We start from the raw sequence: 55795 nt of genomic DNA, 5'->3' as shown, positions 1-55795 counted from the left end.
CCGTCGGCGGACTCCTCGGTGGCGAACCGCGCCCGCAACGCCCGCCCGGTGCTCAGCAACTCCCGCGCCTCGGCGGGATCGCTGAGCTTCGCCGCAGCGGCACCGCACAGCGCCATGGCCTCCCAGGCGTCGTCCAGTCCTGCCGCCACTGCCGCCACCTCGCGTCCGTCGACAGCGCCGCGCACGACGGACGCCCACGCGTGTGCGGCCGCACCCCGTTCCGTTCCCTGCAACGCCGCCGCGGCCTGCGTGGCCGCCTCGACGTTCCCGGCACCGACAGCGCGGTGCAGCTTCCACCAGTGGTTGGTCTGCAGCGCCCACTGCGGCACGCCGGCCTTCGCGATGGCGCAGGTCATCGCCTCGACGACGGTCTCGCCTTCGAACCGCGACACCGCGGCCGCGCCGACGGACAGCTCGCCCCACGCGTCGAGCAGCAGCATCTCCACGTCCGCGCCGGCGACGACCGGTGCGACGCGCCGCCATGTGGCGCGCAACGCGTCGGCGTCACCAGCTCGCCGCGCAAGGCCGATCGTCACGGCGGCGGCGAGCACGGCGTCCCGGCGCAGCACCGGTGCGTCACCGGCGGAGGCGATCCCGGTGCGTGCCTCAGCGAGCCGTCCTGCCCGCAGGTGCAGCCAGGCGGCGAGCAGGCGCCGCCGCGCGGTCGGTGGACGGTCTTCATGGGCGGCGAGGAACTCCTGGGCGGTCCGGTCGTCCCCACCGGCGATCAGCACGGTCACCGCCAGGTCGTCCCACTGCTCCGCGGCCAGGCCGTCGGCCGGCACGGTCGCGACCGCCAGTCCGGCCAGCCTGCGTGCCGCGTGGTCGAACCCGCCGCGCACCGCTTCGATCGCGGCGTCGACGCCGTCGAGGAACACGGTCAGCCCTCGCGGTGCCGCTCCCGACACCTGCTCACGTGCCCCGGCCAGGTCCCGGTCGGCGGCTTCGACGTCACCGCCCAGGCACGCGGCCAGCGCCGCCCGCCCCTGCGCGGCGACGGCGGGTGCACCGGTCAGCGCGGTCGCGATCACCCGCCACCTCGCGGCCGCGTCGAGCAGCGAACCGTCGGCTGCCGCGGCCGCCGCGGCGACACCGGCGGCGAGACAGTTCTCGTCCGCTCCCGCGGCGAGAATGCGGTCCGCGGCCTCGATCGCGGCGGCCGTGTTCCCGGCTCTCCACGCCTGTTCCACATCTGGCGCCTTCATCACTTCTCTCCCCCTCCGAACCACACCCGTGCCGCCGGCTGGAACGAGACGATCACCGCGAGCACGGCGATCCCGCTCGCCACCACCAAACCGACGAGGTAAGCCGATCTCAGTCCCCCGACCGCGATCATCGCGTGCACCACCGCGCCACCGGCCAGCAGCGCCAGCAGCACTCGCGCCCACCGCTTCCCCCGGTTCAGCGCGATCACACAACCCAGTTCCAGCAACGCCAGCAGCGGTCCGGTACCGAGCAGCAGCCCGAGCACGGCGACGGCCACCCGTTCCCGCGTGGCCGCGGCTTCGGCCGGAAAACCTTGCGCCACTTCGGCGACGAGGTCTGCGAGAGGGTGCTGCCCGTCCATCAGCGCCAGCGCGGAACTGGCCAGTTGCACCACCGCGGCGATGGTCCACAACCACACTGCTGTCCTGACCACCTGCGGCTTGACCCGCTCGACGGCCTGAAAGCGTTGCAGCCGGGGTCTGGGAGGTACGGCGGGTCTCGTCACGGGGCACCGGCTTTCGTCGTGCCGCTCGTGGTGGTGGTCGTCGAGCTCGGCGGCGGCGGAGTGGACTTCGTCGTGGTGACCGTCGTCGAAGGACGCGTGGTCGTGGTGGTGGCCTTGGGCTTTGGCGGCTGGGTCGTGTTCGTCCGCGGCGGAGGGGCCGGAGCCGTCGGCTGGTTGGGCACGTACTGGACAACCGGGGGCTCATCAGACCTCTGCGTGGTCGAAGGCGCGGTCGTGGTGGTGCCCGTCTTCGACTCGGCGCCTGCCTTGTTGGTCAGCACGTTGTTCGCGAGCAGTCCACCGGCGACGGCCACCGCGAGCGCACCGGCTGCCACGAACGGGATCAGCTTCATCCGCTTGGGCCGCAACGGCTTCGGCGCTTCCGGAAGCGGCGGGCGGGTCCACGTCGCCGTGGCGACGACGGCGGGCTTCGGTTCCACGCCACGTGCCTCCAGCGCGGCACCGATGGCGGCCATGCCGTTCGGCGCCGGCGACACAGCCCGTCCGAGCTGCGCGGAAACCTCCTGCGTCACCAAGGGAATCCGTGACGAACCGCCGACCAGGAGCACAGCGGCGAGCTCATGCGGTGATGTTCCGGACGCGCGCAGTGTGCGGTCCAACGCCGCCACGGTCTCCTCGACCGCGGGCCGGATCATCGACTCGAACTCGGGTCGTCCCAGCCGCACCTCCCGCGTCGCGATCCCCGGCAGCGCAACGGGAATCAGCACCTCGGTGTCGGCGGACAGCTTCTCCTTGGCAACGGTGCACGCGCGCCGCAGCTCGGCCACCGCCGCCAGCACCCCCGGACCCATCGGGTCCAGCTCGTCCCAACCAGGCCGCAGCGCCTCGACGACGTGCTGGAACACGACCTCGTCGAAGTCGAGTCCGCCGAGGTCGAGCTCCTCAGGCGGTCCAGCCGGCACGAACCGGTCGGCGGCGAGCTTGCGCACCACGGCGGCGCCGAAAGTCTTGCCACCGAGGTCGTAGACGGCGACGGCCGCACCTTCCTCCAGGCGGGCGACCGCGTCGTGCGCGCGGACAGCGGCCTGCGGTTCCGGCACCAGCACCACGTCGGCCAGGCCGCCCGCGGACAGGGCGGCCCGCAACGACTCCAGCCTGTAACGGCCCCACCCCGCAGGGTGCGTCAGGGCCACCCGCGCGGGCCGCCCGCCGGGCAGGGAATCGAGCAACCGCACCAAGAACCGGGCGGTGACGGTCTCCGCGGTCAACGCGGCGTCACCGATCCGCAACGGAGTGGGATCGCCGATGCGGTTCTTGAACTGCCGCGCGATGCGACCGGGGTCGGTCAGCGCACGGCGTTCGGCGTCGGATCCCACGAGGAACGTCCCGTCCGGACTCTGGAAAACCACAGACGGCACAAGCACTTCAAGCCTCGCGGCCTGATCTGGTCTACAGGTCGACACGGTGGTGAAGGTCGATCCCAGATCCAGCCCAACCTGGTACGACATCGGACTCTCCTATGGCACTTCGCAGCGGACGTACCTACACGTGTGTCTCAGTTGGTCCGGTTCACCTCAGTTGACGAAACAGGGGGCAATCCCTCAACGGCCCCTCCTCCCCTCCCTCGATCCCTGTGTTCGTGGCAGCGACGAACAGGGTTCGATCCCGATGGCAGAGGCCTCGCCGGAACCTAGCTTCGTTGTTGTCAGCCGGTCGGAACCGCCGCCGGCGACCAACACCAAGGAGCAGGACATGAGCAACCCCATCGACCTCAACGCCTTCCTCGCCGACCTGACGGCCGACCTGGACCTCGACACCACCAACGCCGCCGAGCAGCAGCTGCAGACGGCTCAGGTCAACCCGCAGGCCGCCGAGCAGGCGGCGGAGCAGGCCCAGGAGACCACCACGGTCACGAACACCGAGGGTGGCGGCGGAGGCGACGGCGGGACGGCCGTCGGTGGCGACAGCGGCAGCGCCGACGGGGGCAACGGCCTCGGGGTGGGCGGCGCCGGTGGCGACATCGACCAGGACGGTCTGGTCAACGTCAACTTCGGCTCCACGTCGGGCGGGAACGGCATCGGCTTCGGCGGCAACGGCGGCGTGACCGGTGACGGTGGCGACGCGGACGCGTCCGGCGGCAACGGCGGCGCGGCGCAGTCCAACGTCGACGTGGACGCCGACCAGGACCTGAACCAGGACGTCGACCAGGTCTCGGACCAGGACGCCGACCTGACCGCCGTGTCCGACCAGGCGAACGACTTCGACATCGACGTCGAGAACGAGATCGACAACATCGTCGAGGAACTGGAACTGCCCGCCTTCTGATTCCGGGCCGGCCCCGTCCGCGAGGGGTGGGCGGGGCCGGTTCGTCCCACACAGTTAGGAGCCGGACATGCTGTCCTCTCTGATCGACTTCCTGATGAACCTGTTGAAGGACGACGCGGCGAAGAAGGCGTTCGACGAGAACCCCGACGCCGAGCTGGGCAGGGCGGGTCTGAGCGGTGTCACCGGACAGGACGTCCGGGACGCGCGGCTGATCATGGCCGATTCCGGCGGGGTGCGCGCCCGCGGTGCGGAGAGATCGTCCTCGCACGACGACGACCCGGTGCGGGAGATCCACCACACCACGCGCGAGTACGTGGTGGAGAAGCCGGTGACCAACGTCGAGCAGAACATCAGCATCGACGACCGGGACGTCACGATCATCGACGACTCGTTCAACTCCGACGACGACACCGAGGTCAACTCCGTCGCCGTGCAGGACAACGACACCAGCGTCGTGCAGGTGAAGGACTCCTTCAACGAGCCGGAGGAGAAGGCCGAGCCGGTTCTGAAGGAGGACGACGTGCCTCTTGAGCCGGAGGCACTCGAGGACGACCCCGAGATCGTGCTGGACGACCCCGTCGTGCTGCCGGAACCAGAGCCGGAGCCGCTTCCGGTGGACGTGGAGCCCGTTCCCGAACCCGACCCGGTGATTGCGTGACCTCACGATGACAACCACACCGATCGAGGCCGTCGACCGCGCGCTCGCCGCCATCGCGCGCTACGAAAGGCCGGACCTCGAAGCGCGGCTGCGCCAGGCGAGGGCACGACTTCAGGACGACCGCGTGCGGCTGCTGGTCGTCGGTGAGTTCAAGCAGGGCAAGAGCATGCTGGTCAACGGCCTGCTCGGGGCGCCGGCGTGCCCGGTGTTCGACGACGTCGCGACGTCGGTCCCGACCGTCGTCCGCTACGCCGAACAGCCCGTCGTCACCCTCGTGCGCGGTGACTCGCGCATCGAGGTGCCGGTGGACCAGCTGGCGGCGTACGCGTCGGAGTCGGGCAACCCGGACAACAAGGAACGGCTGGACCACGTCGAGGTGGGTCTTCCGCGCCCGATCCTCGGTGAGGGGCTGGAGCTCGTCGACACTCCCGGTGTCGGCGGGCTCGGCTCCGTCCACGGCGCGGCGACCATGTCCGCGCTGCCGACCGCCGACGCGGTGCTGCTGGTGTCCGACGCGTCCCAGGAGTACACGGCACCGGAACTCGAGTTCCTCCGCCACGCCGTGGCGGTGTGCCCGAACGTGGCGTGCGTCGTGACGAAGACCGACCTCTACCCGGACTGGCGTTTCGTCGCCGAGCAGAACCAGGCTCACCTCGACGCCGCCAAGATGGATCTGGGAGGCCTCTCGCCCTCCTTCTTCACGGTGTCGTCGACGCTGCGCTGGCACGCCCTGCAAACGGGTGACCAGGACGTGAACCGCGAGTCCGGGTACCCGCCCCTGGTCACCTACCTCCGCAGGAAGGTGCTGGGCGAGGCCGAGTCGCTGGCCCGCCGCTCCACCGCGCACGACGTGCACGCCGTCATCGACCAGATCATCTCGTCGCTGCGCGCAGAGGAGTCGGCCCAGTCCGACCCCGCCTCCGCCCAGGCGTTGATCGACAAGCTCTCCGTGGCGGAGCAACGCGCCGCCGGGCTGAAGGAACGCTCCGCCCGTTGGCAGCAGACGCTGTCCGACGGCGTGGCGGACCTGAACGCCGACGTCGACTACGACCTGCGCGACCGCATGCGCGAGATCGTCCGCGAGGCCGAGGAGTCCATCATGGACGGTGATCCGACGAAGATCTGGGACCAGCTGACGAAATGGGTCCAGGACGCCGCCGCGTCGGCCGTCTCCGCGAACTCCGTGTGGGCCACCCAGCGAGCCCGCTGGCTGGCTCGCCGTGTGGCCGAGCACTTCGACTCGGAACGCGAGCAGACCCTGCCGTCGCTGCAGACCTCGTCCGGCGATCCGCTGCGCTCGGTGCGCGCGCTGGAGGTCCGTTCCGACGAGAAGTTCGGTGTAGGCGGTCGTTTCCTGAGCGGTCTGCGCGGCGGCTACTCGGGCCTGCTCATGTTCGGGCTGCTCGGTTCCGCGATCGGACTATCGCTGATCAACCCGATCTCGATCGGCGCCGCGGTGCTGCTGGGCGGCAAAACCATCGGCGACGAACGGAAACGCATCGTCCAGCGCCGCCAGAACGACGCGAAGGCCGCGCTGCGCCGCTACATCGACGACGTGACCTTCCACGCGGGCAAGGAGTCCCGCGACGTGCTCCGCGCGATGCAACGCGATCTGCGCGACCACTTCACCGCACTGGCCGAACAGCTCAAGCGCTCGCTGCAGGAGTCGATCCAGTCTGCCCAGAAGTCGGTGAAGGCTTCGTCCGAGGACCGGAACGCGCGGTTGAAGGAGATCGCCGCGGAACTGGCGGCGCTGGAGAAGATCCGTGCGGAGGTGACGCCGTGATCATCGACGAGGTCCGCCGGGTGTTGTCCCTCGCGGTCGACGCGTACCGGGACCAGCCGCGCGCGGCCCAGTTCCTGCGCGCCCAGCTCGACCGCCTGGAATCGCCGCTGCGCGTCGCGATCGCCGGCCGGGTCAAGGCGGGGAAGTCCACCCTGCTGAACGCCCTGGTCGGTGACTCGCTCGCCCCCACCGACGCCGGCGAGTGCACGCGGGTCGTCACCTGGTACCAGGACGGACGCTCGCCACGCGTCGTGATGCACCCCTTGTCCGGGAACCCGGTGTCGCTGCCGGTGGTGCGCCGCGACGGAGCGCTGTCCGTGGACCTCGGCGGCGCCGCCGTCTCGCGGCTGGTCGTGGACTGGCCGGCGCAGAGCCTGCGGCACACGACGTTGATCGACACTCCGGGCATCGCCTCCCTGTCGGCCGAGAACTCGGCGCGGGCGGTGCGGTTCCTGACCCCGGACGACGAGACGCCGACCGAGGCCGATGCCGTCATCTACCTGATGAAGCACCTGCATTCGGCAGATGCGTCCTTCTTGGAGTCGTTCCGGGACCAGGGCGTCGCCCGCGCGGCCGCGATCAACACCGTCGCGGTGATCTCCCGCGCCGACGAGATCGCCGGCGGACGGGTCGACGCGATGATCTCCGCCCGATCCATCGCGGCGCGCTACCGCTCCGCACCGGAGTTGCACGGCCTGGCGCAGAACGTGGTCGCCGTGGCCGGTCTCGTCGCCATGGCGGGACGGACGCTGACGCAGGCCGAGTTCGTGGCCCTGTCGACACTGGCCGCCGAGCCCAGGGAGACGATCGAGTCGTCGTTGCTCTCGGCGGACCGGTTCACCTCCGGTTCCGCGGAGCGGGCAGCGCTGCTGCGCCGATTCGGGGTGTTCGGCATCCGGTTGTCGGTGACGCTGATCCGTCAGGGCGTACGGTCGCAGGCGGCTCTGGCCGACGAACTGGTGGCGCGCAGCGGACTGCGGGAGCTGCAGCGGGTGCTGCACACGCAGTTCAGCGAGCGGCGTGAGCTGCTCAAGGCGCGGTCCGCGTTGCTCGCGCTCGACCGGGTCGTGCGCGGCTCCGGCGGCGGACGGCTGGCCGGCGAGGTGGAGCGGATCTTCGCCGGGACCCACGAGTTCGCGGAACTGCGCCTGCTCTCGGCGTTGCGGTCCGGCGCCGTGTCCCTGCCGCGCCCGATGGTGGCGGAGGCGGAGCGCCTGCTCGGCGACTCGGGGATCGCCCCGGCGGTGCGGCTCGGCCTGGCCCCGGACGCCGTGGCCGCCGAGGTGCGGCAAACCGCGTTCGCGGCACTGCGCCGCTGGCAGGCGCACGCGGAGAACCCGATGCTGGGCCGCAAGTCCGCCGACGCCTGCCGCGTGCTGGTGCGGACGTGCGAAGGCCTGCTGACCCGCGGGCGGTGAAGCTTCTCCCCACACCCTGAGCTCACTCATCGCGTTGTTCACGCCGGGCGTCGCCGTGCTGGTCGGCCACGTCCTGCTGGTGGACAACCGTGGCTGAACCGGGATCGGCCCCATCGCGGTGGCGATCGTGCTGCGGGTGTCCGTGTCGATCGTGTCGGCGCCCGGCACCGCGCCCGCGCCGCTGCGAAGGCCAGCGCTTTCCGCACGAACGGTCAGGTCGAGCAGAATGAGCCCGCAGGTGGTGCACCAGCCGGTGGGGTCAGGGCAGCTCCTTCGAGCCACTCCTCCGCTTTCTTGCGCGCCTCCCCCGGCATCTCGGCGAGCTTCTCCCGCAGTCCCCGCCCGAGCAGCCCGGGATCGGCGACAGCGTTGCCCAGGAAGTCGATCGTCCTGGACACGACCTCCTCGTCCGTCCCGCCGGCATCGCGCCACGCCGCGTCCACGGCGCGCCGCAGATACGGGCGGCACGCCTCCAGCACGTCGGGATCGTCGGGCTCGGCGAGGACGATCTCGGTGAGCACGTCGTACACCGCGGCCTTCGCCGGAGCCTCCCCGCCGTCGAGCACGTCCAGAAGGGACGGCAACGCCTGCGCCGCTCCCCGGTACAGCACCTGGTTGTGCGCCACCGCGTTCTCGACGGTGCTCGCCGCCCGGCGGATCTCCCCGGTGTCCTGCGACGTGCGCAGGACAGCCAGGGCGGGCCCGATCCGGTCGGCGTAGGCAGGCGCCGACAACCACTCGCCGTTCCAGCTCACTCTTCGAACTCCGTCTTCCTCGGGAACTGGCCGCGTTCGTACTTCGTCCGGGGTTCGTCACGAGCGTCTGCAGTCGCGACAGCCGCTGGGTGTCCGGGTCGTAGGAGTATGCCCGGCGCAACGGCGCGAGCGGGTTGGCGTACTCGCGGGACGCGATCTTGCCGTCGTCCGCGTAACCGGTGCCCGAGATGTAGGTGTGCCCGAACTTCTTGCCGGTGAGCGGGTCGGTGATCTCACCGCTCAGCGTCGTGGCGTCACCGAGTGCGTTGTAACCGGTGATGATCGTCTCCACCGGTGCGCCGACACACCGTCCTGATAGGACAGTGAGACCTCGTTGTCCGCGGCGTCGTAGGCGTAGCCGACCCGGTAGGTCGTGTGCTTGAGCAGACCGCCGAGCGCACCCGGGAACGTCCACGCCCGGCCGGTCACGCGGCCACGCTGGTCGTAGCCGGTGTTGGCCTGCGTTCAGCGGCGTCCGTCGGTCCTAACGGAGATCTCACATTGCGTCAATACCCAATTCAGAACGCGGGCCGGAAATTCCTCCTCACATTTACTTTGTATCCAGGTGTGTACCGCTTGACCGCACTGGTGAATTTGTTCTCACGTGAAGAACGCTCGTAATGGGGATCTTGCCCTGCCGAGTCCAGCCCCACGATCATCGGCCAAGTACCCGCAGCGACCTCGCTCGAGATCAACAATGTCCTGGGCGACCAGCCTCAGGCACTCACGCGAGGCGCTCCGACCGACCGCCGCGCCAGCAGGGCGTCCAGCGACCACCGGCCAGGCCCCACCACGAGCAGGAACAGCAAGCCCAGCAGCATCGCCCAGTCCGTGCGCGACTCGTGTGCCATGTCCCACAAGCCATCCGCCTTCGGCTTGTCGGCCGAGCCACCCCACAGAATCGGCACCTTCGTCAACGCCAGCGCCAGCACCATGTTGACCAGCATCGGCAGCGCCGCCAGCCGAGTGAGCAGGCCCGCCAGCAACAAAACCCCGCAGACCGTCTCGGCCACAGCCGACAGCACGCCGAAGAACTCCGGCGAGGGGATCCCGATCGTCGCGAACCGCCCGGCGGCCTGCTCGTCGGGATACAGGAACTTCCCGATGCCCTCCGACAGAAACACCGCTCCGACCGCCAGCCGCACCAGGATCAGCGCGCGAGGCCCGTCAGCCTTCAACAACCCAGCAGTCTGGTTCACCGGAAGTCACCCCTCGAACCGCGGCCGATCGCTTCGCGTCGACGCCGGCCGACGGTATCGCCTCCTGACGCCGGATCGCGATAGCGGCAGCGAGAAGTCACCCCGGGCGGCCCATCACACCCGAGCCTCGCGAAACGTGAGACAGTTGACGTCTGCGCCGCCTCGGGTTCACGCCCGGAGGTGCGCTTTCATCCGCAGCGGACGTTGCCTCATCCAGGCACGTTTCACCGCTCCCGGAAAGTTCTCACCACTCCACGCCCAGGATCGGGCACAGAACAACCCCACGAGGGAGATCTCCCATCACCGCTTTCGCGCTCACGCCGGCCCTGACCGCTCCTCGCACCCTCACCGACATCTACGGCCCCGACATCGCCGTCTGCGCGCGCCCCGCCCAGGAACCGGCGGTGCCGTCGAGCAGGCACCGGAACACCCGCGACGTCCTGTCCGCCCGCCCCCTCGCCGTCGCCGCCGACACCGCCGTCATCACCAGTGCGGGCGGCACCGAGCCGAACCTGATCGCCACCCTCCTCGACGGCGGCCTGCCCGTCGGCACCGACCTGCGCGAGTTCCGCACCGAAGCCGAGTTCGCCACCCGCGTCGACGAAGCCCTCAGCGACGGCCTGCGCCTGTCCATGGAATATCCCCAGCCCACCAGCCTGTACCCCGACGAACGCTCCGTGAAGAGCGCCGAACTCGTCGGCTACCTCAACAACAAAGCCAGCATCAGCACCTTCGTCGACCCCCGCTTCCAAGCCCGCCGCCAAATCGTCGCCACCGGCGAACTCGCCCAAGCCGCCCCCGCCGAGAAGTCCTGGGTTCTCAAGGCCGCCACCAACGCCGCCCACGGCGCCAGCCTCGACGTCTACCTGCACCGAGCCGGGGATCTGGTGAGCCTGCCCGCGTTCACCGACATCCTCACCGAGGTTGTCGTCGAGGAGTACCTGAACATCCACCGCAACTGGGGAGTCCAGCTCTACATCGCCGCCGACGGCCGGGCCCGCCTGCTCGCCGTCACCGACCAGCGCATCGACGCCGACGGCATCTACACCGGCGGCCGCTTCGGGCTCGTCGTTCCCCTGCCCGCCGACCTGCTCACCGAGTGCCTGGCGATCGCCCAGCGCGCCGCCGACGTCGGGTACCGCGGCATGTGCAGCCTCGACTGCGCCCAGACCCACGACGGCAGACTCGTCATGCTCGACCTCAACTTCCGCATCACCAGCGGCTCCATCCCGCTGCTGGCGCTGCACACCGTCCGCCCCGACGCCCTGGACCGCCCGTCGGAGTCCATGAAGATCACCACCGCCGCACCCGTCGCCGCGCTGCTGGCCGCCCTACGGCCCGCGCTGCAGCGTGGAGGGCTCCTCGTCACCGGCGGCCACGACACCCGCCGCACCGACAACCCGATCAAGCAGACGACTTTGCACCTCATCGTCTTCGGCGACGATCCCGGCGAGGTCACCACCCGCCGCGCCAAGCTTGAAACCATGTACAACCACTGACACGGACGACCAGCACTGGACACCATGACCCGCACACTGCTCGCGGTGCACGCCCATCCCGACGACGAGTCGACGTCCACCGGCGGCATCCTCGCCCACTACGCCTCGCTCGGCGCCCGAATCGTGCTCGTGACCTGCACCAACGGCGAGCTCGGCGACGCACCGGACGGTGCCAAGCCGTTCACACCCGCGCATGATCCCGCACGGGTCGCAGCGCACCGGCTCGGCGAGCTGCAGGCGGCGTGCCGCGTCCTCGGTGTGACGGACGTCGAGCTGCTCGGGTACCACGACTCGGGCATCGCGGCGTGGGAGAAGCCTCGCGGCGCTTTCGTGGACGTGCCGGTAGCCGCAGCCGCCGACCGGGTGGCGAGGCTGATCGAGCACTACGAACCGCAGGTCGTGGTGACCTACGACGCCGAGAACACGGCGCAGCACCGGGACCACCTGCACGCCGCACGGGTCGCCACCGCGGCGTTCGACCTGTCCGGGGTGGCGGCCAAGCTGTACTTCAAGGCACACGGCCGGACGTACTGGGAACGCGCGATCCGGGTGGCTGCCTCGGTCGGAATCCACCGGGACATGCCGAGCGGACTCGATGACGTCGACCGGCGCATCACGACGACCATCGACACCCTCGCGGTCGTCGACCGGAAGCGCGCCGCGCTGCACTGCCACGCCTCCCAGCTCGGCTCGTCGATCGCGGGCAGGCTGCCACCAGCCGAGTTCGCCGAGGCACTCGGCGTCGAGGACTTCGTCCGGGCACGGGACACCACGGGATCACCTGTCCCGGAAACCGACCTCTTCACCGGGCTCGGGTAGCACGGGCGAGACCGTGGCGGATCGCCTGGCGGCAGCTTTCTGGCGCCTCGCGACCTGAGCCTGACCTCGCCCGGATGCCATCAGCAGAGCCGGGAACACGTGAGGCAGCTGCGCGAGGCGCTCACCTCACGTGCGGTGATCGACCAGGCCGAGGACACCGCCACGCGATTCGTGGCCGATGTCGTCGGAGCCGGCAACGCCCGGTTCCCCGAGCACGTCGAACGCCAGGTATCGGGTTCCCGGCTACAGGTACAGGGCGTCGATCCATCTGAGCTTTCGCTTGCGAAGTTCACCAGATCTCCGACCACCTGCCGGATACCGAGCCCAGTGTTTCGTCGGCGGTTTCACCGGAGGCCGATCCAGCGAACTGGGCCAGAAACGGAGCGGCCAAAGCTCTACCGAGGAGCGTTCGTCGTGTCGTGCTCAACGCTGTACTTGCCACCTTTCCCCAGGTCGTGGAGAACGCGAAGACCGGCGGCCAGAGTCCTGGTACCAGGCAGTAGCGCCACTCGAGATGCGCCGCAATACCCGAAAGTGGCAAGACCGCAGAGGAAAGGGTTCGAACGGCGTCCACCCGCCGTTTTCAAAGCCGTCGTACTATTCATTTCCGAAAGCCGGTAATCGGAAACAGTCAATTGTCAGGCCACCAACGCGCCGGTCGCGTGAGGGCCGAGCAGATGCGCGGCCACCTGACCGGCGTCGCCCACGGTTCGCCTTGATCAGCACGGTGCCGTGCACCGGGTCGCCGGTGACAGCCGGGATCAACCGACGCGTGCGCCTCGGCGGCGACGGCATCGACCACGACCCCGCCTGCGCCGAACTCGACCTCTGACCCACCCTCGTGAGTGTTCTCACCCGGGAGAACACTCACGAGGGGGTTCACGTCAGGCGCTGCCCTTGACCCCGGGCGAGCAGGCCGGGGAGCTGCCGCTCCGCACCAGGCAGACGCGGATGGCCACCTGGGTGTTCTCCGCGATGTTGCCGCTGTCCCAGCCGCTGCAGTACGGCGACGAGTGACCGCGGGTGTTGATGGAGCGGTCGGTGTCCCAGTTGGAGCCCGGGTTGATGTCCAGCTGGGTCTCGATGCCCCAGCCGTCCGCGTACCAGTCGCACGCCTGGATCGAGTCGCCGGGGATGCTGCCGGACGGGTCGGCCTTGAACGTGCCGGTGCCCAGCAGGTTCCCCGCGCTGTCGTAGAGGTCGTACACGATGCCCTGCGACTGGATGCTGACCTCGACTCTCGGCTGCGGCGCCGGGGCGGCGCTGGCCTGGCCGCCCACCATCAGCAGGCCCAACGTGGTGGCCAGGCCCGCGAGTGCAGCGAAGGTGCGCTTCATCCGTTTCCTTCCCTCGAATGGGTTTGTGCGTTGCCATTCGTAGGGGTCACGAGGTTGTCCAGCAGCAGGTCAGCGCTCTGGACAATCAACACCGGCCAACGCGTGCGCCACAGATGCGGGCGATCACGGCGTCCGGATCGAGATCCCACCTGATCACGCGGGGGTCGGCGCCGGTGGACGCCAAGGTGCTGCCGTTGAAGGCCACGGCGTTGACCGGACCGGAGTGGCCCGTCAACGCCGCGACCTGATCGCGGGTGCCGGTGTCCCACAACGTGATCACGGTGTCGCTTCCGGCGACCGCGAGCAGCGAACCGGCGGTGTTGAGCGCGATTTCCCGTACAGCACCGCGTTGACCGGGCAGGGTCGCGCTCTGGCGACGGGCCGCGACGTCCCAGAAGATGACCGCGCCACTGGCGTCACCGGTGATCAGCGTCCTGCCGTCCGGCGTGAAGGTGATGTCCCGCAACGCGTTCCCGAGCTCACCGAGAACCGCGAGCTGACGGGAGTGCTCGACGTCCCAGAGGATGATCCGCCCGTCGTTGCCTCCGGAGGCCAGCACGGTGCCGTCCGGGCTGAAGGCCAACGCCTCCACGGCGGCCGTGTGCGCGACGGGGAGATTGCGTGGCGGCGCATCGGAAGCCGGGCCGAACAGCCTGATCGTGCGATCAGCGCCGCCCGAGGCGACGACGCTTTCGGTCACAGCCAGGCTGGTGACCGGTCCGTCGTGCCCGGCGATGGTGCGCACCGCTCTTCGCGCCCCCTGGTCCCACACGGTGACCGCGCCGTCCTCCCCCGCGGACAACAGGGTTCCGTCGGGGTGGAAGGCAACCGACTTCACCTTCGCCGGCGCGGCCAGCTCGGTGATCCGTGCCCCGGACGGGTCCCAGATCATGATCGACTTGTCCGCGCCGCCGGTCGCGATCCGCCCATCGGGTGCCATGGCGACACCGAACGGTGGAACGGCATGTCCGGTGAACGCGGGCAAAGCGACCTGCCACACGCTCACGCTGTCATCGCCGCCCGCGGCCAGCTGTGTCCCGTCCGGACTCAGCCCAGCTGCGAAAAAGGCCCCGGTGCGGGAAATCAGCCCGGTCAGCCAGCCGCCGTCGGGCCCCGACCACCACCGCACACTGCCGTCGTCGGCCGCGGACATCAGCATCCGTCCGTCCGGGCTGAACTCGACGGACCTGATCCCCGCGCTGTGCCGCCGCAGGAAACTCGGCTCTCCCCCGGCCCGCAACACCACCTGGCTGTCCGCACCGCCGCTGGCCAACGAGCGGCCGTCCCGGCTCAACGCCACCGAGAGCACCGGACCGCGATGATCCTGGAACACCTGCTGCGCGCCGGTGACCCGGTTGTGCACGAGCACACCGTTCTGCCCGGCCAGAGCGACCAGGTCACCGACCAGCGACACGTCGTGGACCTCGCCGAGAGAATGCGGAACCCGCTGCACCTCCCGAGCCCCGTCCCACAGGATGACCGTGCCGTCCTGCGAAGCGGACGCCATCAGACGACCGTCATCGCTGTGGGAAATGCTGTTGATCGCGCCGTGCGGCACGGAGAGAACCTGTCCGGCGGCGCGTGTGGCCAAGTCCCACAACACGATCTGCTCGTCTTCACCACCAGAAGCGAGCACCGGCGCCGAAGGGTGGAACGCCAGTGCGCGAACCGGCTTCGAATGCTGGGTCAGCGCGATCGGCGGAGCCGACGCGGCGGGCGAGCGGACCAGCACGGATCGATCGTCCCCCGCGGTGGCCAGCAGCTTGCCGTCCTGGCTGAACGCCACCGCCCGCACCGCGCCACGATGGTCCTTCAGCAGCACCCGCGGCGGCTTGTAAGCGGCGGTGCTCAGCAACGCGCCGCGTGCCTCGATCGTCGGCGACGTGCGGAAAGCCTGCACGGCAAGGACTTCCGCCTGGTCAGGCCATGACGCACTAAGGTCCTGCGCCTGCAGGGCGAGCTGACGGGACAACGCGACCTGTTGCCCGGCAACGGCGGCACGGCGCTGAAACACGGCGACAACAGTGATCACCATGCACGCCACCAGCAACACGGCCAGGGCTTTGACGAGGTTGCGCAGCCGGCGTGCCTGCCGTCGAGCGCCGGCACGTTCGGCGGTCTCGTGCGTCTCGCTCGCCGAGAGGAACTCCCGTTCCAACGGCGACAACGCAACCGGCGAGTCCGAGGCCAGCGACCGCGCGACCTCCAACCGCACACCTCTGTACAGCGCACCGGAATCGCGGTCGACAGCATCCCAGGCGAGAGCGGCCGTGGTGAGATCCTGGTGCTGCTGCAGGCGTTCGCGGTCCTCTTCGATCCACGCCCGCAGCCGCGGCCAAGCCCTGGTCAACGCCTCGTGCGCCAGCTCCACGCTGCCATCGGCGACCACCACCAGTCGTGCGGCGACCAGGGCGTTCAACGCCGAGCCCATCACCTCGTCGAGCGCGACCCGCCGACGCAGGTCATAGGTACCGTGGTTGGTCTGCACCAACCGGAGCAGCAGCGAGCGAGCAGCGGCCCGACCATCGGAATCGACCTCCGTGAACGCGTGCTCGGCGGTGGCGGCGATGGCGCCGGACACCCCGCCGCTGGCCCGGTACCCCTCCAGGGTGAGCTTGTTGTTCTCCCGTCTTCGCCAGGTCTCCAGCAAAGCGTGCGACAGCAACGGCAAAGCGCCCGGCTGGCCGTGGGCGTCGATCACCGCGGCCGCGACCATTTCCGGTTCGACCTTGAGACCGGCAGCAGAAGCGGGCTCGACGATGGCCCGGCGCAACTCGTCGGGTGTCATCGGCCCGACCAGCACCTGAGCGTCCCGCAGGGCGGTGACCAGCGAAGGGATTGCCGCGCACTGGTCAAGGAAGTCGATCCGGCAGCCGATGACGACCTTGGCGTCGGACGACAACAAGGCGGCGACGAAGGAGGCCCGCTCGTCCAGATCGTCGCACAGCGTGAACGTCTCCTCGAACTGGTCGACGACGATCAGCTCAGGCTGGTCCGCGGTCTTGGCCGTCAGCTCCCGCAACGGATGCGCGGTCGGCGTCAACACGACCGAGGACAGCGACAGCGAGGGCACAAGACCCGCCCGGAGCAGCGATGACTTGCCCGATCCGGACGCACCGAACACCCCCAGGAACGGCCGTTTCCCCACCTCCCCCACCAAATGCGCCACGAGCTCCTCGCGTCCGCGGAACAGCGAGGCGTCCGAAGGCTGGAACGCCGCGAGCCCGAGATAGGGAGCGCTCTCGTCGCCGGGCGCGAGAAGCGAGGCGGCCACCTCCCGCCACTGCTGCTCCCAGAACGCGGTATCCCCCTCGCAGGCCTCGACGTACCCGAGCGTCACGGCCAGCGTCGGCAACTGGCTGCCGCCCGCTGCCTCGGACAACGCCGTGGACGAGAAATGGGCCTTCCTGGACAACTCCCGGTAGCTCGGCGATCCGGCCTTCTCGCGCAGCCGGCGCAACTCCCACGCGAAGCGCTGGACCGGGCCTTCCGTCGGGTCGAGCGGACGTTCCGGCCGTCCCACCGCACCTCCCCTGTTCGACTGCGAATGATTGTCCAGGCTGCTCAGGCGTTGCTGGACAACCCCCCACCGCATAGATGTGGACGCCGTGAAACGACTCGGGTTCATCGTCGCGATGCTGCTGGCGGCAGCCACGCCGGCCACGGCAGCACCCAACCAGATCACGGAACGGGACGGTTCCGCCTTCGCGCTGACGGCGGACTGGTCGCTGGACACTCAGGCCGCGGGGCTGGTGTCCACGCTCGGTTCGCGCCTGCCGGTGTCGGACGTGCTGGCCGCCGCGAACCGATCCACCAACGACTGCTCCACGAGCCGCAAGCAGGCTCAGCCGGAGTTCTACGACCGCACGGACATCCCGTTGCAGCCCAGCCAGATCCTGCACAGCAGCGACCGGTTCTGCTGGGACGACGCCGACAGCAAGGTGTCCTACTGGGTGCCGCAGGGTGTCACCGGATCGTCCGACGCGGACGACGACGGCCAATGGGGATCGAACAAGGTCATGGCCGTGAGCTGGCACTACGACACCGCCAAGGCCGGGACACCGACGGACCACGGTGCGCGGCTGTCCCTGGTCGACCGCGTCACCGGCAAGTACCGGCACGTGTTGCTGGTGGAACCGACCAGCTCGTCGAACTTCAAGGCGGTGCCGATCCACGCGGGCGGCATGGCCTGGCTGGGGCGCTATCTGTACGTCGCCGACACCTCCCGCGGCCTGCGTGTGTTCGACATGGAGCGCGTGCTCGAGGTGGCGACCGACCAGGACAACGTGATCGGCAAGAGCGGGACCAAGTACTACGCCTACGGCTACCGCTATGTCGTGCCCCAGGTGGCCACGTACCGTCAGGCAGCCACGCCACCGTCGCCGTGCGTGCCCCAGCCGAACGCGCTGTGCTTCTCGTCGGTTGCCCTCGACCGCAGCACGACCCCGGACACGCTGGTCGTCGGCGAGTACCGGGACGGCCGCAGCACGGACCTGTCCATCGACGGCGGTCGCGTCGTGCACTACAACGTCGACGCCTCCACCCGCAAACTCGCGGTGGCTTCCGGCAAGGCCGTGCCGAGCAAGGCGGTGACCACGCCGAAGAGCAACGTCCAGGGCGCGCAGACCTGGCAGGGCAACTACTACCTCGGCCGCAGCTCGGCGGACAAGCACAGCTTCATGTTCGCCGGGGCTGCGGACATGAACACGTACAGCTGGGCGATCGGCGGCGAGGACCTGTACTACGAACACGGCAACGGTCTGTTGTGGACGGCCACCGAGCACGCCTTCAACGCCGCGGGCACGCTGATCGACAAGCGGATCGTGTTCGCGGTCCCGCTCGCCGGGATCACCCCGCGCTGATTTCTCCGTGAGGAAGACCCGATCCGGGGGTGGCAGGGCGTCAACACGCCCTGCCACCCTCTGTCCTTTGCGCTGAGCAGCGGGTTTCGCACAACCTGAACACTTTCGCCGCGCGTTGGCAAAGAAGGGGTGAAAGGGCAAAGCGAACCGAGGAGCTTCATGTCGGCAGACGCGGAACTGATCGGCAGATCGCTGCGCGGAGACACCGATGCCTTCGTGGAAGTGATCAGCCGCCACGAGACGGCGATCGGGAACTACCTCGCGCGCAGAGTGGGCCGTCAGGCCGCCGAGGACGTGCTGGGCGACGTGTGGGTGGCGGCCTACGAGTCACGGGCGACCTACGACCTCTCGTATCCCGAAGCATGCCGATGACGACGGCACTCCATGGCTCCCGGTGTGCCTGGATCTCATCGAGGCGAGGGAAACACCGTACAGATAACCTTGCGCCTGGACTTCGACAGCCGCGACATCCGCGGTGGCTGGAGCCCGTCATGCAGATCTTGAAGGGTGATCTGCTCCGCTGGATGATGGCGTCCATGGACGGTCTCCTGGACGAACCGGTGACGTTGCAGATGTCCGCACGAGTCTGGGCGGGCATCGATGCCGGTGTCGACAACGTGGTGTCTCTTGCCGCTCAGGACGGCGACGAGCAGGTCATGTGCATCGGGCAGACCATTCGACAGGCGGGCTGGGACCAGGTTCCGTGGGTGAACGGGGATTGGCCGCCCATGAATCAGATCATCTCCATCCGGTTGACACGCGCTCAATGGCGGTTCGCAGCCGATGAAGCCCGCAAGGGCATTGCCGTGTACCAAGAACTCCACGACGACCAGTCGGCCCAGTTGTGCCGAGACGCGCTCGCCGTCATCGAAGCTGCTGCCGTGTGATGCCCGTATCCTCGCTGAGCAACAGCGCTCAACGTCGACCGAACCCTGTCGACGCACTCCCATGCCGCCGACCGCGCTGCCGGGACGCGCGCACGTGCCGATGAGAGGGTCGCCTGAGGCAGCCCATACCCTTGGCGGGTGCCGACGCATGACAACCATGTTCGCCTTCTCGCAGGCACTGCCGCTTCTGGCGAACCTGTCTACGAGGTCGTCCCGGCCGTGCGAACCACCCGGACCGAGTACGAGATCCTCGGCAGTCCAGGCCTTGCAACCGGTTGTGCCGCAGGTGATCGCGTCCGTGTCTTCGAGGACGGGACGTTCGAGATCGTGACAAGAGGCGGCAACGTGTGCGTCGTGATCTATCCCCGCACACCACCGGACGACAGTGCGGTCGCGCCGTTGCAGGACGCTTTCGAGAAGCTCGCCGGGCTCGTCGAGGCGCCGCAGGACAAGCGGTTCATCGTGGCGACAGTTCCTGTCAGCGCTGGGTTCCCGGCGATCGAGGCCGTTGTCGTCGAGTGGACGTCCAGCAACAACGCGGAGTGGTACTACGGCAACGTCCATGACGAGGACGATCGTCCACTCGGCTGGTGGGAAGCCGAGGGGCACATTCGCTAGACCGTCCCGCGATCGTTCCTGTCCCGCAAGCTTCTGTGGCAGTTATGCCCTCACCAGGTGTTCCAGGAGATGTGCGAGGGCGTCGGGGTCGTTTGTGATCTCCGGGACTGCCGCCGGCGCGGCTCTCCGGAGCTGCACCCAGCCGACGTAGGTGGCGTAGGCGACCACCGCTTGGTGCCGTGCCTGCGCGGGCGGCAAGCCGAGTTCGGCGTATCCATCGGCGAGGAACGCCACGCGGCGTTGGGTGACGCGATGGAGGATGGGCGCCACCACCGGGTCGTCGGCGTGCGCCACGAGTGCGGGCTCCAGCCCGCTGGTCGGGTCCTCGGTGATCGCGGTGCGGAACAGCGTGCGCAACCTCTCCCGCGGCTCCGCCATCTCGGTCACCCGCTCGATGACCGCGTCTGTTCCCTGCAGTTCCCACCACTCCAGCGCCTCGCGCGACTCTTCCAGGAACGCCTCCTTGCTCCCGAAGTGGGAGCAGATCGGCGTCGAGTTCGACGTCCTCGACGTCGCGGAAGCGGCCGAACGGCGGCGCCGGCTCGTCGAGTTCCTGTACTTCTACCTCGGCGACGAGCACTGCGAGGCCGTCGCCGACGGCTGTGCGATGCCCGCGCTGACCGCGGACGTCTCCAGGGCCGGCGACGCGGTGCGGAAGGTCTACCAGCTCAGGATCTCCAGGGTCGTGGCGCTGATGGCTCCCGCCATGCCCGGTGCGCCGGACGAGCAGAAGCAGCGGGCGTGGGCCGTCGTCGCCGCCATCGTCGGCGCCGTCTCGATCGCCCGCGCACTTCCGGATCCGGCGCACGGCAAGGCTGTTCGCGAGGCCACGCTCCGTTCCGTCGAGGCCGTGATCACGCAGTCCTGACCTTCAGGCGATCGTCGTGCCGCCGTCGACCGTGAGGATCGTGCCGGTCGCCCAGGGCTGCGTCATGAGGTAGAGGTACGCGTGGGCGATCTCCTCGACCTCGCCGACCCGTTGCAGCGGCAGCGTCCTGCCGACATCGGTGTAGAGCTGTTCGGCGTCCGGGCCCCACAACGGGCTGCGCACCACGCCGGGGCTGACCGCGTTGACCCGCAACGGCGCCAGTTCGATCGCGAGCGCCTTGGTCAGCGCCTCGACCGCGCCGCAGATGCTCGCCGCAACCGCCCAGCCCGGTCCCGGCCGGTCCTTCGCGATGCCGGTGGTGAGCGTGATCGAGGTGGTCACCCGCGCGGCTTTGACGGCGTCGAGCACGCTGAAGTACCTGAGGCCGAAGAAACTTCTCGCGCGGTCGCGGTCGAAGTCGTTGAGCGTCATCAGTTCGAGCGGCTCCCCCGCCGTGTAGACGAGGTGGTCGATCTCGCCGATGGTGTCGAAAGCCTCGGCGATTGCTGCAGGATCGGTCAGGTCGGCCGCGTGGGCGGCGAAGCCGGCCGGCGGTTTGCGCGAAACGATCGTGACTTTCGCGCCTGCCTGTTGCGCCGCCTTCGCCGTCGCGAGCCCGATTCCCGATGAGCCGCCGAGGACTGCGATCCGCTGTCCGTCCAGTGTGGATTTCATGGTTTCAAGCGTGCACCCGCGGCAGGCGCGTGGTCCAAGACCTGCACGGTCGTGCGCGATACCCTGGAGGTATGGACCTGGACCTGCGCAAGGTGCGGTACTTCGTGGCGGTCGCCGAGCACCTGAACTTCGGCCGCGCCGCCGAGGCCCTGCACATCGCGCAACCCGTGCTGTCCCGGCAGATCCGCGCGCTGGAGACCGAGCTGAAGGTGCAGCTGTTCGACCGTTCGTCGAAGGGGACCACGCTGACTCCGGCCGGTTTGCAGCTGCTGGAGGACGCCCGCCCCTTGCTCACGCAGGCCTCGGCGTTGCTGCGACGGGTCGGTGTGGCGGACACGTTCACGGTCGGGTTCATGCCGGGTCTGATCGTCACGCCCGCGGTGCGGCTGCTGGCGTCGCGGCATCCCGGTCTGCAGGTCGACGTGCTGCGCACGACGTGGGAGGACCAGGTCGAGGTGATCCACGACGGGCGCGTGGACGTGAGCTATGTGCGGCTGCCGGTTCCGTTGGACGGCATCCGGCACGTTCCTCTGTTCGACGAGCCGCGCGTGGCCGTGGTCCCGGCGACGCATCGGCTGGCGGGCAAGGAAAGCGTGCTGGAGGCGGATCTGACCGGCGAGCGGCGCGTGCAGCACACCGACCCGCCCGGGTTCCGGTCCGTCGAGGAGAAGCTGGAACACGTCGCGATGCACGGCGGAGTGGCGATTCTGCCGTTGTCGACCGCGACCTTCTACTCTCGCGAGGACCTCGTGCACGTGCCGATCGAGGACATCGCGCCGAACGAGGTGGCACTGGCGTGGGCCGAACACCGGCACACGCCGCTCATCGCCGAGTTCATCGAGATCGCCCAGCAGGTGTGAAGCGGTCGTCGGCCTGATCGACGACCGCGCCGAGGTCGTCGATCAAGCCTGTTGACCTGAGGCGGTGATCAGCCGATGTCGTCGAACTCCAGGCGTCGCCGGGCCAATTCGGCGAGCCGGCCCAGCAGCTCGTCGGGCCGGACCTTCTCGCCTCCCGAGAAGGGTGCGGGCGCCGGATCCATCGGGATGACCAGGTCCGTCTCGTGGCCGCCACCGCTGAGCCACAACGCCATGAAGTAGAGCGCGGGCACTCGCAGAACGCGGACCTCGTAGTCGCCTTCGGCCGTCGCGGGGTCCTGCTCGGCGACGGCGATCGCCCGTGCGGTGCCCGTGACGAAGGGGCCCTCGGTCGCCGTGAACCCGTCGTCGCGGGCGATCTCGGCGCTGGCGACGGCGTCGTCGCCCGCCATGACGAGGACCCGCCTGCCGACGAGCTGGGCGTCGTCGAGCGTGGCACCGCGGACCAACTCGTCCAGGCCGAGGGAGTAGACGTCGTGCGGGAGTGCGAGCGCGACGTCGAGGGGATTGACCCTGGCCAGCGCCCGGTGGCGGTATGCCGCACGACCTGCCAACTCGGACAGGTTGTCGCGCACCGCGATAACGCTGTCCGCACTCACTTCGGGAACGCGCAGACTCATCCCTGCTCACCTCCCGCAGCGCCGATCGGTTGCGCCTCCTCCCGCGGTCTGCTGATCTCCTGCCAGATGACCCACGGGAACTCGAACACCTGCTCGTCCTCGAGCACCCACGGGAACGACTGCCGCCTGGTGAAGTACGTGTGCGTCCAGGTGCCCGTGCCCTGGTACGTGCCACCGGTCAGGGTCGTGAGCGGCACGTCCGACTCGCCGTACCAGGGGTCGTCGACCGCGACCCACTGGCTACCGACGCGATAGCCCTCGATGACCGCGAAATGGCCGCCCTCACCCGCCCACCCGATCCGCCAGGCCACCGGCCGACCGGCCGCGATCTCCGCCCGGATCTCGGCGTAGGTCACCGTCCCGCTCACCATGTGGTCGAACACCTCGGCCCGGCTCAGCGGGGCGTTCAGGACGTGCGGCTGATTGCAGGCGTCGCTGGATCCGTTGGTGCAGCAGGTGCTCTGCCCCTTCTCGGCGTTGACCATCCCGCACTGGGTCCAGGTGCTCCACCAGCGGTAGTACTTGGCCACGCTCACCGAGGTGGCTGCCCAGCACCATTGCGTCTGCTGCTGGTGTTGCATCGTGAAGTCGAGGCGCTTCCAGATGGGAATGCGCTCCCACCAACGAACGAGCGCCTCCGCGAACACCTTCGCGATGTCGGCCTCCGGCCGCACCACCACCCGCTCATCGCGCCGTGGCGGTGCGAAGTCGCCGAGGTCGACACCACGCTCGCGCGCTACCTCCGCGACGTGCTGGGCTGGAAGCAGGGATATGGGAATTCGGCTCGTTGCGAGTACTCCGTTGCCTCGGCGGTGGCGGGTGTCGTGGCCGTGGCCACGGGGTTGTTGTGCGTGGGTCTGGTGGCCGTCGTCGCGATCGGCGGCGGCTTCGTCTCGATCGGGTTCGTGCCGCTGATGGTGACGGTGGTGCTCGCGCTGGCGTCGAGCGTCATGCTGGGCATCGCGGTGGGACGGCTGCTGCCGCATCCGCTGACCGTGCCGGTGGCGCTGGTCTCGACGTTCGTGCTGGCGACGGCGGCAGGGCAGGAGCTGGAGGTGCAGTCGCCGGACGCGGAGGTGTCCCGGCTCGCCCTGCTGGCGCCGGTCCTCGATCCGCCCGGCACCGATCTCGTGACGACCTCCACGTCTGTCGACATCGGACAGATCGTGTGGTTCACCGGCCTCGGGGTGACGGCGTTCCTGCTGTTGGTGTCGCGGTTCCCCGGCGCACGTCTGGCAGCACTGCTGCTCGCCGGACTGGCCGCGGTCCTCGCGCTGACGATCCTGCCGAACAAGATCTCCGACGTGCTGGTGACCGACTCGATCGCAGGCGAACTGGTCTGCGACGGCCCGGTGTGCCTGAGCCGGGCGCACGAGGACCGCCTGCCCGCGGTGGCCGCGGTCGGCAAGGAGGTGCTGGCGAAGCTCGCGGTGCTGCCCGACGCGCCCACCGAGGTCCGCGAGGACACGTCGGCGATGGCCCATCTCGCTGCGCCGCAACGCAACGGGAAGATCGTGTACCTGAGGTCGCAGGGCGCCGCAGGAGTGCTGACGATGTCTCCGGAGCAGCAGCGGATCGAACTGCTCGCCGGTGCGGGCGTCGCCGGCTGTTCCACACCGAACACGTTCGACATCAGCGAATCCGTCGTGCTCCACCTCACCGCCGGCTACTTCAACAACGGCCTGGCCGCACTCCCGTCCGAGCCTCTCATGTGGAGCAGCGACCGGCTCCGCGGCGAGATCGAAACGGCCTGGCGGGCACTGCGCGCCCAGCCCGCGCCGGAGCAGCTGAACCGCGTGACGCGGGCGCGGCAGATGCTGCTGGCGTGCAACGACTCCGAGGGCGTTCTCGACGTTCTCACGGCGGCATGATGAGGCCGCTCGTGTTGTACGCGCGATCGCGCGGGGTTCCCGCAGGACTTGCGGCACTGCCCGTGGTGGTGCTCATCGCGTGGTCGGCGCTGCACTCACCATGGATACCGCTGAGCGCGTCGCTCACAGTGCTCGCCGCGGTGCTGGTGATCACGGTCGGCCTCGCGGGCCAGGACCCGGAACTGGACACCTCCACCGCCGTGCCGTGGCCGGTGTGGCGGCTCGGCCACCTGATGCTCGCCGGCACACTGGCCGCGATCTCGGTCCTGCTCGTCCAGGAGCTCGGGCCCGAACCGTTCGACATGGCGTTCGTCGTGCGCGACACGGCGGGCATGGTCGGGCTCACCGGACTGGCGGCAACGGTGGCAGGAGCCAGGTTCGCTCCCGCCGCACCGGTGCTGTGGTGGGCGGTGAGCGCGCTGATGCCACCGGGACAGTCGATGCCCACGCGGATCGTCACGTGGCCGCTCGGTCCGCCCGACGACTCGTTGACGACGTGGACGGCGGCGGTGTCGTTCGCCGGCGGAGTCGCCGCCTACTCGGCACGTGGGGCGCGTTGCTGACCGGCGAGTACGTTGCCGCCAAGGGCATTCGGCGCATTGAGACACCCGACGTGTCACCGGTCACATCGAGCGGATGCGGGCAGCCTCTCCGCAACGGCGGTCATCTCCTTGGTGCGTAAGGGAAAACGCAACTCGAAGGAGACAACCCTTGAAGAAGCCAGGTTTGTGGCGTGCAGTGACGACGGCGGCGTTGGCCGGTGCCGCAGTGCTGACCGCTGTAGTGCCTGCCGGGGCCGACGTACGACCCACCCGGCCGTGCGCCGCCGGTGAGATCTCCGCCGAGATCGGAGAGGGCCGCTCCCCGAATCCCAGCACCAGCAGGCTGTTCACCATCTCGCTCAAGGGCAACGAAGGCGTGAGCTGTCTGCTCAGCGGCGCCCTGGACTACATCCGGTTCTACGACACGTCCGGACGGCCGATGGACGTGCGGTTCAGCGACAAGTTCGCCGTGGCACCGTTCGAGAACGTGTGGGTGGATGACTTCCGCCGGCCTGTCGTCTACGTGTCGGCCCCCGCGGGCAACGGCGGTATGCCCATCGGCAGCATGACCTTCAGCGTGCCCACCGCTCCCGAGAGCGAGCTGACCGCGGCGTGGCCCGCTCCGGCCGGCGGGCCGCTGATGCTCACGAAGATCATGCAGCCGGTGAGCTGACCGTACTTCTCCGGGCGGGCTCGGCCTTCACCGAGCCCGCCCCTCCAGCAGTGGCTAGCGCTGCAGGGTCAGCACACCCGGCCGGTAAGGCAGGAGACCGTAGTCCATGCCGTCCGAGCGCGGGTCGCGTCCCTGGTAGAGGAACTGAAGATTGCACGGGTCAACGGTCTTGGTCTGATCGGGGTTGGTACGAACCAGATCGCCGTGACTGATGTCGTTGGTCCACGTGGCGCCGCTGTTGGCCTTGCCGGCGAAGGGATTGCTCTCGGTCGCGGCCTGCGGCGTCCACGACCCGCTCAGGCTGGAAGCGGTGAACGAGCGGAAGTAGCGTCCGCCGGCCCCCATCGCCTCGACGATCATGAGGTACTGGTTCTGGTCCTTGACCTTGTAGACCTCGACGGCCTCGAACAGGTTCTCCTTCGTGTCGCTCATGATCCTCGTGTACGACGAGCCGAAGCTGCCGGGGAAGTTCCCGATCGGCATGCTGGCACGGTAGATGTTGCCGAGGTCGTCGGCGAAGAACAGGTACATGTTCGTACCGTCGGCGATGAGGGTCTGGTCGATGGGTGCCCCGGTGGGGAGGGTGCCCGTGAAGAGGGTCTGCGGTGCCGACCAGCTGTTGGGGTCGGCGGGGTTGCTCGAGGTGCGGTAGGAGAAGGCCGGGCCGCCCCACTGGTAGGCGAGCACCCAGATGTTCTTCGGGGCGAAGTACAGCAGCGTCGGCGCGATGGCACCGATGGACAAGGGCACGTTCTGGGTGGCGGTGCCCATGTCCGACCAGTTCGTGAAGGGGCTGAAGCTCATCGACCTCCAGTTCGTCCCGGTGTCGTGTGTCGTGCCGTAGACGAGGTTCTGGCCGTTGTGGACGACGGCGGTGAAGTCCTTGAGCGAGACCCACCCCGGCTTGGGGTTCGCCAGCGGGCCGGTCGATGTCCAGCGGTACGACGACGGCAGCGCACATGCGCCGCTACCCCCGTCAACCCGGACGAGTTGCCACTGCTGGTTGCTGCCGTTCCTGTCGCTGAACTGCACGACGCCGGCGCCGTCGGCGGCCGAAGACCCCTGCACCTCGACCACCTTGCCGCTGTTGCGGTTGACCAGGCGGACGTAACCGCTGTCGGAGTCGGCCAGCCGGAACTGCTGGTTGGCGCTGTCGCCGTCGGCCCACTGCACGACCGCGGCACCGTCTGCCGACGACCAGTTGAAGACGTCGGCGACCTTGCCGGAGTGCCGTGCGCGCAGCCGGTAGTAGCCGCTGCCGGAGTCCACGAACTGGAACTGCTGGTTGTTGGCGTTGGTGCGGGACCACTGGATGAGGTTGGCACCGTCGGCGGTGGACGCGCCGTTGACGTCGAGAGCCTTGCCACTGCTGCGGTTCACCAGTACGTACCAGGCGGTGGTGTCCACAGTGGCGGCCGACGCCGACATGGGAACCACCGTGAGCAGCCCGCCCACGACCGCCGCGACTGCCGCAGCGGCAAATCCGGACCGCAACCGACGACGCCACCTCGCGGTGCGCGCAAACCCAACCGACATAGCATCTTTCCCTTCGTCATTGAAGACCGCCGACATGAGACGGGCCGTATCGGCGCGCAGACCCGACGACACCCGCGCACGGGCGACGGGCCCGGGAATTCATTGTGTTAGCGCTAACATCTTTCGAGAACGGTACGGGCAGGAATATGGAGGAGTTAGGAGTTAGAAGCGAGTGCCGATGCGATTGATCACGCAACGAGGACTGTGAGCGATAACATCTATCCCGTCAAGATGTAACGGGCAGGTTTTCGGCGGATGTCCCTGTTGAGACGCTGAGCATCACCGACGTGCGGCGAATGACCTCGGGGGACGTGGCGGCAAGGCTCAGTCCAATGTGGACACAAGACTCGCCGGAACAGAACGTCAGCCGGAGAACACGCGCGCCGCGAGCAGCAACGCCTCGCTGACCGCCGCCTCCGCACCATCCGCCGCGTCGTCGGCGGCAGGATCGGCGTGGAACGCGTGGTGCTCCACCGCCGCCCGCAGAGCGGCGTTGATCATCGCCGCCTGCACGACCACGGCCAGGCCGGGAGCGGCCAGTCCGCTGCGCCGGGCGAGCGCCTCGGCGAAGACCGGTTCTGCCTGGCGATGCGCCTCCAGCCACACCGCACGGAGACCGGGCTCGGTCCTGGTCAGGCGCACCAGGGCCAGGATCGCAGGGCGGTCGTCGGCCGACAGGCCGGGCTGCCGCATCGCCTCGACGAGCTCGGCCAGGTCCTGATCGCCGCGCCACGACCGCAGCCAGTCCGCGGCGAGCTCGATCCCGCCGGCCAGCAGAGGCATGACGCAGCTGTCCTTGGTCGGGAAGTACCGCCACAGCGTGCGGGACGAGATGCCCGCGGCCGCGGCGATCTCCTCGGCCGAGGTGGCGGCCACACCCTTGGCCACGAAGAGGCCGACCGCCGCGCGCGCGACGTCGAGGCGGGTCTCAGCCTTGCGCCGCTCCGTGAGGGACGGACGTCCGATCGGCATGTCACCTCCTCGGGTCAGGTGCCCAAAGTATTACTTGTTGTCAGTGAGTGCCATAATGGCGCAGACTGACACAAAATATGCGCAGCTTGAGGCACCTATGAACGGCAGTGGACTCGAAGGCGCCAGCGTCGTCGTGACCGGCGGCGGTTCGGGCATCGGCAGGGCGGCCGCGCTGCGCTTCGCCGGCGCGGGGGCGAAGGTCGTGGTGGCCGACATCAACGCCGACGGCGCCAAGGCCGTCGTCGCGGAGATCGAGGCGGCCGGCGGCAGCGCGGTCGCGGTGACCGGCGACCTGAGCGACCAGGCCGTGGCCGACGAGGTGGTCGTAACCGCGGTCAACACCTTCGGCGGCCTGGACGTCCTGGTCAACAACGCCGGGGTGATGGACACGATGTCCGCCGCTGCCGACGTCTCCGACGCCGAGTGGGAACGCGTCATCCGGGTCAACCTCACCGCCCCGTTCCTGCTCACCCGCGCCGCGCTGCCGCACATGCTCGCCAAGGGCAAGGGCGCGATCGTCAACACCGCCTCCGAGGCGGCCCTGCGCGGCAGCGCCGCCGGAGCGGCCTACACCGCGTCCAAGCACGGCCTCGTCGGGCTCACCCGCTCGGTGGCGGTCATGTACCGCGAGTCCGGAATCCGCGCCAACGCCATCGCGCCCGGCGGCACCAAGACCGGGATCACCGTGGACGCCGACCCCGCCGGGCACGGCCCTCAGGTGCTCGCCCGGTACATGGGCAACGTCGGACGCCTCGCCGAGGCCGACGAGCAGGCCGCCGCCATCGTCTTCCTCGCCTCCGACGCCGCCGCCAACATCAACGGCGTCGTGCTGCCCGTGGACAACGGCTGGGCCGCGGTCTAGGCGGCAACGGGTCGGCGCGAGCATCCGTTGAACGGACAGACGCTCGCGCCGTACGTCAGCAGTACTGCGCCTCCTTGCCGATGGCCTCGTACGGGCAGTCTGCGCGGTCGAGCAGTTGCAGCACCGCCTCCTTGTTGCGGGCCGTCTGCGCCGGAATCACCTCGTCCGGCGGGTAGAAACCGCCGCCGCTGCCGGAAGAGCCCGGATACATCTCGAACGTGTAGGAGAACACGCCCTGCGAACCCCACAGCCAGTCCCGGATCGAGCCGTCCGTGATGTAGAGATCGCTGGCCTGCTGGGGCGTGTACCCGTTGGTAGCGGCCATGGACTGCCCGATCGTGGCGAACGCGTCCCGCTGGTCCTTCGTCATGCCGGGCGCGACGTCGTCGTAGGTCCAGCCGAACGGCCACATCACGAGCTCGCTGTAGGTGTGGAAGTCGATCGACGCCTTGATCTGCTGCTTGCCGTCGACGACACGGCTGCGCACGAAGTCCGCGACGACCTTCACCTCCGGCGCCGACTCGGCCCGCGCGCCGCGGTAGGTGTCGCTGCTCGGGCTTCCGGACGAACCGCCGCAGCAGCCCCACTTGAAGGACCAGTTGCGGTTGAGGTCCGTGCCGATGGCCGTGGAACCGGCGTTGGGCTGCCGGTTCTTGCGCCAGCTCCGGTAGCTGCCGGTCGCGATGTCGTACTCGCCGCCATCAGGGTTGACGTCCGGCACGATCCAGATCTCCCGCGAGTCGACCAGCGCCTTCACCCGCGGCTCGGCCTGCTCGGTGAACAGCTTCACCAGGTACAGCGCCATTTCGACGGTCAGGTGCTCCCGCGCGTGCTGGTGCGCGGTGAACAACACCTCGGGCTCGTTCTCGTCGACGCCGACGTTGTCACTGATCTTGAGCGCGACGATCTCGCGGTTCTGGTACGACCGCCCGATGACCCGCTTGCTGATCACGCCCGGATACCGGGCGACCGCCCGGTCGATCTCAGCGGTCATCTCCGCGTAGTTGTGGTAGTTCGCGTCCCCGGTGGGGAAGTCGAACGGTCCGGCCGCCGCGCCCTCCTCGGTGCGCTTGGGCACCTCCTCGACGCTGAACCCCTGTGCTCTCATCGCACGGACCTCGGCCTTGGTCGCGGTGACCACGACTGTTCCGTGCTCCTCGACTTCATCGATGGCAGCACCGATGCGGGCGATCTGGCTGCGTTGCTCGACAGTGCGCACGCCGCTCACGGCGTAGGCGGCTGTGCCGGTCTCGACAGGTGCCGCGACCGACGGGGTGGCGAACGTCGCCAGGGCGATGGTGAAGACCAGGACTCTTCGTTTACCCATGCCTCAGCACGGTCCCAGGGTTGGCCGGTGGCGGGCAGAGCCGATCGGAGGGACACAAACGGTCTAGCGGTCGCCGAGGAACTCCGGGGGGCGGAACCCGACGAAGGCGGCCGGGCCGAGCCCGAGCGAGCCGGCGAGGGCCTGCAGCCGGCGCGGATCGGCCAGTCCGTCCCAGCGCCCGGTCTCGATGCGCTTGTCCACGGTGACCACCGCCGCGACCAGTTCGGCGGTCGTGAAGGCGCAGTGCCCCGCGTGATCCGTGTACGCCTGCCGAAGCAGCGCGGCGGAACCACTGGCGCGGACGTCGTCGGCGTACTCCTCCGCGTGCTGCACCGGGACGAGACCGTCGTCGGTGGTGTGCATCGTGAGCACCGGCATGTCCAACCGTCCGCTCAGCGTGGAGGTTCGGGTCATCCAGCGGTACGCCGCGGGGTCGGCGGTCACGTTCGCCGTACGCGTCAGCAGGTTCAGGTCGGCCCGCAGATCCGCACCGGCCCGCTGGTAGAGCTGTGCCACCTGGGGAAGGCGTTCGGACTCGGCGAGTTGCCGCCAGTAGTTCACGCCCTTGTTCGACGTCGGGTTGCCGCCCGCGCTCCGTTCCATGTCAGCACGGCCGAGCAGGATGAACGGCAGGATCGCGCGCAGGTTCTGGTACTGGCCCACCACCTGCGCGTCGATGTCGCCCGGTGCGGGTTTCGGCTGCCCCGGAACCCAGGCCGGCTCCTGGTACAGGGCCGCGATCAGGGCGGTCCGGGCGCGACCGGCCGGGCTGGCCTGCGCCTGGTCCAGAGCGGCGATCATCCGCTCCGCCGTGGCGGCGGCCTCGGCGGGGCCGGTGAACTCGACGAGCTTGACCTGCTGCCCCGCGAGGAGCAGCTGCGCGATCGCGTGCGACCCGTCCAGCTGGTAGTTGTGCAGGTCGATCCCGCCACCCATCAGACCGCAGGTGGCGACGGCGCCGTCCAGCCGCCGGCCTCCTCGTTCCGCGAGCTGTCCGGTGACCATGCCGCCGAAAGACGTACCGAGCGCGATGGCGCGGCGCGGCCGGCCGATGATCTCGGTGACCGCCTGAAGCGTGTCGAGCCCGTCCTGCGCGGCGGTGTCGGCGACCCATCCCGGGCGGGAGTACGAGGACCCGGCCAGCGCGTAGCCACGGGCGAGCAGAGCCTCCGCGACGGCCGGGTCGGGGCTGTTGACCGGCGGGTTGTTCGGCGTGGGGTTGTAGCCGTGGCTGTAGAGCAGCAGCGTGCCGTTCCAGTTCGCCGGCACGTCCGCGATCCAGGTCGCGCCGTTCGGCAGGACTCCGTCGTACCGGGTCGCCGGTGCGGCTTGTGCTGCGGCGGGCATCAGGCCCAGCACGGCCAGCAACGTGACCATCGTGGCGGCGAACAGTCGTCGGACGGTCTTCACCACCAAGAAGTTAGGCACAATCGTGTCGACCGTCAAGAGAGTGACGAACTACCTGGATGCCACTAAACGGCTTCCGGCCACACCAGCACGGCGGATCCCCAGGTGAGACCGCCACCGAACGCGGTCAGCAGCACCCTCTCCCCCGCGTGGATCTCCCGGCGTGCCACCGCGTCGGCGAGTGCGAGCGGGATGGACGCGGCACCGGTGTTGCCGACCCTTTCGATGTTGCCGAGGATCTTCTCGTCCGGAATGGACAGTCGGCTGCCGACCAGCGAGAGAATCCGGGCGTTGGCTTGATGTGCGACCACGCGGTCGACGTCCGTCGTCGCCCAGCCCGCGCTTTTCAGCACAGCCAGCGAAGACTCGGTCATCCGGGTGACGGCGTGCTGGTAGACCTCGCGCCCGCTCATCCGGAAATGACGGTCCAGCTCTCCGTACCGGCCCGGCTCCGCCCGGTCCCGCGCACCGCCGCCCGGCACGGTGATGAGGTCGTGGCCATCGCCGTCACTACCCAGGTCGAAGCCGAGGATCTCGCCCGGCTCGCCCCGCTCACCCGCGCGCACGACCACCGCACCGGCCCCGTCGCCGAACACCACGCCGGCGCCGCGGTCGTCCGGGCCGATCAGCGTCGAGTAGACGTCGGCCGCGACCAGCAGCACCCGTCGGGCGACTCCCGACGCGATCATTCCGCTCGCCGTCGCCAGCCCGTACACGAAACCCGTGCACACCGCCGCGACGTCGAACGCCGCGACTCCGGCCAGCCCCAGTTTCGCGGCCAGCGCGGGTGCCATCGCCGGAATCGGGTGGTCCGGCGTGGACGTCGCCACGAGCACCAGGTCCACCGACCTGGTCGCGCACTTGGCCAGCACGGCTTCGGCCGCGGTCAGCGCCAGGTCGCCCGTCGACGTGCCCTCGTCGGCCCAGTGCCGGGTGCCGATCCCGGTGCGCCTGCGCACCCAGGTGTCGCTGGTCTCCCAGTGGGACGGCAGGTCGTCGTTCGACACCACCCTGGGTGGCACGCAGCCCGCTACGGCTTCCAGGACGGGAATCGGGCGCAGGGCGTGCTCGGTCAACGGGTCGTCTCTTCTCAGCATGTGGATGGAACCAAGCGAGAAAGTACCCGAGCCGGACGGGGCCAGGCGTGCCTGGTGCGGTTCATCACGTGACGGCCGCTGAGTTACTCGTCGGTAGCGAATCCGTTGGCACACAAGGATTGCCGACGTGAAACTCACTCAGGTTCGTGCGCTGCTCGAGGACGTCGGCCAGGTAGAGCTTCAGCGCGACGCGAGTCCGGCAACCGTACCGCGAGATGCAGCGCGGTCGGAGCGTCCACATAGGAGTCAGGCGACGCGGGCACCCCGCAGGCTCGTCCTCCGCCACCGATCGAGCAGTCCACATCTGCCGCGCCCAGGCTGGTGCCGTCGCCACCACTGGCGACGGCACCAGCCTGCCGCATCCCCTGCGCGACACCCCCTGCCGCGGCTACACCCGCTCGGCCTCGACCGTCGTCGCGGGCTCGCTACCGGGCTGCCGGCGGTCCTCCAGCGTGATTCCACACTTGCCGGCCAGCGCGACACCCGCGCCGATCGTCGTGGCCACCGGAGCGGCCAGCGCCGCCACCAGCCCGAGAGCCACCGGCACCTCCAGCACCACGTCGTCCTTGCTGTCACGCACGACCACGCGACGGTTCATGCCCTCGCTGACCAGCCCGCGAACGGCGTCGACCACCGAGTCGACAGCGGTACGGGCGGACTCAGGCCTGGATTCGCTCATTGCTCTCCTCGAACTGCGGATTTCCCCTGACGACTCCAGCCTGCCCGCATTCGGGCGATCTGCCATCAGGGTTTCCCCCTGACCTCCGCCTGATCTGCCGGGTCAGGGTTCGATCAGGACGACTGGCACAGCCCCGGCGATGCACCGGCTCGTGATCACCTGCATCATCTGGGCATGCGCAGCTCACTGTTCAACCACGAAGAACGGTCCGTCGAGCCGGGAAGTTTCCAGCTGCAGAACGACCGCATGCTCAAGGTGGATCTCACCGGCAGCGGCGGCTTCTTCTTCGCCAAGCAGGGATCGATGGTCGCCTACCAGGGTGACGTCGACTTCGCCTACGAAGGCGCCGGCGGCCTCGGCAAGCTGTTCAAGAAGGCCTTCACCGGTGAAGGCATGTCGCTGATGAAGGTGTCGGGCAGCGGCGACGTGTTCCTCGCCCAGGACGCCGACGAGATCTTCGTGCTGTACCTGGAGGATGAGGCCGTCACCGTGAACGGCAAGAACGTGCTCGCCTTCGACAGCACGCTCAAGTGGGACATCAACCGCACCGAAGGGGCGTCGATGCTCAGCGGTGGCCTGTTCAACACCACGTTCACCGGCACCGGTGCGCTGGCCGTGACCGCGTACGGGACGCCGGTCGTGCTGAACGTGGACGTGCCGACGTACGTCGACATGCAGTCCGCTGTTCTCTGGTCCACCTCGCTGCAGTCGTCGATCCGCAAGACGGCCAAGCTCGGCGCTGTCATCGGGCGCGGCTCGGGCGAGGCGTACCAGCTCGCGCTCTCGGGTCAGGGCATCGTCGTCGTGCAGGCGTCCGAAGGTCACCCGGTGCCGACCGCGCAGTGACGCCCCTCAGACGAGGTCGACCACCTCGTGCAGGCGCAGCCGCCGGTTCAGCGCACCGACGGCTCGGGCGACAGCGGTGCGAGGAAGCAGGCGCGCGACCCACGTCATCGCGCGGTTGAACCCCCGGCTCGGACAGGACACTGCGCGTCGCCGGGCGTAGTCGTCGAGCGTCCTTCGCGCGATAGTGGCGGGAAGGTCGGCGGCGGCCGGGTTGATCTTGGTCGTGGTACCGGCGAAGAAGCCGGTCGCGATGGCGCCGGGATGCGCCAGGCCCACGTCAAGCCGTCCGCTGCTGCGGTACCGAGCCCTTGACAGTCCTTTGTGGACTCACGTGCGAAGGTGGACCGGCTGCGGCGTGCGCCGGCGTGGCGCAACCGGTCCGGAACGGGGTTGGTCACCTCACCGTGATGTTGGAGTTGCCACTGCTCCGGTATCCCTCGGTCGCCATGATCATGTAGTAGCTGAAGTTGCCCAGCCGCATGCCGGCGCGGTTCCACGCGTCGAAGTGGTTGCCGGTGGTGATGGATCCGCCGGTCCGCTTCTGCTGCCGGACGCTCCAGAACTGCGGGAAGGTCTTGTTGCCTTCGACGGAGGGCGCGTTGTAGCGCATCGTCTGGTAAATGTCGTACGTGCCACCGTCACTGGTGACCGTGCCCTTGTAGGTGCCGGTGGGCCTATAGGTGCCCCAGTTGTCGACGATGTAGTACTCGACGAGCGGGTTCGACGTCCATCCGTACAGGGTCAGATACGCATTGCCTGACGGGTTGAAGCTGCCGGAATAGTTCACGGTTCGCCGCGAACCGTTGCTCCAGCCCTTGCCACCGACGAAGTTGCCGACATTGCTCCACGAGGTGCTGTAGTTGCCGCCGGAGCCGAACTCCATGCAGACCCTGCCGCCACCATCGGTCCAGAACGAGTAGTAGTAGCCGCCGTTGTTGCCGGTCTGGCTCGAGCACGTGGCGGTGATACCCACATCAGCGCCGGCGACGCCGGGCGTCAACGCCATGACCAGCGCGGCGCAGACACCGCGGAGGAGCAGTGCGACACGGCCGCGTTTGCGGCTCGACCGCCGAAAATTGGCTTCACCCATATGCGGTACTCCTCGTCATTGAGGTTGGCACGGCAGCCAGGCAGCGCGATGCGACCGGTGAACGCAAATGGTGATCGTGATGATGGCCGCCGTCGGTGCCGGCCCACTCGCCGAGCAGGCCGGCGGTGCGGTTACGACGGTCAGCCCGGATGCGGCGGGACCCACGTCGACCGTGGCCGAACCGTTATCGACACTAGCAGTGCCGAGGCGACTCCGTAAGGTTGCCGAGATGTTTCGAAACCCTTTGTCGGGAAGGCTTTCTGTCGTTTTGTGCGAGCTAAAAATTTAGCCGTCGAAGGGCTCACAACACCAAGTGGCCGGCCTTCGTTGCAGGCGTGGAACCGAGGGTGTCCAGTTGGTGCTGGACGCGTCCTCGACACGGTGCTGGACCCGGTACAGCTCCGGTGCGCGATGCCACGCGGCGCGGGCCTGCGGCTCGTCGGCGAGGGCGTGCGTCTGGCCGAGGTGATCGAGGATGTCGGCTTTCCAGTAGGTCTCACCGAGGTCGCTGCACAGGTCGAGGGCCTGCCGGTAGTGCGCGCGAGCCCCGCGGTGGTCGCCGGCGTGCCGGGCGAGGTTGCCCAGACTGTCCAAAGTGGCCGCTTCACCGGAACGGTCGTTGTTGTCGCGGAACAGGATGAGCGCGGCTTGACAGGCATTGCCGGCCTGCACGAGGTGTCCCAGCTAGGCGGAGTACCGGCGCGCACATCTCCTCAACCCTCATCGCGGCGACGGCCTGGCGGTAACGCCCGATCTGGTGTCACATGTGGACGGTGAGCGGGGACACCGCCAGGGACTTTCGCTCGCGACCGGTGGCGGCGAGCGGCTTGACGACCCACTGGACAACTGCCCCGCCGAGGATGAGGCTGGGAGATGGTAGGAGCGCACGCTGGGCCAGGACGTGGGGCGTACGCGGGCCGGTACTCGAGGAGGCTACGTGGGACTCACCGAGCACGAGAAGCGCGAGCTGAGCGCGATAGAACAACACCTCGCGGAAGACGATCCCGCGTTCGTGACGAAGCTGAACACGCCGTCGTGGCACCTGCGGCTGTCCGGCACCGCGCTGTTCATCCTGGGCCTGTTGACGACCTACGTGGCCGGCCTCGTGCTCTTGGCCACGGGCGCCACGCTCTCGTCGTGGCCGCTGATCGCGATCGGCGCCGCCGTGACCTCCGTCTACCCGGTGAAGGTCACCGCACAAGCGGTGAGTGAGCATCAACGCGGCAGCTAGTAGTCCGTCCGGGTGAGAATCGGTGCCGGAACGGGAACGGACGCTACCGCGTGTGGTTCCGCCGAGGTATGCCTTTGCGTTATGCAGACCAGGAAGGCGGCACTCGGCTCCGCCGGGTTCTTCGTGCTTGCGCCGGGTGGCGTCGCGGGGGTGATCCCCTGGCTGCTCACCCGCTGGCGGATGGAGCCGTTCTGGCTGCCGTTGCGGATTCTCGGCGTGGCCGTGCTGGTGCTCGCACTCACGGTGCTGATCTCCGCGTTCGCCCGGTTCGTCACCGAGGGCTTCGGCACTCCCGCACCCGTGGCCCCGCCGGACCGGCTCGTGGTCGGTGGCCTCTACCGGTTCGTGCGCAATCCGATGTACCTGGCGGTGCTCTCGCTGATGCTGGGGCAGACGCTCCTCTTCGGACAGTGGATCCTGCTGCCCTACGCCGCGATCGTGAGCCTGGCGTTCGCCGTGATGGTCCGCTTCCACGAGGAACCCGTCCTGCGACGCGATTTCGGCACCCAGTACGACTCCTACCGGGCCGCTGTCCCCGGATGGTGGCCTCGGCTGCGCCCCTGGCACCAGAACTGATCCGTGCCGGGTCACCGCGTCCTGCTGCGCCGCCGGATCAGCAGCACAGCACCGGCCAACAGCGCGCCGAGCACGATGACGAACGGGACCGGCCCGATCGCGGTGAACCAGTCGACGAGAAGTCCCTGCAGCCGTCCCGCCGCGTCGACCACCGGGTCGGCGGCATCGGCGTCGCCCAAGAACAACCGCAACTCGTAGACGCCGTAATAGGCCACGTACAACCCGACGAGCACGAGCAGCACGCCGCCGAGCCGGGACACGTGCGGCAGCAACGAGCGAGCCCGTCGCGTCACCACGTCGCTGGCCAGCGCGGTGGCGATCGCGAGCACCGTCACCACCAGACCCATGCCCACCGCGTAGGCGAGGAACGCCGTGACACCCTCCAGCAGATCACCGCTGCGCAACGTCGACCCGGCGACAGCGAGGAACGGGCCGATCGTGCACGACAACGACGCGATCGCGTACGCCACGCCGTAGCCGAACATCGACCCGACATGCCGGTTCGGCGCTCCCCTGGCCGGTTTGGGCAGCAGCAGCGTGATCTCCCGGCCCGCCAGCATCAGCACGCCCAGCACGACGAGCGCGAGGCCGATCACCACGGTCACGAACGGCAGGTAGCGCTGCACCGACGACGCGACCACCGAGAACACCAGGCCGAACAGGCCGAACACCGTGACGAACCCGAGCGTCATCATCGCGCTGGACACCACGGCACGGGTCAGCAACCGCGCACGGGACTGTTCGCTCGCACCGGTCACGACCAGCGCCAGGTAGGCGGGCAGCATCGCGAACCCGCACGGGTTGACCGTGGCGACCATGCCGGCCACCACGGCCACCAGCAGCGTCTGCGTCATGCCAGCTTGCTCAGCCGCTGCTTCAGGTCCTGCTCGGACAGCTGGCTGGTCACGACCTCGACCTGGCCGGAGCTGCCGACGAACGCGTAGGCGGGTTGAGCGGTCACACCGAACCGCTTCCACACCGCGCTGTCCACGTCGGCGACGTGCTGGAACGACTGCAGGCCGTACTTCTGCACGAACTGCTGCATCGCGGGCACCTGGTCGAGCGCGGCGACACCGAGGAAAGTCACCTTCTCGCCGTGCTCCTTCTGCGCCGCCGCCATGCCCGGCGCCTCGCGCTGGCACTTGGGACACCACGGCGCCCAGAACCACAGCACGACCGGCTTGCCGGCCAGTTCGGCGCCGTTGAGGTCCTTGCCGTCGACGGTCTTGGCGGTGAACTTCAGCTGCTCCGGCGCGGCGACGGCGGACGTGCCGCTCGGGGGCGTGCTGGTGCTCGTAGAGGTCGCTGCCGGTGGACCGGAGGTGGGACCTGGTGAGCCGGCCGGACCGCCACACGCGGTCAGAGCGGCCAGCAGGACGAGCGAACCGGCCGTGACGCGAATTCCGAACATGCGCCGATCCTGCCGCACCAGCCGGTGATCAGTTGTTACGAACCGCTGACGGCGGTTCACGCCTGCGCGATCACCACACCGGTGCGGGCGGCACGCAGCACACCCCAGTCGTGGAGGGCCTGAAGAGCCGGCCCCAGGCTCCGGCCCTCCTCGGTGAGCGAGTACTCGACGTGCGGAGGCACCTCGGCCCGCGCCACCAGGCCCGCGTCCTGCAGCTCGCGCAGCCGCTGCACGAACATCTTCTCGCTGATGCCGGGCACCTTGCGGCGCAGCTCGCCATAGTGGTGCGGGCGTTCCTTGAGGTGGGCGAGGATGACCGTCCGCCATTTGCCGCCGATGACGTCGAGGGCAAGCTCGACAGGACAGTGGTACATGGGCGTTCCTCACCAAAAAGTGCGTACTTGCTGGGGCGTTGCGCGTGATGCTGGAGTGGGGATCATGATCAAGGACCAGTCAACACCTTCTCTTTACACCTGGGCCGGTGGCGCCGAGGCGTTGTTGCGGCTGACCGAGGCGTTCTACCGGCGCGTCGCGGACGACGCGGTGCTCGCGCCGGTGTTCGCCGGCATGGATCCCGGTCATGCCCGCTACGTGGCGCTGTGGCTGGGTGAGGTGTTCGGCGGACCCGCCGCCTACACCGCCGAGCGGGGCGGCTATGAGTTCATGCTGGCCAAGCACCTCGGCCGGGCCATCACCGAGGAGCAACGCCGGCGGTGGCTGAACCTGATCATGGATGCCGCGGACGAGGTGGCGCTGCCGGACGATCCCGAGTTCCGTGCCGCGTTCGTCTCCTATCTGGAGTGGGGCACGCGACTGGCGGTGCAGAACTCCGCACCGGACGCCAAGCCCTATCACGGGGCACCCGTGCCGAAATGGGGCTGGGGTGAGGCGCCGCCGTACCTGAAGGAATGAGGTGGAATTCAGGGAAACGGCGTTCGGAGTAAGTGCTTGCTCGGCAAGGCTCGTTGCCCGTGCCTCATCGCCGCTGGATACTGGGACTTCGGTGGGTACTGTCACCTCTGGGGGATTCCATGGCACGTCGTATTCGAGAGCCTGGAAAATTGCGCGGAGCAGTTCTGCTGACCGTGTTTTCTCTGACCGTGCCGGTGGTGTTCACGGCCGCCGCGGCACAAGCGGCACCCCGGCCGAACGCCGTCATCACCTGGAACCTCCATGCCCAGACCGCCGCCTTCGAGGTCGCCCGGCAGTCGCCGACCGCCACCACCCGCAGTTTCGCGATGACGCAGGCCGCGGTGTACGACGCGGTCAACGCGATCGCCGGCGCCCCGTACGAGCCGTACCTGGTCGCGCCCCGCAGCCGGCCGGGCGACTCGGTCCCGGCAGCCGTCGCCACCGCGGCCTACCGCACGCTCGCCTGGCTCTTCCCCGCCCAGGCCGACTCCCTGCGCACGAAGTACGAGGAGTCGCTCGCCGCGATCCCCGACGGTCCTTCCGAGCGCGGCGGCATCGCTGTCGGCGAGGCGACGTCCACGGCCATGATCAACGCCCGTCGCAACGACGGCGCGTTCTCCAACGCCACCTGGCCCGTGGGCACCGCGCCTGGCCAGTGGCGGCCGACGCCGCCGGAGTTCCTCCAGGTCGGCGCCTGGTTCGCCACGCTGAAGCCGTTCGTCACCGACCCCAGGCCCCACCGCACCCCTGGACCGCCGGCCCTGACCAGCGCCGCCTACGCGCGCGACCTGAACGAGGTCAAGGCTCTCGGCTCGGCCACCAGCACGACGCGCACGCCCGAGCAGACCGAAGCGGCGATCTGGTGGGACGACCCGCGGCTGGTGGAGTGGTCGATCAAACGTCAGCTCGCCACGACCCACCGGCTCGGCGCCCTGCAGACCGCCCGCCTGTTCGCGATGGTGGACACCGCCACCGCCGACGCGCTCATCGCCTGCTACCAGGAGAAGAAGCGCTGGAGCTTCTGGCGTCCGGTGACCGCGATCCCGCTCGCCGACACCGACGGCAATCCCGCCACCGACGGCGATCCGGCCTGGACCCCGCTGCGGACCACCGCGCCGTCGCCGGAGTACCCGTCAGGGCACGCCTGCTTCACCGCCGCCACCACGACCGCCCTGCGCACGTTCTTCGGCCGCGACGACCTGTACTTCAGCGCCCACAGCGCCGACTCCGGCACCACTCGTCACTACCGCAGCCTTTCCAAGGCCATGGCCGAGCTGAAGCAGGCCAGGGTCTGGGCCGGGGTGCACTACCGCTTCGCTTCCGAGGACGGGCATCGGCTCGGCGCCGGGGTTGCCCGCGACGTCCTCGACCACGCCTTCGGCCCCGCGAAGTAGTCGCTGAGCAGGTCCGGGACGTCGCGGTGGAGGCGACCTCCAGCGCGTCCGGACTGCGCCGTGACCTCCGCGCCCTGACTCCCGGCGGCGTGTGCACCGCCGTCGGGTACTACCCTGCCTCCGGCACGCGGGTGCCGTTGATGCACATGTACGCCACCGACGCGACGTTGCGTCTCGGGACGTGGTCCTGGTCCCCGAGGTCGGCCAGTTTCGCCCAGGCCGCGCGGCCCGGCTTCCAGGTGCACTTCGTCGAACGCTGTCCGTTCTGCCCCTCCTCGACACCGGCGTGTTCACCGAGGAGAAGGTCGCCGCCAGCCGGACACGTTTCCACGCCTGAGCGTCACACCGGCTCGATCGAGATCGAGCCGAGGGCGCGGTGGATCAGGGAGGGAAGGTCACCCTCGTGACGAACCCACTCGTCCAGGGAGACGCGGACCGAGGCCATCGCCAGCGCCGCGAGCAGATGTTGCCGCGGATCGCGTTCGGTGGCATCGGGAATGCGCGGTACGAGCAGTTCGGCGATGGCGTGCTCGTACCGCTGGTACGCCCGCGCGGTCCAGGCGGCGAGTGCGGGTGACCCGCGCGTGAGCCCGGCCAGTTCCCGGATCTGACCCGCGTGCGCGGGGAACTGGTCCGCGAGCTCGGTGAAGGCGGCCACCAGCGCCTCCTTCGCGGGCAGGTGACCGGGCTGACGGGCGATCGCCTCGGTCACCAGGGTGAGCCAGGGACCGGCAACCCCTTCCGCGACAGCGCTTTCCTTCGAGTCGAAGTAGCGGAAGAACGTCGCGCGCGCGACTTCGGCGTCCTGCGCGATCTGGTCGACCGTGGTGTTGCCGACCCCTTGCTCGCCGGCGAGCCGCGCCGCCGAAGCGGCGATGCGCGCGTAGGTCGCCCGTCTCTTGCGAACAGCGAGACCGTCCGCTTCACTATGAGACATAGTCTCATTCTGGACTAAGTCTCATAGTGTGGCAAAAGAGGGGGCTCACATGGGAGTGAACCAGCGCGGGCAGATCATGATGTCCACCGACGAGATCGCCCAGTTCCTCATCGAACAGCGGGTCGCCACCCTCGCCACGATCGCCCCTTCCGGACAGCCCCATCTCGTCGCGATGTGGTACGCGGTGATCGACGGCGTGCTGTGGTTCGAGACCAAGGCCAAGTCGCAGAAGGCCGTGAACCTGCGCAGTGACGACAGAGTCACCGTGATGATCGAGACCGGTCACACCTACGACACGTTGCGCGGCGTCGCACTGGAAGGACACGCCACGATCGTCGACGACCCCGACGCGCTGTGGGCGGTCGGCGTGAGCGTGTGGGAGCGCTACACCGGGCCCTACACCGAGGAAGCCCGGCCGATGGTGGAGCTCATGCTCGCCAAACGTGTCGCTGTGCGGGTCGACGTCACCAGGACCCGGTCGTGGGATCACCGCAAGCTCGGCCTGCCCGCGCTTCCGCTTGGTGGCAGCACCGCCGCCCATTTGTGAGGTCACGCCCGGTTCTGTGGCTCCGCGACGCGTTGCTCAGCATTCTCGTTGTGGCAGATCGCCACCAGCGCGATGTCATCAGTCGCCGGCCGGTCGCCGACCATCGTGGCCATGACCTGGATGCAGACCGCCTCCGCGCCCGTCGGGGTGACGACGCCACGCAGCCGCTCGAGACCGGCGTCGAGGTCCTGCCCCCGGCGTTCCACGAGCCCGTCGGTGTAGAGGACGACCAGCGCACCCGGCGGCAGTTCGACGGTCGTGCTTCGGCGGCCGGTGCTGCCGAGAGCGAAACCGATGGGCGGATCGACCCGGACGTCGGCGAACCGGGCTTCACCTCCCGGCAGCGCGACGACCGGAGGCAGGTGCCCGGCCACGGCGAGACTCATCCGGTGGGCCCCCGTGTCGATGACCGCGTAGGCGACGGTGGCCATGGTCTCGTGCTCGAAGTGGCTGGCCTTCCGGTCGAGCTTGCCCAGGACCTCGGCCGGATCGGGATAGTCCAGCGCATAGGCGCGCAACGCGCTCCTCAATCGTCCCATGACGACCGCGGCACGCAGTCCGTTGCCGACGACGTCGCCGATCACCACGCCCATGCGCTCACCGGGCAGCTCGAACACGTCGTACCAGTCGCCACCGACACCGCTTTCCGCGCCCGCGACGTAACGGGCCGCCAGCTCCCAGCCCTCTCTGCTCGGCAGGCGTGCGGGGAGCAGGCTCTCCTGCAGCATCGTGGCCGCGGCGCGTTCGGACCGCGTCCGGTCCATGGTCACCGCGATGGCGAGACGATCGGCCACGAGCTGCAGCGCCTCGATCTCCTCGCCGGTGAACCGGCGGGACGTGGTGCTGCCGACGTGGACCACCCCGGTCAGCTCACCCTCGGCGATCATCGGCACGCCGAGCAGCACCTGCAGACCGTGCTCCCACAGCAGCGGGTTGACCACTGTGGACTCGTCGACGTGCTCGATCTGCAGTGGTGCCCGCGACTGGGCCACGCGGCCCGCGAAGCCCTTGCCGACCGGCACGCGGACTCCCTGGAAGACCTCCTCCTCGAGGCCTGAGGTGGCCTTCGCCACCAGCTGCGTGCCGCTGCGATCCAGCAGCAGGACGGTGACGGTGTCGACCGTGAACAGCTCACGGGAGCGCTCGAGCAGGAACGTCAGGAGTTTGTCGAGATCGAGTTCCTTGAGCGTCCCGTCCGTGACGGCGTCGAGCACGCGCTCCCGGATCGACGAACTCCTGGCCTCAGCCATTTCACCACCGTCTCCGCCGGGCACAGCCACGACGCCACGTCGTGCGATCACCAGTTTCCCATGCCCCGGGCTCGGCAGGGCCCGGTGCTCGTCGACGGGTACCGGACCTGGCACATCCGAGTTTCCATTCGTCCAAGGCGGGTGATGCGGACCACTGCCACGATGACGCCCATGGCTACGTGGGATGACGTGGTGACGATGGCGTCGCGGCTGCCGGAAGTCGAGCAGTCGACGTGGTTCCGGACACCTTCGCTGAAGGTGGCGGGCAAGGGGTTCGCGCGGCTGCGGGAGGAGGCCGAGGGCGGGCTCGTGCTCATCTGCGACCTGGACGAGAAGGCGGCGCTGCTCGCGTCCGGCGACCCCGCCTTCTACACCACCCCGCACTACGACGGGTACGGGGCGATCCTGGTCGACCTGGCGAAGGTCGACACCGGCCAGCTGGCCGAGCTGGTCGAGCAGGCGTGGCGGCTCAAGGCGCCCGCCCGCGCCCGCAAGGCGCTCGACCGTGAGTGAGGCACTGGCCGCCGCCCGGCGGATCGCCGACGAGGTCCTGTTCACCGCCGCGCCCTCCGTCGACACCGCCGACCGGGTTCCGCGTGGCCACCTCGATCTGCTGGCAGAGCGGGGTTTCTACGGCCTGGCGTCTCCTGAGACCACTTTGGACGTACCGGACTACGCCGCGGTGCAACGGATCGTGGAGATCCTCGCCGGAGGATGTCTCACCACGGCGTTCGTGTGGGTGCAGCACCACGGTGCGGTGATGGCGGTTGCGAAGTCCGGCAACGAGGCTCTCCGGTCGAAGTACCTGGCCGATCTCACCGCGGGCCGGGTTCGCGCCGGACTCGCCGCCGGTGCCGCCGTCCGGCCGGGACCGCCGCTGCTGCGTGCCACGCCGGTCGACGGTGGCTGGATCTTCGACGGCACGGCGCCGTGGGTGACCGGGTGGGGCATGGTCGACCTGCTGCACATCGCGGCTCGCGACGACAACGACGTCCTCGTGTGGGCACTGGTCGACGCCGTCGAGAGCGCGGGCGTCACCACGACGCCGGTGGAGATGGTCGCGGTGCAGGCCAGCCGGACGGTGACGATGAAAGTCGAGCGGTTGTTCGTACCGCATGACCGTGTCACGTCCACGATGCCCCGAGCAGAGCACCTGGCGGGCGACCCGGAGTCGGTGCGGTTCACCGGCTCGCTCGCACTTGGAGTGGCAAACCGGGCGATCCGGCTGGCCGGCTTCGGCCACACCGAGCTCGACGCCGTCCGGGAGCACCTGCACAGCGCCGCTCATGACGCCGTTCCCCTGGCGCGAGCGGCCGCGGCGGAGCTGGCGTTGCGGATGGCGGCCGCGCTCGTCGTGCACGACGGAAGCCGGGCGGTGCTGGCCCAGGAGCACGGACAGCGGCTTCTGCGCGAGGCCGGGTTCCTGCTCGTGTTCGGGTCCCGGCCGGCGATCAAGGCGGCATTGCTAGACCGTTTCCGCAATGATTGATTTTGGTCAACACTGAAGTTATTGAGGGCATCATCGCAAGGCACGCCGTGCCGCGAAAGGACCAGATCTGTCGCTGCTGTCTGCGCCGGGACGTGGCGAGCACCTCGCGTAGCCGGGTGGTCCCGACGGAGTCATTTGGGCCGATACCCACTTTTTCCAGTTATGAAACGCCTTCTGCGACGACTTCCTGACGGGCGCACCGTGCGCCTGCACAAGGCTTGTCTCGGATGAGAGGGGCTTTGTGAAAACCTCGGGCAGACGCGTCGTACGACGCGCGCTTGCAGGGATCGTGGTGGCCGCCACAGGGCTGACGACCGTCGTGGCGACGGCCTCGGCGGCAGAAGGGGTCGTCATCGCCGCACCGGCGGGGAAGGCGATCGCGGATCAGTACGTGGTCGTGCTCCGCGACGGCGTGGCGGCGGCGAGCGCGGGCTCGCTGGCCAAGCAGTACAACGGGAAGGTGACCGCGAGCTGGCAGCACGCGCTGCAGGGTTTCGCGGTCAACGCCAACGCCGCCAACGCCAAGGCGCTGGCGCGTGATCCGCGTGTGACGGCGGTGTACCAGGACGCCGTGGTCAAGGTGGACGGCGTTCAGGTGAACCCGCCGTCGTGGGGTCTCGACCGGATCGACCAGCGGAACCTGCCGCTGGACCAGCGTTACCACTACGGGCCGACCGCGCCGGGCGTGCACGCCTACGTGATCGACACGGGTATCCGCGTGTCCCACACGACGTTCGGCGGACGCGCGAGCTGGGGCACCAACACCACGGGAGACGGCAACAACACCGACTGCAACGGCCACGGCACGCACGTGGCGGGCACGATCGGCGGCCAGGAGTACGGCGTGGCGAAGTCGGTGCGCCTCGTCGCCGTGAAGGTGCTGAACTGCGGCGGCAGCGGCAGCTTCGCCGGCGTGATCAGCGGAGTGGACTGGGTGACCGCCAACGCGGTCAGGCCGGCGGTGGCGAACATGAGCCTGGGCGGTGGCGCGTTCGACCCGTTGGACACCGCGGTCCGCAACTCGATCGCGTCGGGCATCACCTACGCCGTGGCGTCGGGCAACTCCAACACCGACGCCTGCCAGACCTCGCCTGCCAGGGTTGCGCAAGCCCTGACGGTGAACGCCACGGGCACCAACGACGCCAGGGCGTCGTTCTCGAACTTCGGTGGCTGCACCGACCTGTTCGCACCGGGCGTCGGCATCACGTCGTCGTGGAACACGAGCGACACGGCGACCAACTCGATCAGCGGCACCTCGATGGCCACTCCGCACGTGGCCGGCGTGGCGGCGCTGTACCTCCAGCGGCATCCCGCGGCCCCTGCCCAGCGAGTGCACGACGCCGTCCTCCGCACCGCGACGGCCGGTGTGGTCGGCGGTCCCGGCGCGGGTTCACCGAACCGGCTGCTGTACTCGCTGTTCACCCAGTGGGGTCCGGAAGGCGACTACAACGGTGACGGCACAACGGATCTGACGGTCTGGCGGCCGTGGGAGGGCAACTGGTACGTACGCGGAATCAGCACCACGCAGTGGGGAGTCGGTGCCGACATCCCCGTTCCCGGTGACTACAACGGGGACGGCGTGACCGATTTCGCGGTGTGGAGGCCTTCTGAAGGCAACTGGTACGTGCGCGGCATCGGCACGGTCCAGTGGGGCGTCGGCGGGGACATCCCGGTTCCCGGCGACTACAACGGCGACGGCGTCACGGACTTCGCCGTGTGGCGGCCTTCCGAAGGCAACTGGTACGTGCGCGGGATCAGCACGACCCAGTGGGGCGTTGGCGGTGACATCCCTGTCGCGGCCGACTACAACGGTGACGGCATCACGGATCTCGCGGTCTGGCGGCCTTCCGAAGGCAACTGGTACGTGCGCGGGATCAGCACCACGCAGTGGGGCGTTGGCGGTGACGTTCCTGTTGTGGGTGACTACAACGGTGACGCCGTCGCGGATCTCGCGGTGTGGCGGCCGTCGGAAGGCAACTGGTACGTGCGTGGAATCAGCACGACCCAGTGGGGCGTCGGCGGGGACATCCCGGTTCCCGGCGACTACAACGGCGACGGCGTGACCGACCTCGCCGTGTGGCGCCCGTGGGAAGGCAACTGGTACGTGCGCGGCATCAGCACGACCCAGTGGGGCGTCGGCGGGGACATCCCGCTCGCCTCGTAGCTCGGCAACGCGGTTGATCGCCCGGCAGGTCAGCGACCGGCCGGGCGATCCTCGGTAGCCTGTCGGCGTGATTCTCTCCAGCGCCCGTCTCTCGATCCGGCCGTTCGCCGCCGAGGACGCGCAGACGTTGGCGGACTACCGGTCGGATCCGGACGTGGCGCGCTACCAGGGCTGGAGCACGCCGTTCCCGGTCGAGACGGCGGCGCGGCTGATCGCGGAGTTGACCGATCCCGCCGAGCCGGGCTGGTTCCAGTACGCGGTCGACCTCGACGGAACCCTGATCGGTGACATCGGCGTCAGCACGCACGAGAACCTCATGCAGGCCGACATCGGCTACACGATCGCCCCGGCGCATCAGGGCCGCGGCTACGCCACCGAAGCCCTGCAGCGCATGTTGCAGCACCTGTTCCTCGACCGCGGGCTGCACCGCGTGTCGGCCGAGTGCGACGCCCGCAACGAGCGTTCGGCGAAACTGCTGGCACGGCTGGGTTTTCGCCGGGAGGGCCATCGGGTCGAGCACACCTGGATCAAGGGTGAGTGGACGGACGACCTCCTGTTCGGCATGCTGGCCAAGGACTTCGGCACGCCGGACCGTCCGGTCAGGACAGAAAGCCGCCGTACCGGCCGTTGCGGACAGCGGCCTTCTGCTGCTCGTTGAAGTGGGTGTTCGGATAGTTGTAGAACGACGCGGACATTGGCGTGCCGTCGGTGTACGTCGAGTCGGGGAGGCCGAACGCGTGCCCGAGCTCGTGCACCATCCCGCCGTACCAACGGTTCATCGGGCCGTTGACACCCGCGTCACCGTCGGCGTCATGGCCGGACAGGATGACCCAGCCGTTGCCGCCACCGCCGCCGGCGCCCGGTCCCTCCGCGCTGACCTCGCCCACGTTGATCCACCGGCTGTCCGGTGCGCCCAGCCCGAGCTTGCGGATCAGCTCCTGCTGCATGTTGAACACCGACCACCAGTACCGGTCCGGTCCGTTGGGCGTGTTCTCGTACCAGCTGCGGTCGCGGTCGCCGGTGACGACCTCGACCACCGGGGAGTTGAGCTGGAACGTCTTGCCCAGCTCCTGCTTGTAGTACCTCTGGGCCTCCCGCATGACGCGGGCGATGCCGTCCGGACAGCGCTGGTCGAAGGGAACGTCGTAGGGCCTCAGCCAGTACACCCGCACGGTCTTTTCCGGCGGCGCCGCCTGGATCACGTCCGACGCGTCGGCCACCGGGGCCAACGGAGTCATGACGACGAGGACGGCCACCAGCGCGAGCAGAACCGCTCGGGCAGGCCGGGTGCGGTGCCAGAACGCAACATCGGGTCCTCACCTCGATTGTCGGCCGGAGAATGCACCGCCGACCGGAGGCCAGCGGTGCGGAAATGCGCGCGGCGGCCAGCTCTTTTGAACATAAGACTCGACTTGACCTGCGTCAACGCCGAAATAGTTTTCGGAACTCGACAATTCTTGACGGTGCCCGCCGCTGAAAAGTTTTCGACATCGCCTCTCCCCTTCCGTCAGCTCGGATCGTTTCCGCTCCATTCCTGCCAGGTGCAGGGTGGGGAGGCGCGGGCTTCGCACCTGCCCCTGAGCTGTGCCCGGTTCAGTCAGCTCGAGGTAGCCGTGAGTGGATGTGGCCTCTTGTCGCAGAATCCGGAGTGGACCGCTTCGGCGGCGATCTGGTCGACGCGCACTTCGTTGGCGCGCATGGACAACAAGTGGTCGACGATGGTGGTGATCGCGCTCGGCCGCAGTGGCGGCCTGCGGTTCCGCGACCTGCGCGCCACGGTCGAGGGCATCAGCGCGAAGGTGCTCACCGAGACGCTGCGGGATCTGGAACGCGACGGACTCGTCGCGCGGCACGAGTACGCCGGGATGCCGCCCAGGGTCGAGTACGAGCTGACCGAGCTGGGGCGCACGCTGCACCTGCCGCTGCAGGCACTGGGCCTCTGGGCGGAGGAACACGCCGCACAGGTGCTCGCGGCGCGGGAGGCCTACGACTCAGCTCGTCGCTGAACCAGCGTCGAATCGCGCCTGCCTGCCATGACCTGGCGATTCGACTCAATTCGACTCGTGGAGCGTCGAACGACCTGCCCATGTGCATTGACCACCAATGAAGTTGGGTCTACTTTCCCGAGCACTGCTCGCATCCGCGTATTGCGTGCCAGCCGCACGGGGGAACGATGAATGGCAGGCGATGGAAGGCCGCGGTGCTCACCGCGGCACTCCTCACCGCGGCTTGCGTCAGCGAACCGGCCCCTCCGGTCCGCAGCACCGAACCGGCCGCGGAGCCGCCCATCGCCCCACCCACCCTCACGGACACCCTGACCGTGCGAGGAGTCCCCGACGGACGCACCGTTCTGCTGTCGGACACGACCCGGATCCAGATCGAGGGACTCGCCGCGCCAGAGGAGTGCTGGGCCACCGCCGCCACCACCTTCGCCAAAGGGCTCCTGCTGGACAAGCCCGTGCGGATCGAGCGGGTGCCGGGCGGCGTGTCTCCCCTGCGGCTCCAGGACGGCACCGAGTACGCGCTGTTGGCTGTGCGCCAAGGCATCCTGCGCACCGACTCGCCGAACGACGCCGCGTTCGCCGATGCGGAGGCAGCGGCGTCGAAGGCCGGGCTGGGCCTCTGGGGTCCGCCCTGCCGCGGCCAGGCGACGACACCCGCACCGCCACCGGCCACCACACCCCCGCCCGGCACTCCTGCTCCCCGGCACGGATGCGGCGTCAGCTACCGCGTCACCCACCAGGCGACGAACGGCTTCCGCGCCGAGGTCGTGATCACCAACACCGGGAACGTCGCGGTCACGGGCTGGACCCTGCGGTGGAGGTTCACCAGCGGGCAGGTCGTGGCGCAGGTGCGGCACGCGAAGATCAGTCAGTCCGGTTCGGACGTGAGCGCCATCAACCTCCCCGAGTTCGCCGCGATTCCCACCGGCGCCACGCGCTCGTTCGTGTTCACCGCGATGCAGATGTCGGACAACCCGGCTCCGAAGTCCTTCACCCTCAACGGTCACTCGTGCACCGTCAGCTGAAGACACACCTGTCGGTTACGTTGAGGTAACCGGCGGCCTGATGCGACTCTGGGGGCGGCCACCACCGCACACCTCGATGAACCTCTTGAACGCCATTGGCCCCGGTGGCGGCGCGGCGGGCGGCCGCATCATCGCCACCGGGAGCCCTGGCCGGATCGCCGGTGTGCCGGACAGCGCCACCGGCCGCTATCTGCGCGACCACCTCGCCAGGGCGGCGACCTGAGCTCGCGGATCAGAACATCGTGTTGTCGTTCGCGGAGGTCTCCGGCACGTCCTGGACCACGTCCCAATGCTCGACGATCTTCCCGTCGGGACGCACCCGGAAGATGTCCACGACGGCCTGACCGCGATCGGTCGGGCTCATCCGGTAGTGCGAGTGGACGGCGACGAGGTCGCCTTCCGCGACCACACGCTTGCGTTCCACGATCATCTGAGGGAACTGGCTGAAGAACGCGGCGAACATCTCCCGCAGCCCGGCGGAGCCGCTCGGGATAGCGGGGTTGTGCTGGTGGTACTCCGGCGCCAGGTACCCGACCGCGTCGGTGTCCTTGCGGACCAGGAGCTGGTCGAAGTAGCCGGTCACGACCGCCTTGCTCGACGCGGTCCACCACCGCGGCCCCGGTTGGTTCGTCCGCGGTGCGCTCACCGTGGAGAACATGTCGTTGCCGCTGACCGACGTCTCGGGCACCTGCTGGACCACGTCCCAGTGCTCGGCGATCATGCCGTCGCGGTCGAAGCGGAAGATGTCGACCACCGCCGTACCCCTGGTACCTGGCGTGAGGACCACGTTGGAGTGCACCAGGACCAGGTCACCCTCGGTGATCACGCGCTTCACGTCGTACTTCAGGTCGGGGAACTGGGTGACCAGCGGGCCGGCGAAGGCTTTGAGGGCCGCCGTGCCGTTCGGGGCCAGCGGGTTGTGCTGGATGTAGTCCGGGCGGATGTACCGGTCCACCACCGAGGTGTCGCCGTCCTCGAAGAGCCGCTTGAGCACCTTCACGACGATGGCCTTGTGCAGGCCGAGATTTTCCGTCTGCCAGGAGTGGGCCCTCGCCGGACTCGATGCCGACGCCGGCGCGGTTCCGGCCATGCCGCCCACCGTCACCGCAGCCAGTACGACGGCTGCGACCTTCCTCGACGTGGCACTGCGAGTGCGCATCTGTCTCCTCCAACGTTCGTAGGCGCGTTGTCGACAGCGTACGTCAAATATGACAGCGACTGACAAGTCGTCAGTACCTGTCAATTTCGACAGGCGCTACAGTGATGTCGTGACCACCGAGAAGCCGGGACTTCGCGAACGGACGCGCCAGGCGGTCCGCACCCAGCTGATGGCCGTCGCCTGGGGCCTCTTCGTCGAGCGGGGGTACGACGCCACGACGGTGGACGAGATCGCCGCCGCGGTCGGCATGTCCCAGCGCAGCTTCTTCCGCTATTTCAGCTCCAAAGAGGACGTCGTCCTGGTGAAGTTCGAGGCGGTCGGCGCGATGCTGGCCGACGTGCTCGCGAACAGGCCGGCGGAGGAGGACGCGTGGACGGCACTGCGCCGCGCGTTCGACGTGATCGTGGGACCGACTGAACGAGACCCCCGCCACGGCCTGGTCCTGCTGCGGATCACGAGCCAGGCCCCGGCGCTGCGGGCGCGCGTCCTGGAAGAGCAGACGAACTGGCAGGAACTGCTGGCGCCGCTCGTCGCCCTGCGCATGCAGCAACCCGCCGGTGGCGACCTGGGCCCTACTGCGCTCACCGCGGCCGCACTCGCCTGCCTGGTGGTCGCGAACGCGGCCTGGCTGCGCGTCGACGGCACCGAGCCACTGGCCGGATTCCTCGACGACGCCATGAGGACAGTGCGACCGGGCGCGTTCTGAATTCGACGGCGTTCGACGCCGATCGGCTCGAATTGTTGGCGCTAACACCCCTTCTGCACGCCAATACCGTTCGCAGCCGTTGACTCCACCACAGGCGGTCGTCAAGATGGACCCACGGTGTTAGCGCTAACATCCCTGCCGCGCTTGTCAACGAGGAGAAGGCGCAGATGTCCAGAGCTGTCTCGAAGGCGACCGCAGTGTTCGCCGTCATCGTCTCGCTGCTCTCCGTCTGGCTGCCGATGCCTGCGGCCGCCGCCGACCCGTTCACGGGCTATCTGATGGCCCACTTCACCGGGGAGTCGGCCACCGGCGAACAGATCTACCTGGCGCACAGCAAGGACGGCCTGCGCTGGAACGACCTGAACAACGGGTCGCCGGTGCTGGTGTCCACTGTGGGCACTCGTGGTGTCAGGGATCCCGCGATCGTGCGCTCCCCCGCCGGTGACCGGTACTGGATCATCGCGACGGACCTGCGGATCGCCGGCGGGACGTCGTGGAGCGACGCCGCCGAGCGAGGAAGCAAGTCGCTGGTGGTGTGGGAGTCGCGGGACCTGGTGAACTGGTCGGCGCCGTGGCTGGTCAACGTCGCGGGCGCGATCTCCGGTGCGGGCAACGCCTGGGCTCCCGAAGCGATCTACAACCCGGCGACCGGCGACTACGTCCTCTACTGGGCGACGAACACCGTGGTGAACGGGGCGTACAAGCACCGCATCTACTACTCGCGCACGCGGGACTTCCGCAGTGTGACCACGCCGCAGGTGTTCATCGAACGCTCGGGCCGCCAGGGGATCATCGACACGCAGATCGTCGAGGTGCCCGGCAGCGTCGGCGGTTACCGCTACTACCGGGCCTCGGCGGACGGCCACATCACGATCGAGGGCGCCAACTCGATCCTCGGCTCGTGGACCAACATCGGGAACCTGTCGCACATGGGCATCTCCAACGGCACGGGTGGCGGCAACGTCGTCGAAGGCCCGATGTGGGCGCAGTTCAACGGCCGCAACGAGTGGAACCTGTGGCTCGACCAGTTCGCCACCGGCCGCGGGTACATGCCGATCACGTCGGCGAACCTCGGCAGCACCGGCAACTTCCGCACGCGGTCGGACTACAGCACGGGCACGAGCCGCAAGCGGCACGGGTCGATCCTCAACATCACGGCCGCCGAGGAGAGCCGCGTCCTCGCACGGTGGGGAAACTCGGTGCCTGTCAACAGGATCCAGTCTTACAACGTCCAGGACCGGTACGTGCGGCACGTGAACATGGACGTCCGCATCGACGCCAACGTGAGCCCGGCGCAGGACGCCCAGTTCAGGCTCGTTCCGGGGCTGGCGAACAACTCCGGCTACGTGTCGTTCGAGTCGGTGAACTACCCCGGCCACTTCCTGCGGCACTACGGCTACGACTTCGTGCTGGCACCCGATGACGGGTCCACCGTCTTCCGCGCGGACGCCACGTTCCGCCGCGTGGCCGGCCTCGCCGACTCGTCGTGGACGTCCTTCCAGTCCTACAACTTCCCCGATCGGTACATCCGGCACCAGAACTACCTGCTCAGGCTCGATCCCATCACCGACGCGACCGGGCGCGGCGACGCCACCTTCCGAGTCACGAACTGACCTGACGGACAAGGACAACGCGTGATGAACCGGCTTGTCGCTGCTCTCGTCGGACTGACCCTCGGCGCTGTGATCGTGGTGCCCAGCGCCCACGCCGCCACGATCGCGACCGGCGCCCGCTCGCTCGAGTCCGTCAACTTCCCCGGCCGGTTCGTCACCGCTGCGGGCAGGATCGACCCGGTGACCTCCGGCAGCACCGCGGCGGCGAAACGGGACGCCACCTTCACCGTCCTGCCCGGGCTCGCCTCACCGTCGTGCTACTCCTTCCAGGTCGGTGGAATGTTCCTGCGGCACTACGACTTCCGGCTGCGACTGGACGTCAACGCCGGCACACCGGCGTTCCGTCAGGACGCCACCTTCTGCGCGGTGGACGGCTCGGTCGCGGGGTCGATCTCGTTGGCGGCGTACAACTATCCGGATCACCGGATCCGGCACCGCGACTACCAGTTGTGGCTCGACCCGTACCAGGACACCGCAGGCTTCCGCGCCGACAGCTCGTTCCGCGTCACCGCACCGTGGGCACCGAAGACGAACAAGGGCCCGGTGCTTCCCGGGCTGTACGCCGACCCGCACATCGTCAACTTCGGCGGGCGCTACTACCTCTACCCCACCACCGACGGCTTCGCGTCGTGGAGCGGTACCCAGTTCAAGGCGTTCTCCTCCACCGACCTGGTGAACTGGACCGACCACGGCGTGATCCTCGACCTCGGCCCGGGAGTGTCCTGGGCGGACAACTCGGCCTGGGCGCCGTCCATCGCCGAGCGCAACGGCAAGTACTACTTCTACTTCAGCGGCGGGATGGCGAGCGGGGACACCGCCAAACAGCTGGGCGTCGCGGTGGCCGACTCGCCGACCGGCCCGTTCCGGGACGCGCTCGGGCGGCCGTTGGTGCGCGGCGGCCAGTTCTCCGGGCAGGCCATCGACTCGATGGTGTTCACCGATGACGACGGTCAGTCCTATTTGTACTGGGGACAGGGTTCCGTGCACGCGGTGCGGCTGAACAGCGACATGATCTCGTTCGACCCGGCCCAGGTGCGCTCGTCCAAACCGTCCGGCTACAACGAGGCACCGTTCGTGTTGAAGCGCAACGGCACCTACTACTTGATGTGGTCGGAGAACGACACGCGCAGCGAGGACTACCAGGTCGCCTACGCCACCGGGAACTCGCCGTTCGGCCCGTGGACCAAACGCGGTGTCGTGCTGCAGAAGCGCACGGGCCAGGGCATTCTCGGCACCGGCCACCACTCGGTCGTCCGGGAACCCGGTACCGACACGTGGTACGTGGCCTATCACCGGTTCGCGGTGCCCGGCGGCAACGGCATCAACCGGGAGACCACGATCGACCGCCTGCACTTCAACTCGGACGGCACGATCCGCCCCATCACACCGACGCTGTGACCGGACGTTTCCCAGGAGGACGGTCCGGGTAACCGAGGCGGCACGGTGGAGGTGACAGGAGATGCCCCGAACCGAGGAGCAATGCTTGAAATCTGTGGATGAGTTGGGAAGGGGCGTACCTTCCCGATGATCTGCTGATCCTCAAGCAAGGCCGACGTTGGCGCGTCGGTCGGGAAGGCACGCCCATGCTCACCGTAGTCCC

Annotated in this window: 61 protein-coding genes (1 of these 61 cut by a window edge); 32 read left to right on the top strand and 29 right to left on the bottom strand. The window is 68.8% G+C overall.

All coding sequences use genetic code 11. The annotated features are described in order from the left end of the window. From ABFX45_RS40885 to ABFX45_RS40875, 3 genes are all read right to left on the bottom strand, one after another. A protein-coding gene (locus ABFX45_RS40885; RefSeq protein WP_346136254.1) for a LuxR C-terminal-related transcriptional regulator crosses the window boundary here: on the bottom strand, positions 1-1205 show its 5' portion. It extends 187 nt beyond the left edge of the window; only the first 1205 of its 1392 coding nucleotides appear in the window; the start codon lies at positions 1203-1205; its stop codon lies beyond the left edge, outside the window. After that, positions 1205-1639: a hypothetical protein gene (locus ABFX45_RS40880; RefSeq protein WP_346136252.1), complete on the bottom strand. Its 435-nt coding sequence runs from the start codon at positions 1637-1639 to the stop codon at positions 1205-1207. The genes ABFX45_RS40885 and ABFX45_RS40880 overlap by 1 nt, the downstream gene beginning before the upstream one ends. Before the next feature lie 68 nt (positions 1640-1707). After that, entirely contained in the window at positions 1708-3081 is a 1374-nt protein-coding gene (locus tag ABFX45_RS40875) for an Hsp70 family protein (protein WP_170154922.1), read from the bottom strand. Positions 3082-3424: 343 nt separating this feature from the next. On the opposite strand from ABFX45_RS40875, the gene ABFX45_RS40870 reads away from it, so the two are divergent. The 4 genes from ABFX45_RS40870 to ABFX45_RS40855 all read left to right on the top strand — a co-directional run bounded on the left by ABFX45_RS40870 (position 3425) and on the right by ABFX45_RS40855 (position 7859). Then, positions 3425-3997 carry a hypothetical protein gene (locus ABFX45_RS40870; RefSeq protein ID WP_346136250.1) on the top strand — a complete coding sequence of 191 codons (573 nt, stop codon included), beginning with the start codon at positions 3425-3427 and terminating at the stop codon, positions 3995-3997. A gap of 67 nt (positions 3998-4064) precedes the next feature. Further along, a complete protein-coding gene (locus ABFX45_RS40865; protein WP_109636548.1) occupies positions 4065-4655 on the top strand; it encodes an IniB N-terminal domain-containing protein in 591 nt (196 codons plus the stop codon). A 7-nt stretch (positions 4656-4662) separates the two neighbouring features. Continuing rightward, positions 4663-6441: a dynamin family protein gene (locus ABFX45_RS40860; protein ID WP_346136248.1), complete on the top strand. Its 1779-nt coding sequence runs from the start codon at positions 4663-4665 to the stop codon at positions 6439-6441. Continuing rightward, on the top strand, positions 6438-7859 hold the full coding sequence (locus ABFX45_RS40855) for a dynamin family protein (protein ID WP_346136246.1): 1422 nt from the start codon (positions 6438-6440) through the stop codon (positions 7857-7859). The genes ABFX45_RS40860 and ABFX45_RS40855 overlap by 4 nt, the downstream gene beginning before the upstream one ends. 212 nt (positions 7860-8071) lie before the next feature. Here the strand turns inward: ABFX45_RS40855 and ABFX45_RS40850 are convergent, their stop codons facing one another. From ABFX45_RS40850 to ABFX45_RS40840, 3 genes are all read right to left on the bottom strand, one after another. Further along, complete coding sequence (locus tag ABFX45_RS40850; protein ID WP_346136244.1) at positions 8072-8614, bottom strand: hypothetical protein; 543 nt, start codon at positions 8612-8614, stop codon at positions 8072-8074. Between the two features lie 240 nt (positions 8615-8854). After that, positions 8855-9043 carry a hypothetical protein gene (locus ABFX45_RS40845; protein WP_346136242.1) on the bottom strand — a complete coding sequence of 63 codons (189 nt, stop codon included), beginning with the start codon at positions 9041-9043 and terminating at the stop codon, positions 8855-8857. Positions 9044-9330: 287 nt separating this feature from the next. Beyond that, complete coding sequence (locus ABFX45_RS40840; protein WP_346136240.1) at positions 9331-9813, bottom strand: DoxX family protein; 483 nt, start codon at positions 9811-9813, stop codon at positions 9331-9333. 404 nt (positions 9814-10217) lie between these two features. Here ABFX45_RS40840 and ABFX45_RS40835 point away from each other — a divergent pair, with 404 nt between their 5' ends. After that, a complete protein-coding gene (locus ABFX45_RS40835; RefSeq protein ID WP_346136238.1) occupies positions 10218-11312 on the top strand; it encodes an ATP-grasp domain-containing protein in 1095 nt (364 codons plus the stop codon). 24 nt (positions 11313-11336) lie between these two features. After that, positions 11337-12131 carry a PIG-L family deacetylase gene (locus ABFX45_RS40830; protein WP_346136236.1) on the top strand — a complete coding sequence of 265 codons (795 nt, stop codon included), beginning with the start codon at positions 11337-11339 and terminating at the stop codon, positions 12129-12131. A gap of 884 nt (positions 12132-13015) precedes the next feature. On the opposite strand, the gene ABFX45_RS40825 is transcribed toward ABFX45_RS40830, so the two are convergent. Beyond that, the gene (locus tag ABFX45_RS40825; protein WP_346136235.1) at positions 13016-13468 is read right to left on the bottom strand and encodes a hypothetical protein; all 453 of its coding nucleotides are present in this window, start codon (positions 13466-13468) and stop codon (positions 13016-13018) included. Between the two features lie 85 nt (positions 13469-13553). Then, a complete protein-coding gene (locus ABFX45_RS40820; protein ID WP_346136233.1) occupies positions 13554-16991 on the bottom strand; it encodes an nSTAND1 domain-containing NTPase in 3438 nt (1145 codons plus the stop codon). Positions 16992-17076: 85 nt separating this feature from the next. On the opposite strand from ABFX45_RS40820, the gene ABFX45_RS40815 reads away from it, so the two are divergent. The 4 genes from ABFX45_RS40815 to ABFX45_RS40800 all read left to right on the top strand — a co-directional run bounded on the left by ABFX45_RS40815 (position 17077) and on the right by ABFX45_RS40800 (position 19835). Continuing rightward, a complete protein-coding gene (locus tag ABFX45_RS40815) occupies positions 17077-18330 on the top strand; it encodes a hypothetical protein (protein WP_146231532.1) in 1254 nt (417 codons plus the stop codon). A 159-nt stretch (positions 18331-18489) separates the two neighbouring features. Next, positions 18490-18702: an RNA polymerase sigma factor gene (locus ABFX45_RS40810; RefSeq protein ID WP_346136231.1), complete on the top strand. Its 213-nt coding sequence runs from the start codon at positions 18490-18492 to the stop codon at positions 18700-18702. Positions 18703-18866: 164 nt separating this feature from the next. Next, complete coding sequence (locus ABFX45_RS40805; protein WP_346136229.1) at positions 18867-19217, top strand: hypothetical protein; 351 nt, start codon at positions 18867-18869, stop codon at positions 19215-19217. Between the two features lie 219 nt (positions 19218-19436). Further along, entirely contained in the window at positions 19437-19835 is a 399-nt protein-coding gene (locus ABFX45_RS40800; RefSeq protein ID WP_346136227.1) for a DUF4265 domain-containing protein, read from the top strand. A gap of 42 nt (positions 19836-19877) precedes the next feature. On the opposite strand, the gene ABFX45_RS40795 is transcribed toward ABFX45_RS40800, so the two are convergent. Continuing rightward, positions 19878-20213 carry a hypothetical protein gene (locus tag ABFX45_RS40795; RefSeq protein WP_346136226.1) on the bottom strand — a complete coding sequence of 112 codons (336 nt, stop codon included), beginning with the start codon at positions 20211-20213 and terminating at the stop codon, positions 19878-19880. An 85-nt stretch (positions 20214-20298) separates the two neighbouring features. Here ABFX45_RS40795 and ABFX45_RS40790 point away from each other — a divergent pair, with 85 nt between their 5' ends. After that, positions 20299-20703, top strand: a complete 405-nt coding sequence (locus ABFX45_RS40790) for a hypothetical protein (protein WP_346136225.1) — start codon at positions 20299-20301, stop codon at positions 20701-20703. 3 nt (positions 20704-20706) lie between these two features. On the opposite strand, the gene ABFX45_RS40785 is transcribed toward ABFX45_RS40790, so the two are convergent. Then, positions 20707-21378, bottom strand: a complete 672-nt coding sequence (locus tag ABFX45_RS40785; protein ID WP_109636536.1) for an SDR family oxidoreductase — start codon at positions 21376-21378, stop codon at positions 20707-20709. Between the two features lie 71 nt (positions 21379-21449). On the opposite strand from ABFX45_RS40785, the gene ABFX45_RS40780 reads away from it, so the two are divergent. Beyond that, positions 21450-22238: a LysR family transcriptional regulator gene (locus ABFX45_RS40780; RefSeq protein ID WP_346136222.1), complete on the top strand. Its 789-nt coding sequence runs from the start codon at positions 21450-21452 to the stop codon at positions 22236-22238. Positions 22239-22306: 68 nt separating this feature from the next. Here the strand turns inward: ABFX45_RS40780 and ABFX45_RS40775 are convergent, their stop codons facing one another. After that, positions 22307-22876, bottom strand: coding sequence for a hypothetical protein (locus tag ABFX45_RS40775; protein WP_346136220.1), 570 nt, complete (start codon positions 22874-22876; stop codon positions 22307-22309). After that, complete coding sequence (locus ABFX45_RS40770) at positions 22873-23553, bottom strand: papain-like cysteine protease family protein (protein ID WP_346136218.1); 681 nt, start codon at positions 23551-23553, stop codon at positions 22873-22875. The genes ABFX45_RS40775 and ABFX45_RS40770 overlap by 4 nt, the downstream gene beginning before the upstream one ends. 72 nt (positions 23554-23625) lie before the next feature. Between ABFX45_RS40770 and ABFX45_RS40765 the strand changes: the two genes are divergently transcribed. From ABFX45_RS40765 to ABFX45_RS40755, 3 genes are all read left to right on the top strand, one after another. Beyond that, positions 23626-24747 carry a hypothetical protein gene (locus ABFX45_RS40765; RefSeq protein WP_346136216.1) on the top strand — a complete coding sequence of 374 codons (1122 nt, stop codon included), beginning with the start codon at positions 23626-23628 and terminating at the stop codon, positions 24745-24747. A gap of 11 nt (positions 24748-24758) precedes the next feature. Further along, positions 24759-25310: a hypothetical protein gene (locus ABFX45_RS40760; protein WP_346136215.1), complete on the top strand. Its 552-nt coding sequence runs from the start codon at positions 24759-24761 to the stop codon at positions 25308-25310. Between the two features lie 148 nt (positions 25311-25458). Continuing rightward, positions 25459-25962 carry a hypothetical protein gene (locus tag ABFX45_RS40755; RefSeq protein WP_346136213.1) on the top strand — a complete coding sequence of 168 codons (504 nt, stop codon included), beginning with the start codon at positions 25459-25461 and terminating at the stop codon, positions 25960-25962. Positions 25963-26016: 54 nt separating this feature from the next. Here ABFX45_RS40755 and ABFX45_RS40750 read toward each other — a convergent pair whose 3' ends face one another. Further along, positions 26017-27498: a non-reducing end alpha-L-arabinofuranosidase family hydrolase gene (locus tag ABFX45_RS40750; RefSeq protein ID WP_346136211.1), complete on the bottom strand. Its 1482-nt coding sequence runs from the start codon at positions 27496-27498 to the stop codon at positions 26017-26019. A gap of 363 nt (positions 27499-27861) precedes the next feature. Beyond that, positions 27862-28470: a TetR/AcrR family transcriptional regulator gene (locus tag ABFX45_RS40745; protein WP_346136209.1), complete on the bottom strand. Its 609-nt coding sequence runs from the start codon at positions 28468-28470 to the stop codon at positions 27862-27864. Positions 28471-28567: 97 nt separating this feature from the next. Between ABFX45_RS40745 and ABFX45_RS40740 the strand changes: the two genes are divergently transcribed. Continuing rightward, entirely contained in the window at positions 28568-29332 is a 765-nt protein-coding gene (locus tag ABFX45_RS40740; protein ID WP_346136207.1) for an SDR family NAD(P)-dependent oxidoreductase, read from the top strand. Between the two features lie 55 nt (positions 29333-29387). Here the strand turns inward: ABFX45_RS40740 and ABFX45_RS40735 are convergent, their stop codons facing one another. From ABFX45_RS40735 to ABFX45_RS40720, 4 genes are all read right to left on the bottom strand, one after another. After that, positions 29388-30659, bottom strand: coding sequence for a M14 family metallopeptidase (locus ABFX45_RS40735; protein ID WP_346136205.1), 1272 nt, complete (start codon positions 30657-30659; stop codon positions 29388-29390). Positions 30660-30722: 63 nt separating this feature from the next. Continuing rightward, a complete protein-coding gene (locus tag ABFX45_RS40730; protein ID WP_346136203.1) occupies positions 30723-32069 on the bottom strand; it encodes an alpha/beta fold hydrolase in 1347 nt (448 codons plus the stop codon). Between the two features lie 62 nt (positions 32070-32131). Then, positions 32132-33163: a beta-ketoacyl-ACP synthase III gene (locus ABFX45_RS40725; protein WP_346136202.1), complete on the bottom strand. Its 1032-nt coding sequence runs from the start codon at positions 33161-33163 to the stop codon at positions 32132-32134. Between the two features lie 388 nt (positions 33164-33551). Next, on the bottom strand, positions 33552-33842 hold the full coding sequence (locus ABFX45_RS40720; protein ID WP_112227458.1) for a DUF4342 domain-containing protein: 291 nt from the start codon (positions 33840-33842) through the stop codon (positions 33552-33554). 174 nt (positions 33843-34016) lie between these two features. On the opposite strand from ABFX45_RS40720, the gene ABFX45_RS40715 reads away from it, so the two are divergent. After that, positions 34017-34688 carry an AIM24 family protein gene (locus ABFX45_RS40715; RefSeq protein ID WP_109641516.1) on the top strand — a complete coding sequence of 224 codons (672 nt, stop codon included), beginning with the start codon at positions 34017-34019 and terminating at the stop codon, positions 34686-34688. 6 nt (positions 34689-34694) lie between these two features. Here the strand turns inward: ABFX45_RS40715 and ABFX45_RS40710 are convergent, their stop codons facing one another. The 3 genes from ABFX45_RS40710 to ABFX45_RS40700 all read right to left on the bottom strand — a co-directional run bounded on the left by ABFX45_RS40710 (position 34695) and on the right by ABFX45_RS40700 (position 36450). After that, positions 34695-34964, bottom strand: coding sequence for an SDR family oxidoreductase (locus ABFX45_RS40710; RefSeq protein WP_346136199.1), 270 nt, complete (start codon positions 34962-34964; stop codon positions 34695-34697). A 118-nt stretch (positions 34965-35082) separates the two neighbouring features. After that, entirely contained in the window at positions 35083-35778 is a 696-nt protein-coding gene (locus ABFX45_RS40705; protein ID WP_109641514.1) for a glycoside hydrolase family 11 protein, read from the bottom strand. 285 nt (positions 35779-36063) lie between these two features. Then, positions 36064-36450 (bottom strand): tetratricopeptide repeat protein, encoded by a 387-nt coding sequence (locus ABFX45_RS40700; RefSeq protein ID WP_346136197.1) that lies wholly within the window; start codon positions 36448-36450, stop codon positions 36064-36066. A 265-nt stretch (positions 36451-36715) separates the two neighbouring features. Between ABFX45_RS40700 and ABFX45_RS40695 the strand changes: the two genes are divergently transcribed. After that, positions 36716-37009, top strand: a complete 294-nt coding sequence (locus ABFX45_RS40695) for a DUF3040 domain-containing protein (RefSeq protein ID WP_346136195.1) — start codon at positions 36716-36718, stop codon at positions 37007-37009. 81 nt (positions 37010-37090) lie between these two features. After that, the gene (locus tag ABFX45_RS40690; RefSeq protein WP_346136193.1) at positions 37091-37585 is read left to right on the top strand and encodes a methyltransferase family protein; all 495 of its coding nucleotides are present in this window, start codon (positions 37091-37093) and stop codon (positions 37583-37585) included. 11 nt (positions 37586-37596) lie between these two features. Here the strand turns inward: ABFX45_RS40690 and ABFX45_RS40685 are convergent, their stop codons facing one another. Genes ABFX45_RS40685 through ABFX45_RS40675 form a run of 3 tightly spaced genes read right to left on the bottom strand, consistent with a single transcriptional unit; the run spans position 37597 to position 39370 of the window. Then, positions 37597-38439 (bottom strand): cytochrome c biogenesis CcdA family protein, encoded by an 843-nt coding sequence (locus ABFX45_RS40685; protein ID WP_109641510.1) that lies wholly within the window; start codon positions 38437-38439, stop codon positions 37597-37599. Beyond that, positions 38436-38996, bottom strand: a complete 561-nt coding sequence (locus ABFX45_RS40680; RefSeq protein WP_346136190.1) for a redoxin domain-containing protein — start codon at positions 38994-38996, stop codon at positions 38436-38438. Before ABFX45_RS40680 ends, ABFX45_RS40685 begins: the two co-directional genes overlap by 4 nt. Positions 38997-39052: 56 nt before the next feature. Then, positions 39053-39370 (bottom strand): winged helix-turn-helix transcriptional regulator, encoded by a 318-nt coding sequence (locus ABFX45_RS40675; protein ID WP_109641508.1) that lies wholly within the window; start codon positions 39368-39370, stop codon positions 39053-39055. Positions 39371-39434: 64 nt separating this feature from the next. Here ABFX45_RS40675 and ABFX45_RS40670 point away from each other — a divergent pair, with 64 nt between their 5' ends. Both ABFX45_RS40670 and ABFX45_RS40665 read left to right on the top strand, forming a co-directional pair. Next, positions 39435-39908, top strand: coding sequence for a group II truncated hemoglobin (locus tag ABFX45_RS40670; RefSeq protein ID WP_346136188.1), 474 nt, complete (start codon positions 39435-39437; stop codon positions 39906-39908). Between the two features lie 149 nt (positions 39909-40057). Next, positions 40058-41302: a vanadium-dependent haloperoxidase gene (locus ABFX45_RS40665; protein ID WP_211337718.1), complete on the top strand. Its 1245-nt coding sequence runs from the start codon at positions 40058-40060 to the stop codon at positions 41300-41302. 109 nt (positions 41303-41411) lie between these two features. Here the strand turns inward: ABFX45_RS40665 and ABFX45_RS40660 are convergent, their stop codons facing one another. Both ABFX45_RS40660 and ABFX45_RS40655 read right to left on the bottom strand, forming a co-directional pair. Beyond that, complete coding sequence (locus ABFX45_RS40660) at positions 41412-41633, bottom strand: hypothetical protein (protein WP_346136185.1); 222 nt, start codon at positions 41631-41633, stop codon at positions 41412-41414. A gap of 9 nt (positions 41634-41642) precedes the next feature. Continuing rightward, a complete protein-coding gene (locus ABFX45_RS40655) occupies positions 41643-42239 on the bottom strand; it encodes a TetR family transcriptional regulator (protein ID WP_346136183.1) in 597 nt (198 codons plus the stop codon). Positions 42240-42288: 49 nt separating this feature from the next. On the opposite strand from ABFX45_RS40655, the gene ABFX45_RS40650 reads away from it, so the two are divergent. After that, positions 42289-42786 carry a pyridoxamine 5'-phosphate oxidase family protein gene (locus ABFX45_RS40650; RefSeq protein ID WP_346136181.1) on the top strand — a complete coding sequence of 166 codons (498 nt, stop codon included), beginning with the start codon at positions 42289-42291 and terminating at the stop codon, positions 42784-42786. A gap of 2 nt (positions 42787-42788) precedes the next feature. Here ABFX45_RS40650 and ABFX45_RS40645 read toward each other — a convergent pair whose 3' ends face one another. Further along, complete coding sequence (locus ABFX45_RS40645) at positions 42789-44036, bottom strand: PP2C family protein-serine/threonine phosphatase (protein ID WP_346136180.1); 1248 nt, start codon at positions 44034-44036, stop codon at positions 42789-42791. 171 nt (positions 44037-44207) lie between these two features. On the opposite strand from ABFX45_RS40645, the gene ABFX45_RS40640 reads away from it, so the two are divergent. From ABFX45_RS40640 to ABFX45_RS40625, 4 genes are all read left to right on the top strand, one after another. Continuing rightward, positions 44208-44549 carry an MmcQ/YjbR family DNA-binding protein gene (locus tag ABFX45_RS40640; protein ID WP_346136178.1) on the top strand — a complete coding sequence of 114 codons (342 nt, stop codon included), beginning with the start codon at positions 44208-44210 and terminating at the stop codon, positions 44547-44549. Continuing rightward, positions 44542-45525, top strand: coding sequence for an acyl-CoA dehydrogenase family protein (locus tag ABFX45_RS40635; RefSeq protein WP_346136176.1), 984 nt, complete (start codon positions 44542-44544; stop codon positions 45523-45525). Before ABFX45_RS40640 ends, ABFX45_RS40635 begins: the two co-directional genes overlap by 8 nt. Positions 45526-45817: 292 nt before the next feature. After that, positions 45818-47689, top strand: coding sequence for a S8 family serine peptidase (locus tag ABFX45_RS40630; protein WP_346136174.1), 1872 nt, complete (start codon positions 45818-45820; stop codon positions 47687-47689). 67 nt (positions 47690-47756) lie between these two features. Further along, positions 47757-48347: a GNAT family N-acetyltransferase gene (locus ABFX45_RS40625; RefSeq protein ID WP_346136172.1), complete on the top strand. Its 591-nt coding sequence runs from the start codon at positions 47757-47759 to the stop codon at positions 48345-48347. Here ABFX45_RS40625 and ABFX45_RS40620 read toward each other — a convergent pair. Next, positions 48289-48927 (bottom strand): hypothetical protein, encoded by a 639-nt coding sequence (locus ABFX45_RS40620; protein WP_346136170.1) that lies wholly within the window; start codon positions 48925-48927, stop codon positions 48289-48291. The genes ABFX45_RS40625 and ABFX45_RS40620 overlap by 59 nt on opposite strands. A gap of 393 nt (positions 48928-49320) precedes the next feature. Between ABFX45_RS40620 and ABFX45_RS40615 the strand changes: the two genes are divergently transcribed. From ABFX45_RS40615 to ABFX45_RS40605, 3 genes are all read left to right on the top strand, one after another. Then, positions 49321-49695, top strand: coding sequence for a winged helix-turn-helix transcriptional regulator (locus ABFX45_RS40615; protein ID WP_346136168.1), 375 nt, complete (start codon positions 49321-49323; stop codon positions 49693-49695). Positions 49696-49862: 167 nt separating this feature from the next. Then, positions 49863-50717, top strand: a complete 855-nt coding sequence (locus tag ABFX45_RS40610) for a cellulose binding domain-containing protein (protein ID WP_346136166.1) — start codon at positions 49863-49865, stop codon at positions 50715-50717. Positions 50718-50793: 76 nt separating this feature from the next. Continuing rightward, on the top strand, positions 50794-50940 hold the full coding sequence (locus ABFX45_RS40605) for a hypothetical protein (RefSeq protein ID WP_346136164.1): 147 nt from the start codon (positions 50794-50796) through the stop codon (positions 50938-50940). A gap of 9 nt (positions 50941-50949) precedes the next feature. On the opposite strand, the gene ABFX45_RS40600 is transcribed toward ABFX45_RS40605, so the two are convergent. Then, positions 50950-51876: a nuclear transport factor 2 family protein gene (locus ABFX45_RS40600; protein ID WP_346136162.1), complete on the bottom strand. Its 927-nt coding sequence runs from the start codon at positions 51874-51876 to the stop codon at positions 50950-50952. 109 nt (positions 51877-51985) lie between these two features. Between ABFX45_RS40600 and ABFX45_RS40595 the strand changes: the two genes are divergently transcribed. From ABFX45_RS40595 to ABFX45_RS40585, 3 genes are all read left to right on the top strand, one after another. Beyond that, the gene (locus tag ABFX45_RS40595) at positions 51986-52582 is read left to right on the top strand and encodes a TetR/AcrR family transcriptional regulator (RefSeq protein ID WP_346136160.1); all 597 of its coding nucleotides are present in this window, start codon (positions 51986-51988) and stop codon (positions 52580-52582) included. A gap of 167 nt (positions 52583-52749) precedes the next feature. Continuing rightward, the gene (locus tag ABFX45_RS40590) at positions 52750-54195 is read left to right on the top strand and encodes a glycoside hydrolase family 43 protein (RefSeq protein WP_346136158.1); all 1446 of its coding nucleotides are present in this window, start codon (positions 52750-52752) and stop codon (positions 54193-54195) included. Positions 54196-54219: 24 nt separating this feature from the next. Further along, complete coding sequence (locus ABFX45_RS40585) at positions 54220-55593, top strand: family 43 glycosylhydrolase (RefSeq protein ID WP_346136156.1); 1374 nt, start codon at positions 54220-54222, stop codon at positions 55591-55593. The last annotated feature ends 202 nt before the right edge of the window (positions 55594-55795 follow it).

It is taken from the genome of Lentzea roselyniae (assembly GCF_039537795.1).
Taxonomy (GTDB): domain Bacteria; phylum Actinomycetota; class Actinomycetes; order Mycobacteriales; family Pseudonocardiaceae; genus Lentzea; species Lentzea atacamensis.
Note: the sequence above shows the minus strand (reverse complement) of the source record. Positions and strands in the feature narration are given on the sequence as shown.

Coding starts and splice junctions, on each gene's coding strand:
- ABFX45_RS40870 (WP_346136250.1), top strand. CDS start 3,425: ATGAGCAACCCCATCGACCTCAACGCCTTCCTCGCCGACCTGACGGCC.
- ABFX45_RS40865 (WP_109636548.1), top strand. CDS start 4,065: ATGCTGTCCTCTCTGATCGACTTCCTGATGAACCTGTTGAAGGACGAC.
- ABFX45_RS40860 (WP_346136248.1), top strand. CDS start 4,663: ATGACAACCACACCGATCGAGGCCGTCGACCGCGCGCTCGCCGCCATC.
- ABFX45_RS40830 (WP_346136236.1), top strand. CDS start 11,337: ATGACCCGCACACTGCTCGCGGTGCACGCCCATCCCGACGACGAGTCG.
- ABFX45_RS40825 (WP_346136235.1), bottom strand. CDS start 13,468: ATGAAGCGCACCTTCGCTGCACTCGCGGGCCTGGCCACCACGTTGGGC.
- ABFX45_RS40810 (WP_346136231.1), top strand. CDS start 18,490: ATGTCGGCAGACGCGGAACTGATCGGCAGATCGCTGCGCGGAGACACC.
- ABFX45_RS40805 (WP_346136229.1), top strand. CDS start 18,867: ATGGACGGTCTCCTGGACGAACCGGTGACGTTGCAGATGTCCGCACGA.
- ABFX45_RS40795 (WP_346136226.1), bottom strand. CDS start 20,213: ATGGCGGAGCCGCGGGAGAGGTTGCGCACGCTGTTCCGCACCGCGATC.
- ABFX45_RS40785 (WP_109636536.1), bottom strand. CDS start 21,378: ATGAAATCCACACTGGACGGACAGCGGATCGCAGTCCTCGGCGGCTCA.
- ABFX45_RS40780 (WP_346136222.1), top strand. CDS start 21,450: ATGGACCTGGACCTGCGCAAGGTGCGGTACTTCGTGGCGGTCGCCGAG.
- ABFX45_RS40775 (WP_346136220.1), bottom strand. CDS start 22,876: ATGAGTCTGCGCGTTCCCGAAGTGAGTGCGGACAGCGTTATCGCGGTG.
- ABFX45_RS40750 (WP_346136211.1), bottom strand. CDS start 27,498: ATGTCGGTTGGGTTTGCGCGCACCGCGAGGTGGCGTCGTCGGTTGCGG.
- ABFX45_RS40745 (WP_346136209.1), bottom strand. CDS start 28,470: ATGCCGATCGGACGTCCGTCCCTCACGGAGCGGCGCAAGGCTGAGACC.
- ABFX45_RS40740 (WP_346136207.1), top strand. CDS start 28,568: ATGAACGGCAGTGGACTCGAAGGCGCCAGCGTCGTCGTGACCGGCGGC.
- ABFX45_RS40735 (WP_346136205.1), bottom strand. CDS start 30,659: ATGGGTAAACGAAGAGTCCTGGTCTTCACCATCGCCCTGGCGACGTTC.
- ABFX45_RS40725 (WP_346136202.1), bottom strand. CDS start 33,163: ATGCTGAGAAGAGACGACCCGTTGACCGAGCACGCCCTGCGCCCGATT.
- ABFX45_RS40720 (WP_112227458.1), bottom strand. CDS start 33,842: ATGAGCGAATCCAGGCCTGAGTCCGCCCGTACCGCTGTCGACTCGGTG.
- ABFX45_RS40715 (WP_109641516.1), top strand. CDS start 34,017: ATGCGCAGCTCACTGTTCAACCACGAAGAACGGTCCGTCGAGCCGGGA.
- ABFX45_RS40705 (WP_109641514.1), bottom strand. CDS start 35,778: ATGGGTGAAGCCAATTTTCGGCGGTCGAGCCGCAAACGCGGCCGTGTC.
- ABFX45_RS40690 (WP_346136193.1), top strand. CDS start 37,091: ATGCAGACCAGGAAGGCGGCACTCGGCTCCGCCGGGTTCTTCGTGCTT.
- ABFX45_RS40685 (WP_109641510.1), bottom strand. CDS start 38,439: ATGACGCAGACGCTGCTGGTGGCCGTGGTGGCCGGCATGGTCGCCACG.
- ABFX45_RS40680 (WP_346136190.1), bottom strand. CDS start 38,996: ATGTTCGGAATTCGCGTCACGGCCGGTTCGCTCGTCCTGCTGGCCGCT.
- ABFX45_RS40675 (WP_109641508.1), bottom strand. CDS start 39,370: ATGTACCACTGTCCTGTCGAGCTTGCCCTCGACGTCATCGGCGGCAAA.
- ABFX45_RS40670 (WP_346136188.1), top strand. CDS start 39,435: ATGATCAAGGACCAGTCAACACCTTCTCTTTACACCTGGGCCGGTGGC.
- ABFX45_RS40655 (WP_346136183.1), bottom strand. CDS start 42,239: ATGTCTCATAGTGAAGCGGACGGTCTCGCTGTTCGCAAGAGACGGGCG.
- ABFX45_RS40650 (WP_346136181.1), top strand. CDS start 42,289: ATGGGAGTGAACCAGCGCGGGCAGATCATGATGTCCACCGACGAGATC.
- ABFX45_RS40645 (WP_346136180.1), bottom strand. CDS start 44,036: ATGGCTGAGGCCAGGAGTTCGTCGATCCGGGAGCGCGTGCTCGACGCC.
- ABFX45_RS40640 (WP_346136178.1), top strand. CDS start 44,208: ATGGCTACGTGGGATGACGTGGTGACGATGGCGTCGCGGCTGCCGGAA.
- ABFX45_RS40620 (WP_346136170.1), bottom strand. CDS start 48,927: ATGACTCCGTTGGCCCCGGTGGCCGACGCGTCGGACGTGATCCAGGCG.
- ABFX45_RS40610 (WP_346136166.1), top strand. CDS start 49,863: ATGAATGGCAGGCGATGGAAGGCCGCGGTGCTCACCGCGGCACTCCTC.
- ABFX45_RS40605 (WP_346136164.1), top strand. CDS start 50,794: ATGAACCTCTTGAACGCCATTGGCCCCGGTGGCGGCGCGGCGGGCGGC.
- ABFX45_RS40600 (WP_346136162.1), bottom strand. CDS start 51,876: ATGCGCACTCGCAGTGCCACGTCGAGGAAGGTCGCAGCCGTCGTACTG.
- ABFX45_RS40590 (WP_346136158.1), top strand. CDS start 52,750: ATGTCCAGAGCTGTCTCGAAGGCGACCGCAGTGTTCGCCGTCATCGTC.
- ABFX45_RS40585 (WP_346136156.1), top strand. CDS start 54,220: ATGAACCGGCTTGTCGCTGCTCTCGTCGGACTGACCCTCGGCGCTGTG.